Source organism: Salinicoccus cyprini (genome assembly GCF_007713705.1).
Lineage (GTDB): Bacteria > Bacillota > Bacilli > Staphylococcales > Salinicoccaceae > Salinicoccus > Salinicoccus cyprini.
Genome location: NZ_VMSJ01000005.1, coordinates 114689 through 172359, shown reverse-complemented (window position 1 = coordinate 172359; position 57671 = coordinate 114689). Strand labels below are relative to the sequence as shown.

Here is a 57671-nt window from a genome sequence, read left to right as displayed (position 1 = left end):
ACCCAGCCGAGGTCGACGCCGAGCATGGCAGCGACGGTCATCGGACCTGGTGTCGGTGGTACGAAGCTGTGTGCCACGGCAAGTCCGGCAAGCAACGGAATACCGTAGTACAGCAGTGATTTCCTCGTTTTCGTAGCCAGGGAGTAGACGATCGGGATCAGGATGACAAGCGCCACATCCAGAAATACCGGGATGGAGACGAGAAATCCTGTAAAACCGAGCGCCCACTGCGAGCGTTTCTCGCCGAACTTGTCGATCAGTGTGAGGGCCAGCCGTTCGGCACCTCCGGAAACTTTCAGTACTTCACCGAACATCGCACCGAGACCGACGACGACTGCGATGAATCCGAGCGTGCCGCCCATCCCCGTTTCGATGACGTCGATGATGTCCATCGGGCTCATCCCTGTTGCGAGACCGATGAAGAGAGATGCGATAAGCAATGATACAAATGCGTGAAGCTGGACTTTCATGATCAGGAACAGCAGTAAAGCGATTCCAATAACAGTCGCAATGACCAGCCATAGTTCATTAGACATTTTCTATACCCCTTTCCTTTTTACCATTCTGCGATACTGCCGTCTTGATGCAGCCATACCGGGTTCTTCCAGTTGTGTCCGACCATGCTGCGTTCCCTTACGTAGTCTTCATTGATTTCAATGCCGAGACCCGGCTTGTCGAGTACTTCGACATGACCTTCCGTATATTCGAATACGGAAGCATCCGTCACGTAGTCGAGAATATCGTTTCCTTTATTGTAGTGGATGCCGAGGCTCTGCTCCTGGATCACCGCATTGTGGCATGTTGCGTCGACCTGGATGCATGCAGCAAGCGCAATCGGTCCAAGTGGACAGTGCGGTGCCGCCGCCACATCGTAGGCTTCCGCCATCGAGATGATCTTCTTGCATTCCGTGATGCCGCCGGCGTGCGAGAGGTCCGGCTGGATGATATCCACATAGCCGTCCTGAAGCAGTGTCTTGAACTGCCATTTGGAGAACATCCGTTCACCAGTGGCAATCGGTATGGATGTATGCATTGCGATATCACGCAGGTTTTCATTATTTTCAGGCAGGGCAGGTTCTTCCAGGAACATCGGTCTGAACTGCTCCAGTTCCTTTGCCAGCACTTTTGCCATCGGCTTATGCACACGACCATGGAAGTCGATGCCGATGCCGAAATCATTGCCGCACATCTCACGGATGGAAGCGACGCGCTCGAGTACTGCGTCCACCTTGCTGTAGGAATCGATATACTGGAGTTCTTCTGTTGCGTTCATTTTCACGGCTGTGATGCCCGTGTTCTTCAGCTCTAGTGCAGCTGCTCCGACATCCACTGGACGGTCACCGCCGACCCAGGAATACACTTTGATCTTCTCGCGTGCCTTGCCGCCGAGCAGCTGGTGGACCGGCGCATTATAGTACTTGCCTTTGATGTCCCATAGCGCCTGGTCGATGCCGGCGAGTGCGCTCATAAGGATCGGACCGCCACGATAGAAGCCGGCACGGTACAGTTCGTTCCAGATGCCTTCGATATTCATCGGATCTTTGCCGATGATCGTATCCATCAGCTCGGCGACTGCCGCCTTGACGGTTGCCGCCTTGCCTTCGATGACCGGTTCTCCCCAGCCGACAAGTCCGTCATCCGTCTCGACTTTCAGAAACAGCCATCTTGGCGGTACGGTAAACATTTCATAGCTTTTGATCTTCATTCTATTCCACCTTGCCTTTCAGTTCTTTGACACGCTCGCTGATCTCAATCTCGAGGGCTTCGTCGACTTTGCGATTCGAAGGGACAAGGGCTGAATTGATGCCGACTGCTGCTGCCCCCGCTTCAAGAAATGTATTGATATTGTCCGCACTCACGCCGCCTGTCGGCAGGAGCACCAGGTCATTCATCGGTGCCAGCACATCCTTGATGTAGCTTGCTTTGAGCTGGCCGGCCGGGAAGACTTTGATCATCTTCGCCCCTGCCATATGTGCATCATATATTTCCGTCGGCGTGTAGCAGCCGGGGATATATAGGACACCCTGTTCATTGGCGAACTTGAGTACTGCTTCGCCGTAGACCGGTGCCAGCAGGAATTCGACACCAATATCAATGCAGTCCTGTGCATCCTCCACGGTCAGCACCGTGCCGGCGCCAAGTGTAATTTCATTGCCGAAATTCTCCTTCAGTGCCTTGAGCGTCTCTTTCGCGTTCGGGGAGTTGAGTGCCACTTCGATGACCCGGAAGTCGTTCTGGACCAGTGCACCGACGATTTTCACCGCATCCTCCGTATCATAGCCACGCAGTATGCCGATCATCCTATGTTCCTTGATCTTTTCAAGTACAGCCATTGATTTCGCCACCTATCTTTTATTTAATTCCATCTATTCGGGTATATCCAGTTCCTTCACCAGATCCTTGGGTCTTTCGCCTTTCAGGCCCTGGACCATATTCTCAGCCGCACGCATGGCCATGGCGTCACGCGTCTGCTTTGTCGCCGAACCGACGTGGGGCAGTGTAACCACGTTATCCATGTCGAGCAGCGGGTTGTCGGGTGAAACAGGCTCCGCCTCATACACATCGAGCCCGGCACCTGCAATCCTGCCTTCTTCAAGTGCCTGGATCAGAGCCGCTTCACCCACCACTTTGCCTCTCGACAGATGGATCAGGAATGCATCCTTCTTCATCAGTCGGAATTCCTTATGCGAGATGTAGTTCGTTGTCTGTTCCGTCAGTGGCAGCAGTGTCAGAATGAAGTCCGATTGCTTCAATAGCTCTTCCTTGCCCACGTATTCGACGCCATACTCTTCTTCAACTGCTTCGTTTCGTGACCTGTTATGGTAGATGACATTCATATCGAATCCCCTCACAGCACGGCGGATGACCTTCTCTCCAATTCTGCCGAGACCGAAAATGCCAAGTGTCGCATGATGTACGTCCGTGCCGAGAAAAATCTCTTCATTCTTCACTTTCCACTGGCCGCTCTTGACGTAGCGGTCGAGCATCGATAATTTGCGGGCTGCTGAGAGTATCAGTCCAAACGCCGTATCGGCAACGGTCTCGTCCAGCACATGCGGGGTATTCGTACCCATGATGCCGCGGCTTTTCATTTCATCCGTATCAAAGTTGTCGTAGCCGACCGAGATATTGGAAACAATCTTCAAGTTCGGTGCACGATCGAGCAGTGCACCGTCGATCTTTTCCTTCCCTGGCATGAGTCCATCCACCGCACTGAGCTTCTCGAACATCATGTCTTCCGGCATGGAGCCGGCTTCATTCCAGATTTCATAATCGCAGTGCGCACTGATGAACGCTTCCACATCTTCCGGTACCGGTTTCATTATCAGGACTTTTGGTTTCATTATCCATCCTCCACAGTTGAGATTTAAAAATGCTTTCTTCACGAGATGCGATTCATCAGCTACTGGTTGCCATGGATCAGGAGCGAGCCGGTGATATAGGACTGCTCCACCACTTCCTCGGTCGCCTTGATGATGGTCTGATCCGTAAACTCGAGTGAAAGCAGATGCGTCATGCTGTGCTTCAGAATTTCGGAGCCGCCGACGATCAGCCAGTCGAGATCGAGGCCGTCCGTATAGAATTTCAATGCCTGGATATCTTCATGGTAGATGGCACCGAGCAGGTAGTTGGCCCGCTGGTTGCCGGTCGTATTCGTGTACATATCGAGCAGCCGGACACCGAATAGGGATCGGGTCAGACCTTCTGTCTGCGTCTTCTTGTATCCTTTTTCAAGATGATCGGTTTCAAGCATGTCGATCAGCCCATCTTCGAGTGAACTGGAGAGGATCGTATTGCTCTGGACTGCCTGTACCAGTTCGCCCCCGAGCGTCGAGAAGCAGGATACCAGTTCCTTGTCCTCATTCACTCTGACGAACTTCGTATGGGAGCCGGGCAGAATGATGATGCCTGCGCCGCTGACATCCATCTGTTCAAGCAGGCCGAACACTTCGACCTCCTCCCCGCGCATGATATCCATCTCACGGATATCTTCGATGCTGCCATTGCCATCGAGGTCCTTATTCTTCATGCCGGGAATGTAGTGGCACAAAATGCCGTATATTTCGTCCGACTCGGTGCCTCTCGAGAAATCGTCAATTTTTGCAGGTGCGACGACATGCGGCACTTCCTTGAGACCGAGGTTCGAAGTGATCATGCCGGAAGCAATGATATGCCTGATGTCCTCCCTAGTGAGGTTGTTCCTCCCGAGCACTTCTTCCATCCCCTGCTCGATGGCAGTTTTCAGATTGCGGTTGCTCTTATCCATGGCGGCATTTTTGACACCGACTTCAATCTTCAGTGCATCAGTGACTTCTTTGGACTGCGCGTCCACAATCCTGATGCGGGTGTTGGTCGTACCTGAATCGATTAGAATAACGTACATTTCATTTACCGCCTTTTCGTTTCCAGAATGATAGAACTCAGATCAGATGCTGTTGTATCCTTGGGTCTTTGAAATCTCCCTGCCTGCCTCCATGATATGGGCAGCGATCACGTCTTTATTTTCGAGCATCATGCTTTTGCTGCCGGCACAGCTGACTGCTGCCACAATGCTGCCGGCGTCGTTATAGATGGGAACGGCGATACAGTAGATGCCGACCTCGCCCTCTTCGTCATCGATGACATATCCTCGCGGCTCGAATTCGACCATCTGCGCACGTAATGTGTCCGCATCCGTCACGGTATTCTCAGTAAATCTTTGATAGTCGATCTGTGCCAGCAGAGCCTCCCGTATCTCATGCGCTTCGAAAGTCAGGAATGCTTTGCCGAGACCTGTCGAATGCAGCGGCTTTCGTGTGCCGGGCTGTGCTGTCGTCCGCTGAGCATTGTCACTGTCCACTTTGGCCAGATAGATGATTTCAGTACTCGACCGGATGGCCAGAAATAAAGTCCCGCCGGTCAATGCGATCTTCTCTTTAAGTATCGGCAGGCTGGCACTGTATATATCATTGCTTGTGCGCGCCTTGTTGCCTGCGATGATCAGCTTATGTCCCAGTTTGTAGAGGTTGCCTTCAGATTTCGTCAGATATCCTTTGTTGACCATGGTCAGGAGGAGCTGGGACATGCTGCTTTTAGGTATTTCCAATTCTTTTGAAAGCGACATCAGTGAAATGCCGTCCTCAATGCGGCTCAGATGTTCGATAATATCCAGTACTCTTTCTGCAGATTTTACCGACATCACACCACCCCCGCTCCGTATGTGATTTCATTTTTCAAATGTTCTTATATGTGAACAATGTTCTCATATATGAACTTATACTCAATATAATACGCGTTGAAGGGAATGTCAACGAAAAAATGAAAGGGGTTACATATTTATTTCCATCCATATGAAAACGCACCCGTTCCGTATCGGAATGAGTGCGTCCATCTGTATGATTATTCCACTATCTTACGGGCTGTGTCGCCTTCTTCCCTTCCAGCATGTCCGCCTCCTGGCGAACAGGTGCCTTGCCGAAAACGAGGCTGCCGGCGACATAGATGATGAGGTTGGCGATCAATCCCCATACCCCGCTGAATATGCCGAGAGGTGTCAGGTTTGTGAAAGTAAAGACAGCCGCCAGCAGTGCACCGGTAAGCATACCGATGAATACGGATCTGGCGTGGCTGCGCTCCCAGTAGAGTCCGAGTATGAGGGCGGGAGCGACCTGGACCAGGATTTCAAGCTTGAGCAGGAAGACCTGATACAGTGTGGCGGGCGGATTCCATGCAATCACCAGCAGAAATCCGACCGCGATGACGCCGATGACTTTGCCGACGAGTATCTTTCTGTTATCGGTGGCGTCTGGGTTGATGTAGCGCCCGTATATATCCTTTGAGACGATGGAGGAGAACGTCAGCAGCACCGAATCCGCAGTGGAGACGATTGCTGCGATGATGCCGCCGAACAGCAGTACCATGGCAATGTAGAAGATGATGTTCTCGTTGGCGATGGCACTGGCCATCATGCCGACGATCTGCTCCGATTCCTCCACAGTGAGATCCGGGAAGGCCGTGTAGGCGAGAATGCCGATGACGAATACGACGCCCGCTGTCAGAAACGGCATCCATGCCATCTGTGTGAGTGAACGTTTGAGTGCCCGTTCATTCTTTGCAGAAAATATTCTCTGGATGGCGTTCGGATATACTGCAGCACCGATGCCGACCAGGATGAGGAAGTTGGTCCACCTGACGAGGCCACCGCCTTCCGGTACCCCGAGGTTCTCAGGCGAATAAGTTCTGATATAGTCCCCCGCAGCCGGCAGACCGCCAAAGTAGACGATGGTGCCTATGAGCAGCATGAAGACGCCGACCAGAAGAGCCACGCCCTGCATCGTATCGGTATAGGCGACCGAACGCATGCCGCCGAGCCAGCCGTAGATGATCATGATGACGATGAAGAAGATGACTCCTGCCTGGTATGGCACGGTTCCACCGGTCAGTCCGGCCACACCCTGTCCGATGGCGATCAGCTGCTCGAGCAGAAAGTTGCCGAGTGCATACAGCATGAGGATAGCAGCCAGAATGGAGACTGCTTTCGACTTGAATTTCAGCTCGAGAAAGTCGACCGGGGTCACGATGTCATGTTTCTTGCTGAGCCGATACATTCTGGGTGCAAAGACAAGGTACACCAGAATGATCATGATGAAGAATGGAATGGTGACCAGGTTGGCGTAGCCGACACGATAGGCTTCTGCCGAATAGCCGATGACCGTGTTACCGCTGTACTGTGTGGCAAAGAAGGTGAAGAACAGGACAAGTGTCCCGAGCCCCCTGCCGCCGAGGTAGTATTCTTCAAGACTGCTATGTACTTTTTTATTTCTCATATATGTGCCGACACCGATCAGCAGCATGAGGACACCATAGAAAAGCATGATCAGAATGCCGGAAGTACCGGAAAATGCGAGTTCCATCTATTTCTCCTCCTCTCTCGATGGTTCGTCTTCGATATCCCAATGGTACCGGATGACATACGTAATATAGAGCGACAGCATGACTGTGACGCCAAGGATGACAAGCGCCCAGAGCGGCACGCCGAAGACCAGTACTGGTTCCTCTCCGGATGGAAAGTACCAGGGGTTGAGCAGAATGAAGATGATGAGAAAGCCAAGCCAGATCTTGTAGTTTCTAATTGGTTCCCGTGTGTTCTGTTTCATTGCCTCACCTTCCTTAGTACCTGATGATAACATCAGGTTAAAGTATAATTACCGATACATTAACACTTTATGTCCCAACTTTCTACATTTTCTGATTATTTAAATAATGAAACCGTTTTCTATAATCCATAATAAAAATCCCGGCCGAAGCCGGGATGGATGTCTCATGGTTCTATAGAATTTGAGTGACTGGCGTGTCGCCACCAATCAGGGGATACAGTTTGTTTTCTGCCTTGGTATTGATGATTTCCATCAGCACGCTGGCAACATCCTCACGTGGTACTTCACCATATTCGACGTCCCCCTGATATTCATAGAAGTTGACGGCACCTTTACCGGCATCGTCTGTCAGGCGACCTGGACGGAGGATTGTATAGGGCACACCGGACTGCTCAAGATATTGGTCTGCACGATGCTTTGCGTGCAGATAGGGGCGCATCTTGCCCTCCACCGCTCTCGGGTTCTCAACACCCATTCCGCTGACCATGACGAAGTGTTCGACACCATGCTTTTCAGCAAGGTCTATCGACTCCATCGCACCTTCCTGATCGATCAGAATGGTCTTGTCCGCACCGGTATGCGCGCCGGATCCAGCAGTGAATACCACTGCATCCACACCCTCGAATGCATGGGAGAAATCCTTTTCAAGGTCGCCAAGCACCGTCTTTACATCTTTGTTCTGGAACGCTTCCGCCTGTGCCTCCTTGCGGACCATTGCGATCGGTTCGTGTTCACTTTCCTTCAGCTTATCCACAACAATTCTACCAATCTGGCCGTTTGCGCCGATAACCAGTACATTCATTCCATTCGCCTCCTTGTTTTTATAGTTCCATGTTGGGCTTCAGACTGCCGTAAATCAAATGGTCTGCCTGGTGAGATTTCCCGAAGCGTATCGATTGTATTTTGTAATCGCTTTCTTTATATTGTAATTATACACACTATTTAGGAGGCAGAACATGCAGGACAATATTGTACTTATTACTGGTGGTGCAGGTGGAATCGGTCAGGCAGCAGCGAAACGGTTTCTCGATGGTGGGGCAAAGGTAGTACTTGTCGATGTGAACATGGATGCCCTCGAAAGTGCGAAGGAAAATCTCGGCAGTGACGACATCCATCTGATCAAAGCGGACGTAACAAATGAAGATGAAGTTGAGAACTATGTAAAGGAAACAGTCGATACGTTTGGCAAAATTGATATTTTCTTCAATAATGCTGGCATCAACGGACCGTTCAAGGAGATCAAGGACTTGCCGAAGAAGGATTTCGACCTGGTGATGAGCATCAATACAACCGGTGTCTTCCTCGGCATGAAACATGTCATACGGCAGATGGAGAAGCAGGACTACGGCAGTATTGTAAATACCGCGTCAAATGCAGCCTACATCGGCTCGGCAGGCATGCCGGCCTATATCGCATCGAAGCACGCAGTCGCAGGGCTGACAAAGACCGCTGCACTTGAAGCTGCCGGGAATAATATCCGCGTCAATGCCGTTGCACCTGCAGCCATTGATACAGACATGCTGTCAGACATCCAGAACAACCTGTCACCCGGAGAACCTGAGAAATCCGGAGAAGCCATCAAGGCCGGCATTCCATTCGGCCGCTTCGGCACACCGGAGGAAGTCGCGAAAGTCGTCTACTTCCTCGCCTCTGATGACGCCTCATTCGTCACCGGCTCAATGTATAACGTTGATGGCGGCATGCAGGCAGACTAGCCTTGAAAATGAATGCCCTGCTCAACCGAGCAGGGCATTTTTGTGCGGCTGCCCTCGCAAGCGGCACCAGATGAATGGAAGCGGGGCACGAAAGTCACACCTCGCCCCCATATTTGGCTGCGACCTTTTCGAAAAGTTGCATGAGTGCATCACGGTCTATCGTATGGGAATAAATATCCTCCAACCTATGTATTTCGCCGGCTCTGATGACGGTATGGACAGACAGCAGATGTGTCAGATCATCCAGGGGATTCTTATCAAGCAGCACAAGATCCGCGTCATATCCTCGAGCAATACGGCCTTTATTCTCATAGCCGATACTCGCACACGCTTCTTCCGTCGCCTTTCTGATGACGTCATTCCGTGGCAGTCCGAGTGCTTCGAATTCAAGCATCTCCTCAATCAATGAAATACCAGGATAGTTCCATATGCCGGCCGGTGCATCGGTGCCGATATATATTTCACCCCCAATATCCATATAACGCTGCGCAATAACTCCTACTTTCTCGTAGGCCCATTTCTCTCGTCTCTGCATCTCCTTTGTGACATGCGGCGCAATAGATTCGAACTGGGCTTTTATTTCAAAATTGTCATCCATCTCGAGCATTGACAGCTGTTTCGACGCTGCAATGGCAGAGGCTGCAAACTGCTTCCCTTCGGCGAGATGGCGGTACAGCGTCAGTGTCGGCACCAGTTTGACGTCGGCATCAAGCAGCATACCAAGCACTTCATCAAGCCTTTCCTCATCCAGCGGTTCAGCCGCTACTGCTTCAAATTCTTCGTCTGACAACTGCGAATGAAATGCTGGATAGAGACTTTGCAGAATGCCGGAGGCATGTTCCAGCCAGTCGATACCCACTCTGGCCGCCTTCACCCCATCAATCATTTTAGAATGAATAAAGTCGGCAGCGACGGGCAGGCGATAACCATGTGCCTGCTCAACAACCGCAGCAAGGACGTCTTCCTGGATATTGCCATAGACTTTCACGAATCCAGCACCCTGCGCATGGAGCTCATCGACACCACGTCTTGCTTCCTCTGCATCGTTTGTCGAAATATTACCGTAGGAAGTCGGTCCCCACAGTCCAGGGTCTCCATCAATCATGCGGTACGTGGCGTGGACTGCCGGGGCGATTCTGTCCATCGCTTTAATGATTTCAAAATTGCCGGCTGTATTCCGTACCGTCGTCACGCCGGAAGCGAGATAGTGTCTGGCACTCGCCGGAGTGATGTGTGTATGCATGTCGACCAGACCCGGAAACAGGAACTTCCCCGTACCGTCGATGTCATTGCCGGTCTGCCGATCACTATCCACCGCAGCAATCCGACCGTCCTGTACCTCAACGTTTCCAAGGCGCAATCCATAGCCATCAAAGAATTGCACATTATGAATGACATGATGCATCCTACTCATCCTCCATATGCGTGATTAGACTGCCGAGATCCTCGATTTCCACTGTGACCACATCGCCATCCCGTAGCCACGGCCGGTTATCTTCCGGATAGCCGAGCGCCACGCCTTCCGGTGTGCCTGTCAGAATGATATCCCCCGGTTTCAGCGTCATGTAGTGGGAGATGTAGCTGACCAGTGTTTCGCATTTGAAAATCATATCGTTGGTGTTGGAATCCTGCCGGACCTCCCCATTCACGCTCAGGCGGATGCGTAGCTTGTTCGGGTCTTCGATTTCATCCGCAGTGACGATATAGGGTCCGAGTGGACAGAACCCATCCAGACTTTTACCAAGCAGCCACTGTCCACTCCTGAACTGGAAGGACCTTTCGGACAGGTCATTGGCCGCACAGTAGCCGAAAATGTAGTCCTCCGCCTCTTCTTCGGTGATGTTCTTCGCTTCTTTTCCAATGACGATGGCCAGTTCCGCCTCGTAGTCCACCTGTTCCGCCTCAAGCGGGATGCCGACGGCTTCCCCGCTCCCGGACAGGCTGTTGCGATACTTGCTGAAAAGTATCGGATAGTCGGGAGCAGGCATGCCGGACTCCTCTGCGTGCTTCCTGTAGTTGAGGCCGACACAGATGATTTTCTCTGCACAGTCGATAGCTGGACCGAGTGCTGCGTGCCTTGGCTCGAGAAAGAAGTCGGACTCCTCCTCCAGTGCGAACTCCAGAAATTCATCCAGTCCCCTATAACGTTCTATGGCTTCAATCATGGTTGGATAGGAGCCCGAAATATCCAGAATGCCCCTATCTGTCAGTACGCCAGGTTTAAGCTGTCCTTCACTATAAAACGTCAATAGTTTCATGCCTTTTCCCTCCATTGTAAAAACAGGTTTCCCACGCATTATATCATAAGATTCAGAATATAATTGTGTCGAGTGTCCTGCTTTTTATTTTGACAAATATACTTGTCATTTTGACAATAATATTATATATTTGAGTCGAGAGGTGAAATGATGAGAACACGACTGAAGGAATTGCGTGCGCGCCATGGTCTGAATCAGACGGAACTGGCAAAGCGTGCCAGGATCTCGAGACAGACCGTCAGCCTGATCGAGCGTGAGGAATACATCCCTTCCCTATTGATCGCCAAACGCTTTGCAAAGATCTTCGACGAACCGATAGAAGAGATTTTCATATTCGATGAGGAGGAACTTTAAATGAAATACGCCCTGAAACTGCTGCTTTATGCTGCCGGAGGATTTATTGTCGCCTACACAGTAATGTTTACCGATATTTTGAATCAGATCAACCTGGATAGCCGATGGCTTAATATGACAGTGTTTGTACTCGCTATCATTACAGTTGTTCTCAGCATCATTGGATACTTTCAGCTGAAAGGGACGGCTAAGGATGAAGATATGGATGAAGATTTGAGGGAGCAGTACAAGTACAGGAAGTTCTCCGACCTTTCACTGGCCACCCATTCTTCAATCATCTTGAGTTTTCTCGCAATGGGTCTCGGTGTAATCAGTGAAATGCCGCTCTGGTTCGTAATCAGCAGCCTGGTGCTGTTCTGTCTGTCGTTTGCTTTTCAGATATTCACATCCAAACTTCCGAAACAACTCTACCCTGAGCGAAACCTTCCTGAAATATCAGATGCCAGATATGCCGACAAACTGTTGGCCGTATCTGATGATGGTGAACGTCATGTCATGCTGAATGGACTGTACAAGGCATTTGCCAGCACATCAGCCCTCCTGTTCATGTCACTGGTCATTCTGATGGTGTACTCCGTTGCGACCGGAAATGCACAGATTATCGGCATGCTGCTTATCGGAAGCATACTCCTGATTTCAAATGCACAGTATGTCCTTTCAATCAGGAATAAAGGGTAGTCATAAACAGCAAAAAGCAATCATAGTCTCGGAATCGAGATACCATGATTGCTTTTTTATTCAATCTACTATGAACCTCTACACCAGCTGGGTGATGAAGTACATGACATAGACAAGTCCAAGACCTGTCAGTCCGGCAACGAATCCACCGAGGGACCATGCCTGCAGTGTCTGTGTCACTGTCAGTCTGCCGAAACGGTTGACGACCCAGAAGCCGGAGTCGTTCGGCAGCGACAGGCCGATTGCGCCTGAACAGATGGCGAGTGCGAGCAGTACCGGGGATACTGCGAGATCTGCGATCTGCGGGCCGAGTATGCTTGAAGTCGTCACCAGTGCGACTGTCGCAGAGCCGAGAGATGCTCTGAGTATCTGTGTGAAAATGAAAGCAAGCAATAGGATATGTATATTCCAGCTGCTCATCATTTCGATGAGGTAGTCACCCATGCCGCTGGCATTGATGACTGCACCGAATGCCCCGCCGGCGCCTGTGATCAGCAGTATGCTGCCGGCGTCCTGCATGGACTGGTTGAACTGTGTCTTGTATGGACCTGCGATATAGGGTTTCAATACAATCAGCGCAACGAGTACGGCAATCAGGAGCGCCACATTCTTATCGCCGACAAATGCAAAGAACGACGACAGTGGATTATCCGGAATGAAAAGCTGGGCCAGTGTGTTGCTCAGTATCAGCACGATCGGCAGGGCAATCAGTCCGAAGGAAAGGGTCTTTGAGATCTGCTTGGCCGGAGCGCGTGCTTCCGGCTCAGCCTCCATTTCGTCTTCCTCCTCGACTGTTTCACTCTTCATCCTTCTGCCGATGAACATGCCGTAGCCGTAGCCGCCGACAAGCGTCGCCACGACAGCGACAAATATGCCTGCAATCAGGAAGATGCCGAGGTCGACTCCGACGTTTTCTGCGACAACCAGAGGCCCTGGTGTCGGAATGACCATGCTGTGGGAGACGATCAGACCGACTGCGAGAGCGGTTACAAAAGTGATCCGGGCAATGCCCGTTCTCGTGCTGAGACTTCTGATCACCTTGTTCAGAATGACGAATGCCGCATCGAAAAATACAGGAATGGAGACGATGGTACCAGTCAGCGCAAGCCCTGCGGGTGATTTTTTGGAACCGGTCATGGAAAGGATACCTTCTGCTATCTTCTCCACAGCGCCCGCTTTCGCGAGAAACTGGCCGAAGACAATGCCGAGTCCGATCAGAATACCGACACCGGCCAGCGTGCTGCCGAAGCCGTCGGCAATGATGGATGACGCTTCACTGATCGGTATGCGGACAGCAAGTGCCAGACCGAATGATACAATCAGCAATGCAATAAACGGTTCAATCTTGAATTTCAATATCAGTAGAAACAGTACTGCAAGTGCAAGTATGAATAGAATCAACAGCATCTATTTATTCTCCCCTATCCAGTTTTCTGTAGACATCAAGCAGTGTGCCGGCGTCCCCGACATTACCCGGGAAGACGATATACGGCATATCAGGATACTTCGACTCCGCCATCGTCAGCCAGACCGGGATGCCTTTTTCCGCCTGCCCGAGTACCCGCGCTTTCTTCACGCCGAGTCCGATAGTCGCAAGGTCACTGGACGTGATGCCGCCTTTTGCGATGATGAATCTCGGTTTTATTTCAAGGCTTGAAACGATCTCAACCAGACTTTCCGAAATCCGCTTCGATATTCTCAAACTTTCTTCCCTGTCTTCCGTTCTGATCAGCTCCCGGGATGTATAGATGACAACATCCCTGCCCTGCTCGATCAGTTTCTCCGCCTGTTTCCTCTGATTCTCGACATAGTCGGTGAGGCCGTCCATATCCCGTACTTCAGCGACATCGAATTCCAATACTTCAATGTCAGAGTGGCTGATCAGCTGTTCGAGCTGCTCGGTCGTCTTTTTGACGTGGGAGCCGACGACGATGATGCCGCCCTGTGCATCTTTCGGATCCGTCATACGGGACTGGTCCAAAACTTCTCCCGGTGTGGCACAGATCGATTTGACGAAGGAGGCGGCTGTTCTGAATATGAACTTCTTATCTTCACGGTTCAGATAATCCATCAGGACAGAAGTGAAGAACTCGAGATCCTTGTCGTTCGCGGCATCCACAACCACCTGGTCGAAATCCGACAGTGCATCGATGAATTCCAGCAACTGTGCATCATCGCATCCTCTGAGCATGTCGAGGTCTATATGCTTCACCTGGTCCGCATCGATGGCGCCGCCGCTCTTCTCGGCAACGTACTGCTGCATGGTAGCTGCATCAAAACCGAACGTCGAATCATTTGCGAATTCGCTTTCATGAACAGGTATGAACGATTCACCCTCTTTCAGATAGTGCACACCCTGGTACGTATAGCGGCCACCTTCGAAGAATGCAGGAATATGGAATACCGCGTCAAATCCGTCCGGGCTCGCGTCACTGATGGTTTTCGGCTCAATGTAGGAATGGCCTCTGAGCGTCGAATCTCCCCTGCTGATGATGAGGTAGGGCTGGTCGAGTGCTTCCGATACCTTCTCAAGCACATGGGTGATCTCCTCATGCACTTTGACTGTCTCGGCTTCGGACAGTGCCCGTGAGTTGGTCATGATATAGAACATGCTGTTGTCGGACTGGAAGCCATCCCGGACAAGTGATTCGTCCCAGGCAGTATAGACGTTCAGGTCCTTGACGGTCTGTGTTCCTGTCGGATCATCATCGAGGACGACAACCTTATAGTCGAAGCTTTCGAAATCTCTTTCCGTGCTGCAGTCCGCTGCTTCGTTCACTATGTCCCAGTTCATCTTCATCCCTGCTTCCCGTTGATTCTTTCAATATATTTGATGACGCCCGAATGGTCGTTCATGCCGTTGCCGTTGATGATTTCCGACTTGTACATTTCCTTCACCATGTTTGTGAGCGGCAACGTGATCTTCTCCTGGTCGCTCGTCGTCGTGACGTTATGCAGATCCTTGTAGTTGATGTTGATGGTACCGCCTGGTTCGTAGTTCTCTGCAATCATCTTCGGAAACTTGGCTTCCATGACGCTTGATCCCGCAAGACCGTTTCTGATGGCTTCGAACATCGCATCGAGGTCGATATTGAAGCTTTTAGCGAGAACAACCGCTTCCGACAGTGCCGCAATATTCGTGTTGACGATGATCTGATTGGCCAGCTTCACTGTGCTGCCGGCACCGACGTCCCCTACTCTGATGATGGATTTCGCCATCGGCGCAGCTGCTTCCTTCAGCTTTTCAAAATGCACTTCGTCGCAGCCCATCATGACGGAAAGCTCCCCGGTGATGGCCAGTGCCTCTCCACCACTGACCGGTGCGTCTGCAAAGATGACGCCTTTTTCAGAGAGTCGATTGTTTATTTCAATGGAATCCGTCGGAGCGAGGGAGCTCATATCGAGCAGGTACTGTCCCGCTTTCAGATGGGGATAGAGTGCATCCTCTCCTTCGAACAGCACACTCTTTACAATGGCGCCGTTCGGCAGCATCGTGATGATTGCTTCCGCCTGCTCCGCCATTTCCCGAAGGCTACCGACTGCGGTTGCACCATATCCGACAACCTTCTCCTCGGCCGCCTTGTTCAGATCGTTCACCATCACCGTATATTCTTGTTCCAGCAAGTTCCTGACCATCGGGGCACCCATGATGCCAAGGCCAATAAATCCAATTTTCATAATATACTCTCCTTTGGAAACGTTTACTTAAAAAGTATTGTATACCATAATATTAAAAATGTATACATTTAACACTTTATTTTTTTCCTGTATAATCATTTTTAACGAGGTGAGGAAATGAATCAGGAGAGAACACTGTACGAAAAAGTGCGGGAAGATATATTGAATGGCACGTTCGATAAGAAGGAAAAACTGACGGAAATCAAACTCGCGAAAATGTATGACGTCAGCAGGACGCCGATCCGTGAAGTGCTGAAGCAGCTTGAATTCGAGTATCTGGTCAAAGACGGATATGTATATACGCCCTCACCTGAAGACTATCGGAACCTTTTTGAAATGCGCATCCTGATTGAATCCCATGCTGTGGAGAAGGCAGTGCTGCTTTTTGTGGAGGAGGACCTGAAGGAACTGCGAAACTATATAAAGCAGGCGAAAGACGGCGATGATTCACTTACGCTGGCTGCGAACAAGAAATTTCACGATAAGCTGGTGCGGGCAATCAGAAACCCCTTCCTGTCCGAGACGTATGATCGGCTGAATTCCACTATCTACCTGTTCAGCCGGACGGTCGTTCAGAAGCAGCGGCCCGAACTGCTGGATGAGCATGAAAAAATTGTCCAGGCAATCGAGGACAGGGATGGCGAAACTGCGAGGCAGCTGATTGTCACCCATCTTCAGAAGGACCTTGAATTTACACTCTACTACATGTAAAAGAAGCGGCCGGAACCAGTGTTCCGACCGCTTTCTTCGTCTTCGCATCTATTCTAATCCGTTCTCCTCGGACACTCGTCTCCTGCGGTTTTCATGACGGCCATAGACGACGAAGTAGATGATCATGGCCACCAGTATCGACAGGACGAGGAACTGGTAGAGTCCGCCGTATCCTAACGAAGGGACCAGAAGCCCCAGGAAGAACGGTCCGAACCCAAGTCCGACTTCGAGCATGATGAAGTAGGTCGATGTTGCTAGTCCGACGTTCTCCCGTGATGCCAAGTTGACGCATACGGCCTGAGCAACGGACTGGAAGTTGCCGAATCCGAATCCGATCAGTGCTCCAGCAAGCAGCAGCACGAGGCTTGTCGTCGCATTGCCGAGTGTAAAGAATCCCACTGCCATAAGGATGAACGCCGGATAAAGGATGATATTGGCGCCCCTCTGATCGAGAATCTTTCCTGTGAACGGCCGTGTCATCATGATTGCTGCAGAATACACGAGGAAGAAGAAGCTTGCCGCAGTGACAAGATCAATCTCGATGGCATGCAGATTGAGGAATGACAGGATGGACGCATAGGCAAGCCCCATGAACAGTGCCGTAAGCCCCATCGGCATCGCATCGCGATCGATCACTCTGAATTTGCCGGCCGGCTTCTGGTCACCTTTGACGATATTGTTCGTTTTAACAACCGGCAGCAGCAAGGTGCCGAGGAATACCGCAATACCGACGATGATGAGCAGTGTATTGAAAGTCATCACTTCAAGCATCAGGAAGCCGAGAAACGGCCCGATGGCCGAACCAAGCACAAAACTCAGACTGAAATAGCTGATGCCCTCCCCTCTGCGGTTTTCAGGCACGGAGATGGTCGCCAGCGTATTGACCGACGTACTGATCAGCCCCGTCGCAAAACCATTCAGAAAGCGTGCCGCAATCAGGAGCTCGAGTCCCCCATTGATGAAGTAGAGGATATAGGTGATGAAAAACAGAGCCGCTCCGATATACAAGATCTTCTGGGCACCCAGACGGTTGATCTGGGGGCCTGTCACGATACGTCCGGCAAGCACACCGATGATGAAAATACTCGAGACCAGCCCGGCCGTACTTGAACTCGCGCCATACTGCTCGATTGCATAATTACCGATTGTGACTATGGATACATACATTGAAAATAAAACGATGAAGTGATAGAAAAATATGACGATGAATTCCTTCGTCCATATCCGATCACCCATATATTCACTTTTTGCCAAAATAGCACTTCCTTTCTACAGTTTGATACGTTCCAGTCCATCTATCAGGCGCTCGAGCTCTTCATGATCGAAATCGCCAAGTACTTCACGCTGCAGTTCATTCATTTTCGCCCGGACCTCCTTGAACAGCGCTTCCCCCGATCCAGTCATCGTCAAATGCTTGATCCGGCGGTCCTCGCCCGGATTCGATTCGATAATGCCCAGCTCCAGCAGATGCTTGATCACTTTCGTCGCCGTCGGTTTCTCAATTCCCCGGCGTCGGCTGACATCCACAGCAGACGTCTTTCCGTGCTTCTCTATATCCTTAAGGATCAGCCACTGGGAGCTGTAGAGATCATAGGCGGAAAGTATGCGGTTCGCCCGATTGATATAGGGCCGGTAGATTTCCATGTAGACATCAAAAAATCTCTGCTCGATATTCATTGGAACACTCCATTCGATTAGTTAGCCTAACTAACTATATAGAAGCAAACTATTTTTGTCAATCACTATAGAACACCGGATACCCTCAATCGGAAAGAATTTCCCATGCTTCCTATGTGGAAATCATCAATACGGTAGACATCACACCATCATGAAAAGTTTCCCTCCGTCTCAGCAGGGTACAGTCCTGGATAGGAACGAACGTGCAATGTAGATGCAAAGAGGCATAAGAATACAGATATCATATGACGGTGAGGGATTACGTTATGGAGCAAAAAAATAAAAACACAAGTTTTCCTATACTGGTGCTGCTGATCGGGTTAAGTACAGCCATCTTTTTTCTATGGCTGTTTGCAGAATTATCCGATGAACTTCTGGAAAAAGAACTGCAAAGCTTTGATAACACCATCGTCGGCTTCTTTGATTCGATAGCAGCCCCTCCACTTGATACCATTTATATCATCATTACAGAACTCGGGGCTGTCTGGTTCCTCGGAACTCTGTCAGCCATTACCATTCTCTATCTCTGGGTAAAACCGAGAGATAAGTGGGGGATTGTTTTCTTCATCATTACAATGGGAGGCGGGGCCCTGCTGACAACACTGCTCAAGCAGTTTTACGGGAGAAACCGGCCGAGCATCAATGAAGCAATAGATGCAACCGGTTTCAGCTTCCCAAGTGGCCACTCGCTGGGCGCTCTGGTTTTTTATGGCTTTGTCGTCTATATCATTATCAGGCGCACTCGGAAAAGACTGGTGGTCATACTTACATTGATCGCCGCAAGTATTCTGATTCTTCTGATCGGTACGAGCCGCATCTATCTGGGCGCCCATTTTCCAAGTGATGTTCTGGCCGGCTACAGTGCAGGTACAGTCTGGCTGCTGCTCTGTTTGCTCGCCCTCGAGTGGGTCCAGTGGCGAAGCCATAGTGACGTACGTTCCGTCGATGCACTGCGTGACATACTGAAGAATTTCTATAGAAAAGGCAAGCGTAAAATCAAACGATGATGAATGGTATCGAGATGCAGGCAGACGATACATCTGTCCTGGTCAATTGTAGTACAATATATTCCAGATGCTCGTGATGAGCAGGATGAAACGACATAAAGAAAGGTAGAATAGGATGGAACAGGGTTACGTTGCAGAAAAGGAAATACAGATCATGTACGCCGATACGGATATGATGGGTGTCATCTATCATGGCAACTACGTAAAGTGGCTGGAGCTCGGACGCATGCAGCTGATCGAGGATATCGGATACGACTATGTTGCCATGGAGCGGGCGGGATATTTTGCGCCTGTATACAATGTCGATGTGACCTATAAAAAAGCATTGAAGTATGGGGATCGTGCCTTTGTACGCACATGGATCGAAGAGAATACCGGCATCAAGACTGTATATGGCTATGAGATCGTCAATGGTGCCGGTGAGGTATGTACGGAAGCGAAGACGACGCTCATTGTCGTCAAGAAGGTCGATGACGAGTTCAAACCGGTCGTCTTCAAAAAGACATTCCCGGAATGGTTCCAGAAATACGAAGAGATAAAAGTGAAGAAATAAAGAAACGTTCCGGGAATCCCGGAACGTTTCTGTGTCTCTCAGCCTTTATACATACTCTTCATATTCATTCGGATGCTGGTCTTCCACTCTGCCCGGTTCACCCTTATCCAGTGAATCGATCGTTTCCAAATCCTCATCGGTCAACTCGAAGTCGTATACCTCGAGGTTTTCCTTCTGACGTTCTGCAGATGATGATTTCGGAATGATGAGCACATCATTCTGGAGATTCCAGCGCATGATGACCTGTGCAGGCGACTTGCCGTATTTTTCACCGATTTCCTTGATGGTTTCATTTTCAAGGACATCATTGATTTCACGGCCGAATGGGCTCCACGCTTCCGTCACAATACCGTATTTCTTATTTGTTTCCACAAGTTCCTTATTGTTGAAATACGGATGGCGCTCAATCTGGTTCGTTGCCGGTGTGACGCCCGTTTCCTCAATGATACGCTCCAGATGTTCAGCCAGGAAGTTCGATACACCGATGGTCTTGATCAGACCGAACTTCTGTGCATCAATCAGTGCCCGCCATGCTTCGACATATTTCCCCTGCATCGGCAGTGGCCAGTGGATCAGATACTTGTCGAAATAGTCGATGCCGATGCGGTAGAGGGATTCCTGGATCATGCTGATGGCCTGATTGTAGTCGTGTGCTGCACCCGGCAGTTTGGAACTGATGATCAGCTGCTCCCTCGGAATCGTGGAACGGCGGATCACTTCCCCGACTGCACCTTCATTATGATAGTTTGTTGAAGTATCAATCAGGCGATATCCATTCTCTTCGACAGCTGTCAGCATGCTGTTTACACCGATTGCACCCTGGATGTTGACGGTTCCGAGTCCAATTTTCGGCAGGCTGCTTCCATCATTCAGCTGAAATTTCTCATTGTGTGTCATCTATATCTTTCCTTTCTGCATCTTTATGAATTTCTCTCTTCCTAAAACCTTCACTACAGTCGAATTCAGCAGTTCAGATACTTCGTATTTCATGGCCATATCGGCGAGGAACATATTAATCCGGTCTATATCGGCAGCTTCCAGCAGTTCCTGGTAGACCACCCACTCCTCTGCATCCGCAGTCTCTGTAAAGTAGGTCCAGACTTCGGTGAAATAATCGCGGACGGTTTCTTCGTCATATTTCTTATCATAGGCCTGATCCATCAGCTGCGTGAACGTCCTAACAGGCATTTCTGTACCTGCAACGAACAGCTGGTTAATCTCATCATAAAGCTGGCGGTCTTTCGACAGCACGAAATACTTCTCCTCTTCCCACAGTTCATTAAGCATCTCATACTTGTGCGGGTCGAGTTCGACTTCGCTCATACGGCCGAGGAAAGACCGTCTATAGACGAAGTGCCTGAGGAGAGGGATTTCTCCTTTCGGGAGGTGATCAAACGGTGCATTTAGCGCATCCATGAATTTGATTTCCTGCACTTTCGCATCTTTATTGATCGATACTTGCCCCAGATACACCTCATCTTCCGGTCTGTAATCGGTGATCGAAGCATCGTGCTCCGCAAAAATCTCAATCGTTTCGGTATCCGTATCGTAATCCAGTCGGAACTTCAGGTTGTCCGTGCCATAACTATGCGCTGAATAGTATGAGTGATCCATGTGTGTATCCTTCGGCAGCCAGCGGGCGAGCCGTCCAAGGTGGCGGTACAAATTGCCGGCTCCGAAGATATTCACGAAACGGACAGGGCTTTTATTATCCAGAAACCAATGGATCCTATAGAAAAGGTCCATCGTTTCAGACGCTGTCGCAAATGGAAAATATGGAAAGGTCACACCGATGATATCGATAGGCCGGGCCGGATGGTCAAAGCGTATCGAACAGCCTTTGACGTTGATCAGAGAATCCGGCACCTTTTGGGAAGTTGCTACATTGGAAAGACGGATCACTGCCTTCTGGATGTCTCCAAAAATCGCTTTTCCATCATCGTTCAATGCCACAGCCGCTTCATAGTTCACGCCATTTCCGTGCGCCCTTCTGGCACCCGGATCATGCACATCGAAGCGTTCAATCAGATCGACGATAATATCTGCTGCAGTTTTCACGAGAACCCCTCCCCCCTTGCTGTGCACTTGTTTGTCGTGCCACAGTGGCTACCTCTATAATTTTCACCTTTACGCTTGAGTTTAAACTTTTATTGTCTTTAAAATACAAACTTCTACGGATGTGCACTGCCTGATAAAAAAACTGCAGAGCCTGTAATAAGGCTCTGCAGTTTCCTTTTTTCTATATCGTGTCTTCGACCGGCGTGTCGCCTTCGTGTACATAGAAGGTTCTATTTTCAGCTTTGTCCGTTTCGACAATATGCACCAGTACGTTTGCCACGTCTTCTCTTGGAACTTCCGCGACTTCAGTACCGCCTTCAAAGAGTTTGACTTTGCCGGTACCTGCATCGTTTGTCAGCATACCCGGACGCAGAATGGTATAGTCGAGACCGGATGCTTTCAGATATTCATCGGCGCGGTGCTTGGCATACATATACGCCTTGATCTGATCTGCATGCTTCGGATCGTCTGCTCCCATGGAACTGAGCATGACGAAGTGCTTGACGCCTGCTTTTTTCGCATTGTCGACAGCTTCGATGGCACCTTCCTGGTCGATGATGAGGGTCATGTCCGTTTCAGTGTCGCCGCCGGAACCGGCTGCGAATACGACGGAATCGACGCCATCAAAAGCGTGTGAGAAATCTTTCTCCAAATCTCCGAGTACGGTGTCAATGCCTTTATCTTCAAACTGTCCCTGCTGTTCTTCTTTACGTACCATCGCTACTGGCTGATGGCCTTTATCTTTTAATTTTTCCACGACCTGGTGACCGACTTGTCCATTGGCTCCAATTACAAGTACTTTCATGTGGTAATTCCCTCCTTGTGTTATCTGTTATCCATACCCAACTTGGGAGGGGGTTCTAAACATGAAGTTGGAAATTATCAGCCGAGCGCCACATCCAGGATCATCATCAGTGTGAAACCGAGCATGAGGCACATGACTGCGATATCGGAGTGGCCATTCTTCTGCGTACTCGGAATGACCTCTTCCACCACGACGAAAATCATTGCACCAGCAGCGAGCGCGAGTGCATACGGCAGTACCGGGCTCATGAAGGATATCGCAATGATACCGATGACGGCGGCCATCGGCTCGACAATGCCGGACATCCACCCGAAGAAGAAGCTCTTCGTGCGGGACATGCCTTCACCTCGAAGCGGCATGGACACGGCCATGCCTTCCGGGATGTTCTGGATGCCGATTCCGAGTGCCAATGTCGCTGCCCCTGCTGCCACCGCAGCCGGATCTGCATTGGAAGCCAGTGCTCCGAATGCAATGCCGATCGCCAGTCCTTCCGGGATGTTATGCAGCGTCAGGGAAAATACAAGCAGTGTACTCCTACGCTTCCGTTCGGCGCGCCAGCCTTCCATACGGCTCTCAGGTGAATTCCTGTGTGCGTGCGGTATCAGCTTGTCGAATCCATAGATGAACAGCCCACCAAGCAGAAAGCCGACTGCCGCCGGGAACCATTCCCCGATCGGGTTGTTCTGGCTGTTCTCTATCGCCGGTGCCAGAAGTGACCAGAAACTCGCAGCAATCATGACACCCCCGGCAAATCCAAGCATCATGTCCAGGAACTTGTCGTTCACTTCTCGCGTCAGAAATACGACAGCCGCACCGAGCCCCGTCATGGTCCATGTGAACAATGTGGCTACCAGTGCCTGCAGCCATGGATCGAATCCCATAAAAGTATCAATCATATTCATAACCTCTCGATATCTCAGCATTCATGTAGAAATTATACTCCATTTTAGCGTATAGTAGCCATAATGCGACTCATTCCATGTCCATACCACCCTAAACATCTCTTGAAACGGAGGTAGCATTATGAAATCCAGTCTGGCACCCGTCATGATTCTCGTTGCTGCAATTCTATGGGGCACTGCAGGCACCGCCAAAACCTATCTGCCTGAAAATGTCGACAGCCTGTCCATCGGTGCCATGCGTCTGATCGTCGGCAGTCTGATTCTGATCGCCATTGCCCTGCTCATGGGGCAGTTCAAAATAAAAGGCTGGCCGTGGCGCATGGTGTTTGCGGCAGGTGTCGCCATGGCACTTTTCCAGCCATTCTTCTTCAATGCCGTCACCCTGACAGGTGTTGCTGTCGGAACGGTGGCTTCCATCGGCAGTGCGCCGGTGTTCTCTGGTCTGATCGAATGGCTGTTCTTCAAATTACAACCCGATCGTGTGTGGTGGATCTCCACCATACTCGCCATCATCGGCTGTGCACTGCTGATGTTCAACACCGGCTCCATCACGGTCGATCCGCTCGGCATCCTCTCCGGACTTGGTGCTGGGATGACTTTCGCAAGCTATACGATTCTGAACTCGAGGATGGTCAGACACCATCCACCTATCGCAACGACCGCAATCGTCTTCACCATCAGCGCCCTGCTGCTGACCCCGTTCCTACTATTGAATGATCCATCCTGGCTGATGACTTCAGGTGGAATTTCCGTTTCATTATATATCGGGCTGTTCGCCACCGGACTTGCCTACTTCCTGTTCGCCAGTGGACTGAAGCACGTAAAGTCCTCTTCCGCCGTCACACTGTCGCTGGCAGAACCGCTGACCGCTTCCATGCTCGGTGTCCTATTCGTCGGTGAAGTGCTTGCGCTATGGTCATGGGCCGGTCTCATCATGCTGCTCGCCGGACTCGTCCTGCTCGCGATGCAGTCGAGAGGACGATCTAAAGCTGTGAGCCCACAGAATTCTTTTCGATAAGACGGTACTCCTCCCGGGATTTCCATCTTGAGAATACCGAGTACGCGCTGATCGCTTCCCTCAGCTGTTTGATATCATATCTATTCGGTACGGTGTTTATGCTGACCACAATTTTATTTTCAATCGGGTCCATCGGAAAATTGGCAATGACAACCTGTGCATCATATTCGCCAAGCTGGTCCAAACTTGTGATGGCCCCATTACAGACTTCAATATCAAGCTGACTGCCGAACTCGATATCAAGCAGTTCCTTTGAAATCCGTGCATGATAGATATCAAGGTTGCTGATCAGCAATGCTTTGATCTGCCCCTGTTTCCTGAGATAGAACTGCGGCAACCCTTTCCAGTGGATAATCAGTGTATAGAGAAGGTGGTTGACGAAATCTCGCTTAACATCGTAAGAAAGTTCACTGAGAACATGCATCAGCCCCTCTTTAGCTGCCGAGTAGAAATGGGGCATATGAGCTTCCGCCACTTCCAGTATCGGATTGACACTTTTGAAAAAGACACTCTCCGCATAGATTTCGAATTTCTCGAAATGCACCGTATTATGCAGGTTCATGATGATGTGCTCCCGATTATGGACAGGAATGCTGAACTCGAGAGACAGCTGTTCCACCAGATGCGAAAAACTCAGATAGGACCTGTTAACCGCTTCTGAAGTGAATGATGCGCTGAGAAGTCCACTGTATGTGAAGTGGACGTTTTTTTGTGCGTAACCATAGAATATATCGCTCAGAACCACTTCATCCAGACTCCGTATCAGTATGCCATCCAGCTTCTGATACATCTCCCCATCCTTCTTCAGTGCCCCCAGCAAGTATGAAACCTTATCCTTATCATAGTCGAAAGGCGCAACAGAATGATTCTGATTGAGCCGCATGATCGAGACGGACATCAGCAACTTGATATTTCTGATCACGGAAAAATCCAGTGGTTCGTTGAAAGTCTCCATTACAAAGATGACGATTTCAGTTAGAGTCCCTTCATCTATGTCCTCGAACGGCCAGGAGACTCCCTTGTATTTTTCACTCATATACTGGGCATAAAAGTGCCGGATCCTCTCCTCCTCACCTTCGAGACAGCAAGGGTTCGTAGAGAAACGCAGATCAAAGTCCAGACTGAGAATACTGTCGATGGCGTGGATGCGCCGGTATGTAGTCGACGTACTTGTATGAAAATAATCCGCCAGTTCATCCACGGAAATCCCTTCATTGAAAAAGATATGTTCAAGCATGGAATGCTCCATCGACAGCTCGAAGTAGCGTCTGAAAATATGATCCAGATTCATCCCCGGGAAAAACACCAGTTCAAAACATCTATCCTTATGCTCAATCTGGAAGATTCCTGTTCCAATACTCTGATTGATACTATGGATGTCCTCTCTCAAAACGCGTTCTGAAATATTGACCTCTGAAGCAAGCTCTTCCACCGGCACAGGTTTAAACCGGGCAGCCAGATATCGGATGATGTCCTTGTGCCTGACAAACCAAGTTGGTAGCACCCTTCTCAAAATCTCACCTTCTCCTTTTTTCTATAACCGTGTATTATTTTACCATTAATTTTCATAATCTGCCTTTAAATGTACAGTAAATGACAAAAATGTCTATACAGAGAATACTATTCTTAAGCAGTTATTGAATATTTATTCAATCGAAGTATTATTTCACAATATTTTAACCATTTCTCCCTAAACTTTTCTTATTCTTATATAAAATTTGGTATCAAAAAGTGCATTACTTACGCGCCATGTTGATTTGTGTAGTCGATCACTTACTTATAGAATGATTCTAGTATACAAAAAGTTACTTATCACCTAAGCACAAGTAAGGGAGGGGTCGGAAATCAGGAAAATCGGCGTTACTCTTCTCCTTTTAGTTCTGCTTCATTCAACTCTTTGCAACACCCTGATTTTCGCGAATGAATACACTGCAGAAACGGACGACAATGGACTGGTTGTAGTCGAAGGATATGAAGAGAATGACATTTTAACATGGCATGTACAAGTAAATGCAAAAGCTTTGCCTTATAAAAAAGGCACACTCGCCCTTCATCTGGAAGGCGGGCACATACTGGATCGAGAGAGCATCAGCGGAGTGAATGAGACAGTCGGTAAGCTGAAAGAAAAGAACGATGGTACATATAGTATTCAGCTTGACTCTCCTTCGACAGTTACAGACTTCACGCTTACCACGAAAATCACAGACCAGCATGCTTCGAACTATACATTGACAGTCGAGGCAGCACTGGACAAGGATAACGCCAAAGCAACCGATGTGCACCATACCAGACAGAATATTGAAGGCACTGTCACCTATGATAATCTGCCAGAAGACGAAAACCCTCCGGCGACTATCATTCATCTCATCGATACAGCCACATCAGAAACAGTTGGAACCATGGAACTTCCGCCAGGTGAATCATCATTCACCTTTGAAGACATCCGGAAATATAACGACGATAACTCTGAAATCATTTATGAGATGAAGACAGAACCTCTAGGCAACTATAGCACGACCTTGGAAGGTACAACGGTTGTACATGAGTATCTGGAGGCGGCAGTTGAAGGTACAGTCAGTAACACCTCAGGCACTGCATTCAGCATCGAAGTTGTAAACGACAAGACCGGTGCAGTCGTCAGAACCATTGCCTTGGAGCCAGCTGCCAAAAGCTACGCAGTTGAAGACCTGCCACTGAATGACGCAGACGGGAACACGATTCCCTACAGTATCCACCCGATTGCTCAAGAAGGAGCAGAAATAACAGTCAAAGATAATAATATAGAAGTAAATGATATCAAAATTGAAGAAAGTACAGAAGAAGTGGCCTCCGAAGAGACCTCCGTGGAACAGCCTGAAAAATCCTCGGAAGAAACATCATCTGAAGAAACTACCGTAGAATCATCCGAGGAATCCCCAGAAGAGGCTCCCATAGAAAAAGAAGAAATAAAAACACCTGTCACAGTACCTGTTCAACCCGAAGAAGAAACAACGGAAGTATCAGAGGAAATAGAAAAAACAACAGAAGAAGAGACTGAAGAAAAATCGGAAGAACCTGAAGTCGTTACAGAAGAAGCAAAACTATCAGAAAGTGAATCCAGTCAATCTGATGAAAAAACAGATATAGAAGTATCAAAAGAAGAGCCAACAGAGGAAAGTACTGAAGAAACAAAGAGTGAGGAACCTATCTCGGAAGAAGCACCTAAAGAAGAAGCACTTAGCGAACTGAATCAGGATCCTCAATTCATGCCGCGCATGTTCACAGCATCCGGGATCATGTCCACAGAAGTGGAAAAACCACTCTTCCCAAGGTGTGAAAACAGCCAGGCAGCACCTTTCCAAGGAATCGCAAATAATCAGGCAAACATCGGAAATATGACATGGCAGGAACACGAGCTGTACAGGAACCGTACACCACAGCCGATCAAATACGATGAAGGATATCTTCAGAAGTGTGCCCAACCAAACGGCACTAAACATTCCTATAGCATTGATGTTACTACGCAAGGAACTACAACCACTACTTCAAAGCCGCTCGATGTCGTGCTGGTTTTGGATAACTCGGGCAGTATGCGCAAGCAATATGCTGACGGCACGACAAGATGGCAAAGAACACGTGCAGGTGTTGTGGATTTTGTTACAAAGATGACTGAAGGTAATGATAACGTACGCATATCTATCGTCAACTATGCCGAAGACATAATCAGTTCGAGCAACTTGTCCAACGATACTGCTAGTATCATTTCTACTATTCCGCGTAACTACCAGAATGAAGGCACTTTTACTCAAAAAGGGCTGCGGGAAGGGAAAAAAATACTGGAAGGTTCACCAGATGAAAATAAGCAAGCCATGATCCTTTTGACCGCTGGCGCTCCGACGTATAGTTACAGAGGTGAAAGTGTTGGTGTTATAAGTGGAGTCCAAATCATAAATGAGTTTGATGAGCGTTATATAATGGGAAATGGAAGTGACTATGAACTTGAGAGAGAATCATGGTTAGATTGGCGTGATTGGTTGAATTTAGATTGGCGTGAAAAAATATATCGTATTTTTGATAAATATATAACAAACCACGGACAGCCAACAATATCGGAAGCAATAAAAATACAAAATGAAAAACCCGATTGGCAAATATACACTGTTGGAATTGACCTAGAAGACGGGTCTCGTAATGATGGTGCTTCAACAAAAGAACTAGGAGACATGCTTGAATCTATTGCCAGTGACCCTGCATATGCATTCAGTTCAGCCAATCCGATCAACGGACTGCCTGGTGCTTTGAATGATATACAGGAGAAAATGTCTTTCGATTCATTTATTAAGAGTGAAATTACTGATTCCATAGGAGATATGTATGACCTGGATTTTGGTTCGGATAATAAATTGACCTCAACTGACTATACATTAACTGCTTCATCACCTGAAATAAAAAGTTCAGCCCAGATAAATTATAATTCAAAATCACGCACTTTCACTGTCACGGGAGTAAATTTAGGTGAAGGTGATTGGCTGAACTTGAACTATAACGTCAAATTACGAACGGATGACCCAAACTTCAAGACCGACACCTGGTATGCGATGAATAAACGTACAACCGTCATCCCAAATCGATCAAGTAACAGAGTACTCGACTACCCGATTCCTGAAGCAAAAGCCCTTCCTAAAAAGTACGACTTTATATTTACAAAAACAGATGAGAATGATGAACCTCTGGCAAATGCGAAATTTCAACTTAAAAGTAATGATGGCAGCGTTAGTGCTACTGCCACTTCCGCCAGTGACGGTAAAGTCGACTTCAAAGAAGTAACTGTCGGCAAATATATACTGACAGAAACTTCAGCACCGCACGGTTATCAGCCAGATGGCATTAAATATAGTGTCACCATTGAAAAGGATGGGACTTATACGATCAACGGACAAACATACACAGCTGGTTCATTCCATATAAAAAACATGCCGAAACTGAGTAAATTGAAAGTGATCAATTATGTATCAGGCAATGATTCGGATGTCTTACCTGGCGCCACATTTGAACTGAGAGATCTTGAGGGAAATACCATCGGCACTGCTACTACAGATGAGAATGGAGAACTGACATTCAGTGATTTGAGATATGGCGACTACCTGCTTGTAATGACTAAAGCGCCAGAAGGTCATAAACTCGATGCTCAACCTACCAAAGTTACTCTGGGTGATGAGGAAACAGATGAAGTAGTCAAAGTTTCAAATGATCAGCAAGTCCTGCCACAAACCGGGGGCATTGGCACCGTTCCATTCTTCATCATCGGACTCTTACTGATTTTATTGTCATTAATTTCTAAATATAGATTAAATATCAAATAGATGCTAACGCATCATAAAATTACAGGAGGCATTACTAATATGTCAAAACTAATCAGCCGTATTTCAATGATTCTCGCACTCTCACTATTAATCACCTTGATAATTCCTCAAGGAACTACTCATGCTACAACAAACGAAACAAGTCACCTTACAAATTTAGTCATTCGTACAATAACGGGTGATGTTGAAGAGAAATCATCATATGAAGAACTAAATGGAGAAGTTCCATCTGATTCCACTCCAATCTCAAACATTACTTTTAGTTATTGGGAAGTTGACGCGTCTGATTATAAAAATTTGATAGAAGGTACTCATGAAGATGTTAGTACATTGCCTAATGCAAGATATATAAACAAAGTGACTACTGTGGGCGGTGAAGTAAAAATCCCTGGTATGAAAAAAGGCTTCTACTGGTTTGTAGAAGAAGAATCAACAATTATAGAAGACTCACACGCTGTTCCTTTCGGACTTGCACTACCGTTTACCAAAGAAGATGGAAGTGGGTATATTACTGATCTTCATGTATATCCGAAAAATGAATTGGCAGCTACACCAACTATAGATATGAACGTGGGAGGATCAAATACTAAATCGCAATCTGTCGATATCGGCGAAGATATAGAGTGGAATATTCTATCTGATGTGCCAAAAGGTATAGAAAATTACTCAGATTACATCATAACCAACAAAATTGATTCTAAAATGACATTGGATGAAAACGTAATTGTTAATTCATATAATGGTACAGAACTGGTTATGGATACTGATTATGAATTGAGTAGAGTAAAAAATGCGGAAGGTAAGATTGAAAGTTTTGCAGTAACATTTACAGAAGAGGGTCGTAAAAAGTTGGGACGCATACGAAATAGTTTAAGTACAGACCCGAAACTCAAGATTACAATGAAATCTAAAATAAATGAGAATGCACCGATGGATGAGTCCTTCAAAAACACTACAACCCTCGAATTTAATAACGGACATGGAACAAAGGATTCAGTAGACGTCGAACAACCACCTGACGTATACACGGGAGGAAGGAAATTCGTTGTTCAAGATGGACAGGAAAACGGAATTAAGGATGCTGAATTTAAAATTCTAAATGGTTCCGGTGATTTTTTAAATGATGATTATAAATGGGTTGCAAACGAGGATGAAGCTAGAATTTTTACTTCTGATCAATATGGTAAATTTGAAGTTACAGGTTTAGCAGATGCACCTTATAAACTACGACAGATTAAAACAAAAAGTGGACATGTACTACCTGCTGAGGATGTTACTTTCACTATAGAAAAAGGCTCTCACTCTGGTGAGCAACCAATCATTAACAGAGAAATTACAATGCCTATGACTGGCGGCACGGGTACCATCCTCTTTACAGTTGTTGGTCTGGCATTGATGGTATTTGCACTTGTATTGATCGGAAGAAGAAGGAAGCAGGCGGAGTAGGATACTTCAAGCAAGCCAAGGTGGACAGCATTGTCTGCCTTGTTTCTTTTTAAAATGAAACGGGAGGCATAGTATGGCTCAGGAAAAAAAGCAGAACAACAGAAGAAAGAACTTTATTTTCAAATTCATCATTGTACTTATTTTCTTGATTGGTCTCGGGATATTGATCTATCCCATGATCAGTGCGGTCTACTATGACTATCGGGCGAGTGATGAGGTGGATGATTTCAATCAGGAAGTGGAACGTCTGAATGAGGATGATATTGACGCGCGTATGGAAAAGGCGCACGCATACAACCAGTCTTTGACGGGCAACGAGGCTTTGAGCGACTTCTACACGGAAGCGGAAGAGGAAGAAGGACGGGCGATGTACGCTGAGATGCTCGAGGTGAATGAAAAGATCGGCACTGTGGAGATCCCGAGAATCCATCAGGAATTGCCCATCTATGCAGGGACAGGGGAAAATGTGCTGCAGAAGGGTGTGGGACATCTGAACGATACTTCCCTCCCCGTCGGCGGGGAGAATACCCACAGCGTCCTTACTGCACATAGGGGGTTGCCGGATAAAAAGCTGTTTACGGATCTTGATGATATGGAAATCGGTGACGTGTTCTTTGTCCACAATATCAACGAGACGCTGGCATATGAAGTGGATCAGATTGAAGTCATTGAACCGACTGATTTTGAAAAGCTTAGGATTGAAGAAGGTGGAGATCATGTGACATTGCTTACATGTACACCGTATATGGTCAATTCTCATAGGCTCATCGTCCGCGGCCATCAGATCGATTACACCCCTGAAGTCGAGGAGTATCATGAAGCTGCAAAGACGGCGTGGTGGATGAAATTCTTCGATGTCTATAGAAACTACATGATCGGCTTAGGTATCGCACTGTTCCTATTCATCCTGTGGCGTGTATGGAAGCGGAAAAAGGATAAAGATAAGGATGAGAATAATGATTAGGAAACTGGTTGTGATTGCATTATTCCTGATTGGACTATCCATATTCCTATATCCGACCGTCATGAAGTTCTACCACAACTACACCATGTCCCGTGAATCGGAAGCCATGACAGAACAGTTTCAAGTGGATTCGGAGGATCAAAGAGCAGCCTACAATAATTTTGCGCACTATAATGCTACTCTATCGAGGACGGAGGCGATATCCACACCTCCTGTAGAAGTGAGGAAGCAGCAGGCAGGTCGCACATCTGAGAACAAGGAAGGTGTCATCGCCACTGTCGACATTCCTGCACTCGACATTCATTATCCGGTATATGACAAGGCAACGCCGGAGAATCTGGACCTTGGCGTTTCGCGTGTGGACGGTACCAGCTATCCGGTTGGAGGATTATCTTCCAACAGTGTACTGGCAGCCCACTCGTATTCGCCTGACCATGAATGGTTCACCCACATCGACAAACTGGAAGATGGGGCGATTGTCATCATCAACAACTTCAAGGAGACCCTCTACTATGAAGTTGTCGCACGAGAAATCATCACACCTCACGAAGTGGACAAGCTTGCGATACGTGAAGGCGAAGACATGATCACGCTGCTCACATGCACTGTTTCCGGGGAGGACAGGGTACTCGTTTACGCAGAACGTACCTCACCGCCGGCACCGGAAGAAGTACGGAAGCCTGTGACAAGCGGGATTGCTGCGCCTACAATCGAACAGGATAAACATTGGTTGGATGATGTAAAAGTGGTAACCGGCTCTTCCTGGATGATTGCCATTGCACTGCTACTCATCGCGTTGTTCATGGTGCTCTTGAAGAGACGGAAATAGATCTGAATCCAAAGAAGGTACAGCTCACTGAGCTGTACCTTCTTTAAGTCTATATTCTTCTATCCTTCAATCGTGATGCTGTCGATATCCTTAGGGAATTTCGTAAAGACATGTGTCGTATCATCAATGTAGAGCATATCTTCGATGCGTACGCCGCCGAAGCCGGCCTTGTAGACACCGGGCTCGATCGTGATGACGTGCCCATTCTCGAGCTTGTCTGTATTCTGTGCGTCAAGGGATGGTGCTTCATGCAGCCCGAGGCCAAGACCGTGTCCGATACGGTGGGTGAAGTACTCCCCGTAACCGTCTTCCATGATCTCATGGCGGGCGGCTTCATCCAAAGCATTCATCTGCGTGCCGGCCTGTGCCTTCTTGATGCCCGCTTCATTGGCTCTCAATACAGCATTATAGATGGCTTCCTGCTCTTCGGTCGGATCACCGATGATGAAGGTGCGTGTCATGTCGGATACGTAGCGGTCCTTCGTCACGACACCAAAGTCGATAAGCAGGAAGTGGCCTGGTTCGACAGTCGTATCTCCTGATGTACCGTGCGGTAGTGCGGAGTTTTCACCGGTCAGCACAAGAGGTCCGAATGAGACATCGACTGCGCCGTATTCCTTCACTTTATTAAGCAGAAATTCGGCAATTTCCTTCTCTGTTTTTCCAGAAACCGGTTCGTTCACAAGATCGGCCAATGCTTTTTCCGTAATATCGACAGCTTCCTGAAGCTTCTCCTTATCATCGTCGTCCTTTTTGCCACGGAGCTGATTGATCTCCGCTTCTACGGATGTGATCTGGTCCGCCGTATAGTTTTCAAGGAACTTCTGATAGCGATTGTAAGTCACATGCCCGCCTTCGATCCCAATGGTATCTGCGTCCATCAGATGTTCGAATATCTGTCTGAAAGGATCTTCTCCATCGCTGTATGGCAGATGATTGTCCACCGTCGCCTCATCGTTGACCACTTCCTGGTCGAGTTCCGGGAACATCAGTGCCGTATCGTTCGATTTTACATCAATCAGAAGGGCGAGCATCCGCTCGTGTGGTTCGATGAAGCACCCTGTAAAGTAAAATACATTTGTCGGGTCTGTAATGATTACTGCATCCACATCGAGCATGGACGTGAGTTTCTCCACCCTGTTCTTGAATTTCTCTGTCATTTCAACCATCCTTTCTCTTTGATCCGTCATTGCCAATATAACATAGTTCAAGTAAATACTAATTGGGTGACACTTGTGCTAATATTATAGGAACCTTTAAAGGGAGGCATAAAATGTCACCATCTTTTCTACTGAAGATCCATAGGAAACTATACCCTACTTTCCTTATTTCACCCTATATCACCATTCCGCTTCTACTGATATATACACTGATTACCGGCAGCTTCGGTCATCTGCTTGGTGGTGAGCTGTTTACCGGAAACGCCATTTCAAATGTCCCTTTCATCAGCACACTGCTGCTGCGGATCGGCATCCTCACCATATATGTCGCATCCAACCTGCTTTTTCTATACTTCATGATTCGATGGTTCAGAAAGAAACCGATCGGTATATTGTCACTGCTCTCCTACTATACAGTATTTATAACAGTCGTGTTCATCCTGTCCAACTGCCTGTTTCTGCTTGTGACCGCAATCCACCACTTCTTTTATATAGATGAAGCGCCGCTGCTCATCCTTTTCGGCATCTCGCTCGTCATCATCTTTACACTGCTCAATCTGTATCCGGGCTATCTGTTCTACCTGGCCATCCGGCACCGGCCGATCGATACATTCTGGCCGCTGATCCTCTATGTCATCGGCATACATCTCATTACGTATACACTGCTCAGATTTTGGAATGCTGTCGACATCCTCATTCTATGGAATTTTAATTTTATCATATGAAAAAACTGATCTCCGCCTATTGGGAAATCAGTTTTTTTATCATTCCGCTTCAATGGCCCGGATCACCTTGCAGGGATTGCCTGCAGCCACTGTATTTGCCGGCACATCCTTCACCACAACCGACCCTGAGCCGATGACTGAATTCTCACCGATGGTGACCCCTGGATTGACGGTAACATCCGCTCCGATCCATACGTTATCGCCAATGGTAATGGGCTTGCCATACTCGAGTTTCTGTCTTCTCTTCTCCGGATCAATCGGGTGATTGACAGTGATGAGGGAAACATTCGGTCCCAGCAGTACATCGTCACCAATCGTTATTTTGGCAACATCGAGAAAGACGCAATTATGATTGGCATAGAAATTGCGGCCGACTCTGATGTTGATGCCATAGTCGCAGAAGAATGGCGCCCGGATACTGAGCCCCTCGACATGATAGCCGAACAGCATATCAAGCAGCTGTCCTTTATCCCCGCCGCCTGGGTGGTTGTACTGATTCATCAGGTTATCTGCATTATCCCTCAAGTGTACAAGTGTCGGATCTTGCGGATTATAGTATTCACCTTTGAGCATCTTTTCCTTTTCAGTCATTCTGCTCACCTCATTCATCAAAAGTTGATCTTACGGTTACGCTGCCGTTCTCAAGCAGTACCTTTCCTTTTGCAATGACCCGATCAAGCTGGTATTCATCATCAAATAGCAGCAGGTCAGCATCATACCCTGCCTTCAGATTCCCTTTTTTATCGAGTTTAAGCACATCTGATGGATGTTTTGTCACCAGACTGAATATCTCTTCAGGACTGAACTGTTCAGATTTCAAAAGCATCTGGATGTTTTCAAGCAGTGCTTTCGGACGGGCCACAGCCATATGAGTGAGGCGGCCTGCTGCATTGAAGACCGGCAGACTGCCATTGCCGTCGGAAGAGAGTGTCAGTCTTTCCATATCACCTTCAGCCTGCTGGAACATAAGAAGATGCGAAACAATGTCGTCATCTGCAGTCATATCGACATAGGCACCTTTTCTGGATAGATGAGCGGCATCTTCAATCAGTGCCTTTGTGCGGTTGATGTGGGTCGGATAGATCTTGTCAGCAGGAATATCGTAATCGTCGAGCAGTGCATGCAGCAGACTGAGCTTCCCCTCGCCAGGTCCAACATGAAAATGGGTCACACCGGCCTTGCCGGAAGTAAGTCCGCCGATTCTCGTGTCGGCAGCCACCTTTGCCAGTTCGTGCACACTCGGCTGGCCGGAACGATGGTCTGCAATGGCCACTTCGGCTGTACCGATCACCTTGTCGAGCAGATAGATGTCCTTCTGGATATCTCCGGTCACAGTCGGTACCGGCACATGATAGTTGCCGGTATACATATACGCCGTCATGCCCTCCGTATCCAGTGCTTTAGCTTTTGCATAGAGAGATTCCAGATGACGGCTCGTCTTGTCGGTGCCGATCAGCCCGACTGCCGTTGTAATACCCGCTGCAATGAAGTCCTTGATATTCGTTTCCGGTGTCCGCGTATGATAGCCGCCTTCGCCACCACCACCGATCAGATGGACATGCGGGTCGATCAGGCCGGGTGCAGCAATCTTTCCGCTGCCGTCAATGATTGATATGTCGAGACCCAGCCTTTCATAGTCCTCCACATTGATTTCCCGGGAAATTTTTTCAATGCGGTCATTGAAGATGACAATGTCCTTTACTCCCAAAGGTTCAGGCGCATAAACATATGCGCCCTTCACTAATGTAATCACTATTTTGCCCCCTATACTGCGTTATCAAAATCAGTCGAGGTATTTTTCGAACCAGTCGACGAGATGCGTCAGGCGCTCGATTCTCAAATTCGGCTTTCCTGTACGGGATAGGTTGTGGTCCGCTTCAGGGAATCTGACAAATTGCGTCTCCTTCTTCTGGTACTTGAGTGCGATGTACAGCTGTTCCGCCTGTTCAATCGGGCATCTGAAATCGCGCTCGCTGTGCAGGATGAGCAGGGGTGTGTTGATTTTATCGACGTACTTGATCGGCGAGTGATGCCACATCTTGTCGATATCACTGAACTCCGCCTGGATCTGCCAGTCCGTAAAGTAATAGCCGATATCCGACACACCGCGGAAGCTGACCCAGTTGCAGATGCTGCGCTGTGTCACGGCTGCCTTGAAGCGGTCCGTATGGCCGACGATCCAGTTGGTCATGAAGCCGCCATAGGATCCGCCGGTCACACCGAGGTTATCCTGGTCGATCCAGTCGTACTGCGCTGTAACATAGTCGACACCGGCCATGATGTCCTTGTAGTCGCCCCCGCCATAGTCGCCCCTGACGGCATCCACAAATGCCTGGGAATAGCTGTGGGAACCTCTTGGGTTTACGAACAGTACGGCATAGCCTTTTGCAGCAAGCACCTGCATCTCATGGAAGAAGGAATTGCCGTAGAATGCGTGTGGTCCGCCATGGATATTGGTAATCATCGGATACTTGTTGCCTTCAGTGTATCCTGCCGGTTTCATGAACCAGCCATGCACTTCTGTACCGTCTTCGCTGTTGAAAGTGATATCTTCCGGATCCACAAGTTCCGTCTCATCCACATATGCCTGATTCACATGCGTGAGCTGTTCAAGCGATCCGCCATCAAAGTCATACTTATAGAGTTCACTTGGAGAAGTATGTTCCGAAATTGCGAGCACTGCATACTCTTCTGTCGCATCCATGCCGAATATATGGTGACGTCCTTCAAGCAGCGGCTTGATTGTCCCATTCGTAGTGCCTTCGTACAGGTTGACACTGCCATCATCGGAAACAAGGAAGACAAAACGGTCATTCGATACCCACTGCGCCGGGTTGCCTTCGACCGACTGCTGTGTATCCGCCGCAAGAGAGTCGCCGACCGGCTTATCAAGCCCTTCGGTAATATGCGTCTTCTCTCCTGAATCGATATTATAGAGATGGAGTGCGCCATGTGTCGCATTTTCATACTCCCGGCTCATCTCGACAATCAGCAGAGACTTTTCGTCCGGTGAAACAGCCACTTTCATGATGCCGCCTTCTTCGGAAGGGATCTCCTTCGGTTCACCGTCACCCTGCCTGATATACAGTGTCTGATTGAAGTTGAAGTCCGGATCATCACTTCTATCGGTCGAATAGATCAGCGTATTACTGCCGATGGTTTCATGGAGTGTGAAGTTCTCCTCCCCTTCAAGCAGTGTCTCTACCGATTTCGTATCCACATCGATGACTTTCACCTGCTGGTACTTCTCCTTGAGCAGTCCCACGCTGTCCGCCTTGTACTTCATGCGGTCGATGATGACCGGCTCCGGCTTCTTATTCTTATCGTCTTTCGACTCATCTTTTTCTTCCGCGTCCTTTTCAACCGATACGTGATAGTACACTTTTGTGCCATCCTTTGAAAATTCAGCACTGCTGACGCCTGATTTTTCTTTAGTCAGCTGCATCCGTTCCCCACCGGTTGTGCGGAGCAGAAAGACTTGCGGCTTGTCCTCCACCTTCGCAATGAACAGCGTCCACTGTCCATCTTCCGAATGCCTGACATTCGATAGCCGCTCCTCCTGATATGTAAGCTGCTGCAGGGATTCATCCTGAATCCGGTACAGATTGGTAATATAGTCATTCTTCTCTTCGTCGAGATGCGTCACCAGTGTCGTGACCTGCTGCCCTGCACTCACTTTAGGCGAAGATACCGATCTGATTTTGAAAATATCACTTATGTCTACTTTTTGTGCCACTATGATTCCCCCTCGATTATGAAAAAACTGAATTTACAGCCTTTTCACTATTTTATCATGAGGCCGGGCAATTGCCTACTCCTCCGGACTACCGGCGGGAGACAAGCACCCTTTTATACATGAGGAAAATAAAGAGCGGTACTGCGGAAATCATCACCATGACACCGGTCGGAATCTGGATGGGTGCGATGATGGTACGGCCGACGGTATCCACAATAATGATGTAGAGCGCACCGTAAAGCGCAGAAAGTATGAGCAGCGGGCGGAACATGAGTGGTCTGAAGTACAGGATCATCTGGGGCACGATGATGCCGACAAGCGCCACCATGCCGGTAAAGCTGATGGCGACAAGCGGTGGGATGGAGGCGGTGATGAGCAGCAGCGGGCGGACTTTTTTCACGTCCACCCCGAGACTGTACGCTCTCGCATCTCCAAGGTTGAGCAGGTCGAGTGCACGGCCGCTGCGATGGAGTATGATGCCGGATAGTAAAGCCAGTGCTGCTGTCAGCAGCAGTACTTCATAGCTGGAACCCGAAAGGGAACCGAACATGTAGCGGGCAATCGACTCCGTCTGGGCGGGGGCAATCAGGACGATGATATATAGCACACCGCTCATCATGGCACCGAGCAGGACGCCGATGATGATCAGTGTTTCCGGACGGTAGGCTGTATCAAGACGCCTTGCAGCCGCCAGTACGATAAAAAGTGCCAGTAGCCCGGCAATAATGCTGAAGAGCGGCCGGGCGAAGAGCGGCAGTGTGGTCGTGACGGCAGCGGCACTGCCAAGAACCGCTGCGTTGGCCATGCCAAGCGTAAAACTGTCCGCCATCGGATTCCGAAGGACGACCTGAAAAACGACACCACTCATTGCAAGTGTCGCCCCGAGCACTGCTGCAGACAGCACGCGGGGCAGCCGGATGTTGAAGATGATGTTCTGCCATTGGGTGCGTGTCAGTTCGAAAAGGTCGGCCGAACCAATGAGAAGGCTCAAAGCCGCAGTCATCAGGATGACCAGGAAAAGTACTGCTGCATGCCTATTCATAGACGCAGCGGCCGACCGCCTTCAGTCCTTCGGCGATTCTTGGACCCGGACGCGACAGCAGATCGGGCGAAATATTGCATTGGTTTTCCGCTTCACTGATGGCAAGCTCCGAGAATCCGGGTGTATTTTCAATGGATTCCGCAAGTGCCGCGTCTTCCATGCCCACGATGGATATCAGCGTGTCGGGATTGCGTTCAGCGACATCCTCCGCACTGACGGCCGGATATCCTTCCAGGTCCTCAAATGCATTGTCGATGTATATTTCGGACAGTGCATCTGAAATGAACGTGTTGCCCCCTGCAGTGTAGAGTTCCGGCTGAGGCGAAATATGAACGAAGGCGTCAATGGATTCGGCACGGTCTTCAAAGATGCTGCTCTGTATGTTGATGTCCCGTTCAATACTTTCGTTCAGCCGCTCGGCAGCCGTTTTTTCATTCAGAAACTCGCCGATATTGGTAATCGATGTATAGATATCTTCGATGGACTCGGCATCGTCGACCACCAGCACTTCAGCCTCAGTCGCCTCTGCCACACGGTCCAGTATGTCTCCATAGACGGATTCGGCAGATTCATGTGCCAGAATGTGCGTCGGTTCAAGACTGATGAGCGCCTCTTCATCGAGCTCGAATGCGTTCAGTTTCATCAGATCGGTATTATCGACAATCGATTCCGGATAGTCATCCTCTGTACTTACAGCGACCAATCTGTGTTCAAGTCCCATTTCCACAACGATTTCGGTATTGCTCGGAATCAGCGAGACGATGCGCTGGTTTTCAAGCGGTGTATCTTCAACACCTTCCTCGACCGAATTGCATCCCGCCAGTATGAACAGGAGTGAGAGTACAAAAACTGCCAGTTTATTATTCATATCCGTCACTTCCTCAGTTGTTTTCTATCGTAATATGTAAAACCCCCGCCATCAGGCAGGGGCAGTGGATTACATCTGTTCCGGGGCAGAGACGCCGATCAGTCCAAGTGCATTTTCAAGCGTCTGCCTTACCGCCTCGATCATGAGGAGGTAGGCGGCGGTCTTGGCTGCATCGTCCGTCAGTACTTTATCTGCATTGTAGAATTTATGGAACGCCCCGGCAAGTTCCTGGATATAGTTCGGTATGCGGTGTGTCGCACGATTTTCTGCTGCACCTTTGACAACATTCGGGAAATCAGCCAATTTCTTCAGCAGTTCAAGCGCCTGGTCATGCACGATCACATCAAGGTCGGCACCTTCATCCAGCGTGTGGCCGGAACTTTCAGCCTGACGCAGGATGGAGCAGATGCGTGCATGGGCATACTGTGCGTAATAGACCGGGTTGTCGCTCGATTCGGATTTCGCAAGTTCCAGATCGAAATCGAAATGCGTGTCCGCACTGCGCATCGCCAGGAAGTAGCGGCTGGCGTCGACACCGATCATATCGATGATATCGCGCAGTGTGATGGCCTTTCCTGTACGCTTGCTCATCTTGACCTCTTCGCCATTTTCAATGAGACGTACCATCTGCATGATCTGGATCTCAAGGCGTTCCGGTGATTCGCCGAGTGCACCAAGTGCCCCTTTCAGGCGTTTGATGTAGCCGTGGTGGTCTGCACCGAACAGATTGATCAGCTTGTCGTAGCCGCGCTTGACCTTATCATAGTGGTAGGCAACGTCCGGCATGAGATAGGTGTATGTCCCGTCCTGTTTTCTGAGTACACGGTCCTTGTCATCGCCGAAATCGGTCGTTCTCAGCCACAGTGCCCCATCCGCTTCATACGTGTAGCCATTTTCGGTCATCTTATCGAGTGCTGCGGTCACTTCATTCTTCTCATAGAGGCTTGTTTCACTGAACCAGCTGTCGAAATGCACGTTGAAATCGTGCAGATCCTGCTTCAGCTTTTCCATTTCGAAATCGACGCCCATCTGGCGGAACATTCTCACACGGTCTTCTTTTGATGTTTCGAGCAGTTCAGGCGACTCCTTTGCGAGCCTTTCGCCGATCACCTGGATATCCTTGCCCATATAGCCATCTTCAGGCATATAGAGCTCCTGTCCGAGTGCTTCAAGATAGCGCGCTTCGATGGACAGTGCGAGATTCTCGATCTGATTCCCTGCATCATTGATGTAGTATTCACGTGTGACATCGTATCCGGCAAATGCCATGACGTTCGCCAGTGTGTCACCGACGCTCGCATTTCTGGCGTGCCCGATGTGGAGGTCACCCGTCGGATTGGCACTGACATACTCGATCAGTACCTTCTGCGGGTTCTCGGCTGCTGTGCTGCCATAGCGTTCTTTTTCATCAAGCACTTTATTGATGATGCTCGTCAGCGACGCCTCATCCATCTTGAAGTTGATGAATCCGGGTCCTGCGATATCCACGGACTTCACACTGGCTGCATCATAGTCGAGATGATCGATGACCGCCTGGGCAATCTCCCTCGGATTGCGCTTCGCTTCCTTTGTAAGCACCATGGCGATATTGGTTGAAAAGTCTCCGTTCGCCTTCTCTTTTGGTACTTCCACCTTGACCGGCGGTACGGTTTCCACCAGCCCGGTGCTTCTAACTGCTGCTTCGATTGCTGTTTTCAGCTGCTGCCTCAAATCCATCGCTTACCCTACTTTCCTGATTTTATAGTGATAGTTTCCAAGTTTGCCATCCAGGTCATACAGTTCGTAGTGGATATCGATGGCGGATCCTTCGATATCCAGTGCCGTCGTCATGATGCGGAAATGGTGCTTGCCTGCCGGGGATTCATAGAATGTGTCCGTCGTCTCCCCCTGCCGGAAATGAAAGTTCATATTGATGATGCCCCGCCGCTGGATCTTGATGTAGTCCGAACCGACACGGACGACGACATCAATTTCATACTCATCGAGCTGCTCCGTGTATCGGAGATAGCGGTCATTCCGTTCTATCACTTCAGCTTTGACTGTCTGCTCATAACGTTTTCTATCGCCTGCCATATCTACAACCTGATTGATCTTGTATACTGCTTCCTGTCTTTCCATTTTATCACCTGCAAGTAAGATAAATTATAACATACCGCCTCTATGTAGACTATGTCCATATACGGACCGTTCCCCTTATATTCCTGTCTTTTGACCATACCCTCATGGGAGAAAAATAAATAAAAAAAGTGACCAGGATCTCTCCTGGCCACCGTGTCCTAGCTATAGCATGTATAACTAGTTTCATTTTATATTTCAGAAAAGCAATCTGCAATCGTTTTCGGCCTTTGACACAATACCGTCACATTTAGTCATGCTTCATCTCTTCCTGCAGTGCAGTCGAGTTGTCCCATATCTCTCTATTGTGGGACTGGAGGAATGACTTCAGCGAGGAACGGCTTTGTGGATCCATTTCGTTCAGGTCGATCTTGCCCTTCATGGAGCGGTCCATCATGTTGACGTGCTCCGGCATGAGCTTGTAGCCGCGGCGCTTCGTCCGGTTGACCATTTCAAAGCATGCTGCCACACCGCTATAGACGGGGCCCGTCTTCAGGCGTTCGACGGTCACCCACACGAGCCAGTATGATTTTGCATCTTCGCCTTCGACTTCCGACTTGTCGGTCACCCATTTGACGCGCCGTTCGACCTCTGCACGCGCGTGCAGTCCGCCCATATCTATGAAGACTTCCTGGGTGTCGACCGCCACGTAGACCGGTGCCACATTCTCAAGGCTGATCGAGCCGATATTCTGGCCCTTGTGCCCATCGAGCGGGTCATTATTGATGATATTGAATTTGAATCCCGGCTTCTTATCATTAGAGTCGTTCGTCATATTATCAAACTCCTATGCCAATTCATTAAGTAGATTTATAATTTCGCCCTTTGTTTCAAGGTCTTCTATCTGAAGAATCTTCTCTTTCGGGTAATAGAGCTTCGAGTCCATGCGATGGACACCAGTGATGCTGTGGATGATTGCCGACTGTGTACTGATTTCGCGCAGTTCCCCATTGTCGCGTTTCAAGTGGATCGGCCTGCGGTTGCTTTTCGATCCCGGCCGGTCGTAGTCGTACGGCAGATCGGAGTAGGAATCGCTGAAAAAGTAGTACTCCGGCGGAATGCCGGCTTTTTCAAACAGCGCCTCGAGCTCCGATATTGTAATGACCGAGCCATCAAACGGCAAGTACTTGAACAGGTCGCGATTGACGAAACGGTGGGCAAGGTCGCTCAGTATTTCATCGTCTTCATGAATCCACTCCTGCAGATAGAAATTGACGACCATCTCGTCGAGACGCAGGTAGTCCTCGACGGTCACATCCCCTGCGAAGAAAGGAATGAAGTACTTCGGTGCCTGCTTGAATTCGTAGCCATCCTCGTGCAGATACTTGGCACGCTTCAGCGCAAGATCAAGCAGCACCTCCCCGCCTCTTGAGACAGGATGGAAGTAGATCTGCCAGTACATCTGATAGCGGCTCATCAGGTAGTCCTCGACTGCATGCATGCCGCTTTCCTTGATGATGACCTCTTCCTTGCCTGGACGCATCACACGGAGTATGCGTTCCATGTCGAAGTTGCCGTAGCTGACACCGGTATAGTAGGAGTCTCGCTGCAGATAGTCCATGCGGTCGGCATCGATCTGACTTGAAATCATGCTGATGACGAGTTTATTTTCATGCGTCTTGTCGATGACTTTCGCGACTTCAAGCGGGAAGTCCACACTCACCTTTTTCAGTACGGCATTCACTTCCGTATTGCCGAGAATGATTCTGCGTGTAAATTCCTCATGATCCGTATCGAAGATTGTCTCGAAGCAGTGGGAAAATGGTCCATGACCGAGGTCATGGAGCAGCGCTGCAGCCAATGCCAGCAGCCGGTTTTCATTATCCCACTCTTTGAACTCCCTGAAATTGACGACCATGCGCCGCACAATTTCATATACACCAAGCGAATGATTGAACCTTGAATGCTCTGCGGAATGGAAGGCCAGATATAATGTGCCGAGTTGTTTGATCCTTCTCAGCCGCTGAAATTCCTTTGTCTTGATCAGATCCCATATCACCTGATCGCGTACATGAATATATCGATGTACCGGGTCTTTGAAGACCTTTTCCTCTACAAGCTGCTTTTTTCCATATTCACTCACTGTCATCCGAACGGCCTCCCTTATCACTATAATATCATAAAAAGAAGGGTTACCAAAGATAGGCAACCCCGCATAGGTACTGGATTCAGGATATGTCAGTCGTCCTCTTCGTTATCGAGCGGCTCCTTCTCGTCCTTCTGCTTCTGGACATCATCTTTTCTTTCAGCTTCCTCTTTATTTGCCTGCTCAGGCGGGCTGTCCGGCGGCACATCTTCCTTCACTTCACCTTCCGGTCCCTTGTTCTTTTTATTTTTGAGCTGCTGCTCGTCTTCTTCAGTCGTCATTCTTCTATTCTTTTCATCGGCCATCAAGATCCACTCCTTTTTTAGAATATATTCCACTTCCATAAAAGGATTAAACGCCTATTTGCATATATTAAAGACCACCCTCGGCGGGTGGTCTCGATACATTCCATTTTCATCTGTCGGGATGGATGTCCCTGTTGCGTGTTTTCATCCGCTCAAGATGGTACGCATACCGCTGCCGGATACTGTCATCCATCTCCGGCAGGGGTTCGATGGAACCGGACTGCCGGATGATATCGAGCATCCGTTCAAGCACCGACTCGACCGTATGGTCCGCTTCAAGCAGCTCATTCAGTGACGCCATATCATCAGGTTGTATATCCGGGTAGGAAAACTTGGTCTCTGACTGCTTTCTGCTCGCGTGATAAAATTTACGCATGATTTCTGCACGTGCCGCACCGCTGCCGGTGACACAGAGGTAGATCTGCACCGCCACGCCCTGCCGGATTCTGCGCTGGGAGATGCCGGCAAACTTGCGGCCGTTGATGCTGAGGTCATAGCTGCCCGGACAGTAGCTGTGCACAATCTCGCCTTCGTCGATATCTGCATCAGGGAATGTCCCCCGTACAAGTTCAAGCATCAGATCATATCCATCATCAATCTGCGCGGCTTCCGCCTTCGGCAGGATGAGTGAAATATTCAGTACACCATGATCCAATACCACAGCGAGTCCCCCGCTGTTTCTGACAATATAGTCGAATCCAGCCTTTTCAAGCTCGGCGAGCCCATCCTTCAGAAAAGGCAGCCTTGCATCATGGAGTCCCAGGATGACGAACGGATGATGCACCCAGGCTCTGAATTTCGGGATGCCATCATCCGTCACCATCTCCTGCAGCGTATCATCCATGGCAAACGACATATAAGGATGAGGCGTGGTCTCAATCGGAATATAATGCCAGTGCTCGGAAAAAAGCTTATGCATTATCCAATGTCAGTGCCTGGGTCGCAGTGAACAGTGCGAGTGTGAACACTTCGTCTTTCGAGCATCCACGGGAGAGGTCGTTGACCGGCTTGTTCAAACCTTGCAGGATTGGTCCATAGGCTTCGAATCCACCCAGTCGCTGGGCGATCTTGTAGCCGATATTGCCTGCTTCAAGGGAAGGGAATACAAATACGTTGGCCTGCCCCTTCAGTTCGGAATCCGGTGCCTTCTTCTCTGCCACACTCGGTACAAATGCCGCATCAAACTGAAGTTCCCCGTCGATCGGTACTTCAGGCAGCTTCTCTTTCGCATACTGGGTCGCAAGCTTCACCTTTTCCGTCTCTTCGGTCTTCGCAGAGCCTCTTGTGGAGAAGCTGAGCAGCGCAACACGCGGGTCCATCTCGAAACTTCTTGCCGTCTTGGCAGTTTCGACCGCAACTTCAGCCAGTTCTTCAGCGTTCAGTTCCGGGTTTATTGCGCAGTCTCCCATGACGTACAGTTCATCTTCACGCAGCATGAAGAATACACCGCTTGTGCGTGTGACGCCAGGTTTCGTCTTGATGATCTGAAGTGCCGGCCGGACTGTATCCGGTGTCGAGTGCACAGCACCTGATACAAGACCTTTCGCACGTCCCGTATGCACGAGCATCGTACCGAAATAATTGACGTCCTTCAGGATTTCCTGTGCCTGCTCTGCAGTCACCTTGCCTTTACGGCGCTTGACGAATTCGTCCACCAGCATCTCCATATCTTCATAATCGACCGGATTGATGGTTTCGAGCGCGCTGATATCCAGCTGCTCTTTATCAGCCAGTGCTTCAAGCTCTGATGCGTTGCCAAGAATGATCGGTTTGACGTAGGATGTTTCAGCAAGTTCCACAGCGGCCCCGAGAACCCGCGGGTCGTTGCCTTCCGGAAATACGATTTCGATGTTTTTACCTTCCAGGTTCGTTTTGAGATTTTCGATGAATTGACTCATAATACCCTCCTTGGTTAGCCTTTACATACGCTATATTATACTCTTTCTGTCACATTATTTCATCCCCATGTGCTTTTAAAACGTTTTCTTATCGAGTAGAATGAAAGCAGATATCAAAAAAGGAGAGATACACTAATGAATGAAGCTGCGCAAACACTTGATGGCTGGTACAGTCTTCACCTTCTCTACAATGTGGACTGGACATCCCTCCGCCTGCTTGAAGAAGAAGAGATGAACACACTTGTTTCAGAATTGAAAGGCTTCATCGAACGCCAGGAAGAAGTGCACAAGAAAAATGAAGGCAGCTATGCCTTCTATAACATCACCGGCCAGAAGGCTGATCTGATCCTCTGGATGCTGCGTCCGACAATCGATGAACTCAATACACTGGAACTGGAATTCAACAAGCTCGCAATCAGCGACTTCCTCATTCCATCCTATTCATATGTTTCCATCGTCGAACTCAGCAACTATCTTGCCAAGGAATCCGACGAAGACCCATACCAGAATGAATATGTCAGAAAGCGCCTCTATCCGGAAGTGCCGAAATCCCGCTACATCTGCTTCTATCCAATGGACAAGCGCCGCCAGGGAGATGACAACTGGTATATGCTCGATATGGAGAAACGCCGTGAACTCATGCGTTCCCACGGCATGATCGGCCGCGGCTATGCTGGCAAGGTCAAGCAGTTCATCACCGGTTCCGTCGGCCTCGACGAATACGAATGGGGTGTGACACTCTTCTCTGATGACATGCTGCAGTTCAAGAAACTGATCTATGAGATGAGATTTGATGAAGTATCCGCCCGCTACGGCGACTTTGGGGACTTCTTCGTCGGCGTCCACCTGCCGGTCGAAAATATTTCCGCCTTCTTCAGATAAGGTTCAGGTTTTAATATTCACCTGATTGGTTATATATAAAATGAATGCACTTATCGAAAGAGTTGGGAGGAATCACGATGGGAAGAATACTACGCAAACTTATCCCTTTGGCACTGCCATTCATCATCAAAAAGTTCAAAAACCGTAAAAAAGGCGGAAGCAGCAAGTAGAATGCTCATGCCTTGAAATAGAAGACCCCCTCGGGATGAGGGGGTCTCTTTTCGTGCTATTTGACTTTGACCGGCACTGAACGGACAAGCGACTGCAGAATCGCAATCGTGAAGAAGATCAGGAACAGGCTGAAGATGATTGTCATGAACAGGTTGCCTGAAGCATACTGTGTCACGTCCATGTCGAATACCGTCCCTCTTGTCTGCCACATCCACAGAGAATCGATGGCGACCAGGATACATAGGCTCAGCACAATGGATATCATGCCGCCAAGGAAGCCGCGGTAGAATCCGATGCTGATGATGAAGCCACCGAGGAAGAACGTGAAAGTCGTCAGCAGATGTCCAATTACATGGGCCACTGGACTGCTTTCAAGCGGCCCCATGACGAGGCCGGTGCCAAACCATGGCATCAGACCCATGATGACTGAAATGATACCCGTAATGACGGCGAGCGCGATGGTGATGATGCCGCCCGTCAGAAGCATTGATCTCAGGAAAGTCCGTCTCGTCAGTCCGAGGCTGATCGATAGTTCAAGGAACATGAACACACTCAGAATTCCGGATACAAGCATGAAGATTTCATTTGCTGAGAGCGACATGGCGTAGAATGACATCCCGTCTATTTCGGGATCACTCAGGAATATCGATACGAGAATATAGATGATCACCATGATCGGCAAGTACCAAAGCGTCCATTTGAAAATCTGGCTCGAGAAATCCATTGTTGCCAGCTTCACTTTATTATTCATTGCATACTCTCCTTCTCTTCAGTCATTCTTATGAAAAGCTCCTGCAATTTCAAAGGTGAAATGTTGAGATAGCTTGACCTTGCTTTTGCCTGCTGCGCTTCATCCATGCGGCCGAGCACCATGTCGGAGCGGGTCGGCCCGAGATTCTGTCTGGCCAGCACATCCATGTTGTGAGTGAATTCAGCGACTTTCTCTTCCGGTCCCGTAACCCTGAAGCCCCGTTCGAGGAACAGATCGAGCGGTTCCTGAACCAGCACCCTACCGTGATGGATGATGATGACTTCATCAAAAAGGTACTCCATCTCGGAAACAATGTGCGTCGAGAGGATCATGGTTCTCGGGTGACGTTCATTCGCCTCCAGCACTTTCTGGTAGAAGTATTCCCGTGAAGGCGCGTCCATGCCGTTCGTCACTTCGTCGAAAATAGTGATTGCAGAATTCGACGCCAGGCCGATGATGGCATTCACCGCCGCCTGCTGTCCTTTTGACATGCGATTGATCGGTTTGTCATAGGTGATGCCGAATCCTTGAAAGAGGGTTTTTGCATAATCAAGATCGAAGTTGTCCTTGTACCGTTTTGTCAGCTTGCACAGGTCCATCGGCGTCCGGTACTCCTCCGAGTAGTCCACCTCATAGAGAAAATCCACCTGCGGCATCAGTGCTTCATTTTCATACGGATCCTGTCCATCAATTGTAATCGATCCACGCGTCGGTTTTCTGAATGAAGCAATCAGTGAAAGCAGCGTGGTCTTGCCGGCGCCATTGCGTCCGAGCAGTCCATAGACCTTACCTTGCTCCATCTTCAGCGTAATATCTTCGAGCACATTATCCTTCTTTATATCGAGAGACGCATTCTTGATTTCCAATACACTATTCGTCATTCATATTCCCCTCCATCTCCTGAATCAATCCTTCAATCTCCTGTCTTGTAAATCCTAATTTCGCCGCCTCCTGCATCATCGGTTCCAGGTATTCACTGACAAAACTGTCCTTCCGGTCACCAAGCAGTACACTTCTCGCTTCCGGTTCAACAAACATGCCCACACCACGCTTTTTGTATATGATGCCTTCCTCCACTAGCTGATTCACACCTTTCGCAACCGTCAGATGATTCACTTTGTAGAACTGGACGATTTCATTCGTCGAAGGAATCCGGTCGTGTGGTCTGAGCGTGCCGTCGATAATCTGGTCACTGACCCAATCCTTGATCTGCTCAAAGATCGGTTTCTTATCGTTAAGCATTCCCGACATACGCATCCTCCTCAACTGGTTATATAGTTACGTATATAACTATATACCAACAAGTGGAAAATGTAAACACTTTTGTTTGGGTGGAGAGAGGAAGAGGATGGCGGGCGGAGCGCTGATTGTCATTCGTGGAGGCGACGAACGTTAATTGGAGCGTTAACTGTCATTCGTGGAGGCGACGAACGTTAATTGGAGCGTTAGCTCGCCATCGTACGGGCTACGATGGTGAATTAGACCCCTAACTCGCCATCGTAAAGCCCACCACGGTGAATTAACCCCCGTCCCAACACTCATTTTCCCAAAAGAAAAACCCCGCCGAAGCGGGGTTCAATAAAAATTATAATTTGATCATGCCGATGATCAGGCATATCCAGCCGGCGAGGAAAAGGACGCCGCCGATTGGGGTGATTGCGCCAAGGATGGAGATGCCACTGATGGCGAGAATGTAGAGCGAGCCGCTGAAAAAGATGATGCCGAGCAGCATCAACCAGCCGGCAGCGCCAAGCAGCGGTGCACCCGTCACCTGTACGAGAATACCGACGACAAGCAAGCCTAGAGCATGGTACATCTGATAGGAGACAGCTTTTTCCCATACGCTCATATAGTGTTCGCTGATCTTGCCTTCAAGGCCGTGGGCACCGAAGGCACCAAGCGCCACTGAAATGAGCGCGTTGACCGCTCCGAGTATGATGAAAGTTTTCATTTATTTTCTCCTTTGGATCATTCTAGAAATCGAACAGCGACTCGCCGTTGCCGAAACCGTCATCTGTCCTGAGTGTCTCTTTAGTCAGCGGTTCCTGTGCCCCGCGGTTCTGTACAGGCCGGCCGCCCATCTGTTCGAGCATCATCCGGTCCTGTTCCGACAATGACTGCCCGGCAGACGTCCCAGCCGCGGGCGCAGATGCCGCCGGAATGTCACCTGCACTCGACTTCAGCAGTCCGAGCAGGCGTTCCATCGCATACAGATGCTTTTCGAATTCATGCGGCTGGCTGGCCACTTCCATCCTATGAAGTTCCTGCTTCAGTTCCGCAATGATTTCACGCTTCATTCGTGTTCACTCCAGTCGACCGGTCTTCTGCCATGGGCCTCCAGATATTCATTGGTGCGGCTGAAGGGCTTCGTTCCGAAGAACCCTCTGTAGGCAGACAGCGGACTCGGATGGGTGGACTTGATGACGCAGTGCTTCGATGTATCGATCAACTTCTCCTTCTTCTGGGCCGGTTTCCCCCACAGAATGAAGACGACATGCTCGAGGTTGTCGGAGACGTGTCTGATGATACCGTCCGTAAACGGCTCCCAACCGAGACCGCGGTGGGAATTCGCATCATGGGCGTCCACTGTCAGCACCGTGTTGAGCAAAAGGACACCTTCCTTCGCCCAGTCTCTCAGACTGCCTCCCGTCCTGACGATGCCGAGGTCATCTTCCAGCTCCTTGTACATGTTCCTCAAGGATGGCGGCACTTTGACACCTTCATTGACTGAAAATGCAAGGCCGTGCGACTGCCCTTCGCCATGATACGGATCCTGTCCGAGTATGACTACCCTTACGTTTTCAAATGAGGTCAGCTCGAAAGCGGTATATATCTGTTCACGTGGCGGGAATACCTTCCCATTGCTGTACTTTTCTTCAAGTGTCGATTCCAGTTCCGTAAAGTCATTTTCTTCTTTGATTGATTGAAAAACTTCTTTCCATTCCATAGAATTCTCACCTCTGTCTAAAGTTTGATTATATCATCTAAACAAGCATGTCTCTAGAAATATACCCCTGATTATAGTAAAATATAATATTATCAACGATATTGGAGGAATAGACTCATGGCACTTAAAAAGACACTCACAATAGCGGGTTCTGATACAAGCGGCGGCGCAGGAATTGCTGCAGACCTGAAGACATTCCAGGAGCATGAAACGTACGGCATGACCGCACTGACTACGATTGTGACGATGGACCCTGAAACATGGTCCCACGGTGTCAATCCGATTCCTTTGGATGTATTTGACGCCCAGATCGAGACGGCACTTTCCATTTCACCGGACGCCATCAAGACCGGCATGCTGCCTTCTGAAGAAGTCATCGAACGCAGCAAGCACGCATACCAGAACAGTGATGCGAAGCACTTTGTTGTAGATCCTGTCATGGTATGCAAAGGCGATGATGAAGTATTGAACCCTGGGCTCGTCGACGCGATGGTCGAGCATCTGCTCCCGCATGCAACAGTCGTTACACCAAACCTTTTCGAAGCAGGACAGCTTGCTGGCTATAAGACACCGAAAACGCTGGATGCAGCCAAGAAATGTGCTGAAGTCATCCACCAGAAAGGTGCACAGCATGTCATCATCAAAGGCGGTTCCGAAATTGAAGGCGACAAGGCTGTTGATGTCTACTATGATGGCAAAGCCTTCCACCTGCTTTCAAGTGATAAAATAGACGCATCCTACAACCACGGCGCCGGCTGTACGTTCGCAGCAGCAATCACAGCGAACCTTGCCAATGGCCAGGAGCCGCTCGAAGCGATCCGGAACGCCAAGGCATTCGTCACTTCAGCAATCAAGAACGGCTGGAAAATGAACGACCACGTCGGTGTCGTCCGGCACGGTGCATTCAATTCTGTAGAGCAGATCGAAGTTACGGACGAACAAATATAGTCGGTTTTTTAAAAGAGATAGTACGACTATCTCTTTTATCTATGCTATTTTAAGGAGCGCTCATATCAATGGAGAAAATCAATCATGAACAGGTTCAGGAGCTGCTTAACAGCTATCAGAACAAGCAGGTATACGTCCATGTGGAAGTCACAAGCGGCATGTATGCCAGCCACATGGATGAACAAGTATTCAACGCGGGCATGTTCCTGAGGAATGTCCCGGTCACATATACGCAAGGTGCTGTCAAAGGCGGCATCAACGGCGAATTCCGCGTCGGTCTGAAGCTTGATAACGGTGGCTGGATCTACGTTCTCGGACTGACGCATTTTGAAGTCAATGAGAACGATGAGTTCATCATGCACGGATTCAACTACGATGGAAAATTGGCCACTGCACTCGAAATTTCTACAAAAGAGTTCTTTAAATAGGAGGAGCAGCTATGGAAAAAGAAAGGCAAGTACTCGTCATCTTCCCCCACCCGGACGATGAAGCTTTTGGAGTAAGTGGGACAATGAGCCGCTATGTCGATATGGGTGTACCTGTCACATACGCCTGCCTGACTTTCGGCGATATGGGAAGAAACCTCGGCTATCCTCCATTCGCAACAAGGGAATCACTGCACAGCATACGCAAAAAAGAAGTCGAGGAAAGTGCGCGACTGATCGGTCTCGATGACCTCAGACTGCTCGGCTATCGCGACAAGACACTCGAATTCGAGGCACCCGGGCATCTCAAAGGTGTCGTGAAAGACATGATAGACGAGCTCAACCCGAGCAGGATCATCACCTTCTATCCCGGCTATTCCGTCCATCCGGACCACGAAGCCACAGCAGAAGCAGTTGTTGCAGCCGTATCCGAAATGCCGGCAGCCGACCGTCCGAAGCTGCAGCTCGTCGCCTTCAGCAATAATACACTTGAAGACCTTGGCGAGCCGGATATCATTGTCGATATCGAAGGCTATGAAGAACGCAAGGAGAAGATCATGGCGGCCCACGAATCACAGACAGGCCCACTGCTCAGAACGCTTGCAGGCAACACCCAGGAAAGTGAAGCCGTCCGCCAGATGTGGATGAAAAATGAATCATTCTACAGTTATGATATAGATTAAGGAGTAGAAACATGGAAGAATTGGATCTTACTACTAGAGAGGGGCGTTTCAGGCACTTCGGCTCCGTCGACCCGATTGAAGGTATGAAACCGGTCGAGAAGGAAATGATGGTGGATCTGCAGAGCTCAAAGAAAGACTTTCTTTTTGAAGTCGACTCTGTAGGCATCAACAACCTGAGCTATCCGGTCGTCATCGGCGATTTCCAGTCCGTTGGTACTTTCGAGCTTGCAACCAGCCTGAGAAAGAACGAAAAAGGCATCAATATGAGCCGCATACTGGAATCTCTGGAAACAGAGAATAACGCAGGCGTACCGCTTGAATTCGAAACACTCCAAAGAGTTCTAGAAATACTGCGTGCCCGCATGCACCAGGAAGAAGCGGAAATGACGGCAGATGGCAAATGGTACTTCTCAAAACCGAGCCCACACACTCAGCTTTCCGGCATGGCCCATGCCGATGTAAAATATTCGATGAGGATCTCAGAGTCAGGCGTCGAGCGCAAGCAGCTCGGCATGACCGCGATGGTCACAACACTGTGTCCATGCTCCAAGGAGATCAGCGAATACAGCGCCCACAACCAGCGCGGTTATGTTAAAGTGTTGCTCGACATCGACCCTGAAGCAGAACTGCCTGAAGACCATAAGGAGCAGCTGTATGAAGTATTGGAGATCAACGCCTCCTCCCAGCTCTACCCGATCCTGAAGCGTACGGATGAAAAGATGGTCACAGAACGCGCGTATGAAAATCCGCGTTTTGTAGAGGACCTCATCCGTCTGATTGCCTATGATCTCGTAGAACTCGACTGGGTCAAAGGCTTTGAACTCGAATGCCGCAATGAAGAAAGCATCCACCAGCATGATGCCTTCAGCAGAATGTCATACCAGAAATAACGCAATCACATGAAGAAACGAGGCAACGATGCTTATCGCATCGTTGCCTCGTTTTTTTAGCCCTATTCATTCCATTGCTATTCTCTTATAAGTGGCAGCATGTTGTCGAGCGCATCATTGATGGTGATGACTCCAATGAAGTCGGCACCGTCCATGACTACTGCCAGCTGCTCACTCGACTGGCGCATGCGTGTGAGTGCTTCATAGACGAGAGTACCTGCATCCAGTACAAAGGACGGACGTGCTATATTTTTAACAGGACGCTCTTTCGGCTCCAGTAGAGTATCACGGACATGTATCACTTGCGGGGCCTCTCCGTCATCTCCCATTATAAGAATTCTTTTGTGCCCTGAAAGCTCTGTAGCCTTATGGACATCTCCGACTGTAGCATCGGATGCCACTGTCGTCGGCTTTTCTTTTTTTGAGACAAGCGCCTCTACTTTCAGTGTTTCCAGATCGAGTGCACCTGAAATAGGATTGCGTATGGAGGAATCAAGTGCACCGACATTTGCTGAATGTTCTACGAGGTGCCGTATTGTTGCAGCATCCTGTCCACCTACTGCGGCGGATTCGACGGGTTCAACCCCTGAAGCTTTTACAAGCCTATTCGCGATGCTATTGATCCATAACAGCAACGGCCGGAAAATCCAGATGAAACCGCGTGCGGGCAGACCGATCAGCATTGCCGACCTTTCTGGATGCGCGATGGCCCATGATTTAGGTGCCATTTCTCCAACAACAAGGTGCAGGAATGTGACAATCAATAAGGAGAGGAGAAAAGAAGCACCATCTGCCAGCCAGTAAGGGAATCCTACTTCTGCAAAAACTGGAGAAAGCCACGAATCTACTGCCGGTTTGGTAACCGCACCAAGAGCAAACGTGCATGCTGTAATGCCCAGTTGTGCACCTGCCAGCATGACCGTAAGCTCATTTACGGATTTCAACGCAGCACGGGCACTCCGGCTTGTCTCTGCAGACTCCTCCAACCTGTGCCTACGGGCGCCAAGCAGTGCAAATTCGATGATGACAAAAAATGCACTCAACACTATAAGTCCTGCTGTTACAACAAGAACAATCCATGGATTAGTCATTACGGTGCCTCCTCGACTGCTCGTTTGCCAGCGTTTCATCATCATGAGATGCATGAAGCTTAAGAGAGACCGAAGTCGGTACATATCGATCAACTTCCATTACCTCCGCCTCCAGATAGCGACGTATCGGATCGTCATGAATAAAATCGCCTGGATCTATCGGCAAATCGATGTTTACGCGCTCGCCGGCATCCGGGAACGTTCCGAAATGGGAAATAAGCATACCAGATACAGTTTCGTAGTCGCCTCGTGGAAGCTGATAGCCAATTTCCCGCTCAGCTTCGTCAATATGGATATCTCCACTCATCTGCCAAATATCCTCTCCTCCGGATTCGACAGTAGAAGCAATTTCTTCATCATGTTCATCTGTAATTTCACCTACTATTTCTTCTGCCAGATCTTCCAAAGTGAGTATACCTGTAAAACCACCATACTCATCGATGACACAAGCCAGATTATTCCTGCTGTCGATCATATTTGACCGTGCCTCCGGCAAGGACATAAGAGTGGGAATGATAAGAGGTGGCTGCATGATCTGTGTCACTGGTGCGTCATCAGAAGTTGCGGACAGTACATCTACAAGGTGTACGATACCTATAGGCTCATCCTCATCGTTGATGACAGGATAGCGTGTATGCGCTTTGGCCATCAATGCTTTCACTTGCCCGATTGTAGCATTCTTTTCAACCGTATCTGCACGTGAACGCGGAATCATTGCGTGCTCGACATCCTGCTGTGGAAAATCGAGGATACGGTCCAGAATGACGGAAAGCTCTTCCGGAAGGTCGCCACTTTCCCTGGAATCCGCCACAATGTGCTCCAGATCGCGGGCTGTCGCACTACTATCGACATCATGGACAGGTTCAATCTTCAAAAGCCGCAATAATCCATTGGCCGCCATATCGAAAACCTTGATCAACCATCCAAAAATGGCAAGATAAATATTCGTCGAGCGGGCAAGGTTTCTTGCCAGCGGCTCCGGATTTGCGATGGCGAGGTTTTTTGGATACAATTCACCAAAAATCATCTGCACAATGGTGGACAATACCAATGCAATCACAGTACCTACTGAAATACTTACAGCAGCAGGTACTCCAACACCGCCGAGCAGGACACCCAGGCTTCTGCCGACCAGAGGTTCTGCGACATAGCCAATGAGCAGTCCGGTCACAGTGATGCCGAGCTGTGCACCAGAAAGCATGAAAGACGTACGCTTTGTCACGGATAGTGCAACTTTTGCTGCTTTATCCCCTTGATCCGCCAAGGCGCCGAGCCTTGAGCGGTCGACAGACATATAGGCAAATTCCTGAGCGACAAAATAACCGTTCGCTGCGATTATCGCAAGAATTACCACTATACCAAGCAGAAAAGTCAGTACGGCCGTCAGCATCAGCCACTCACCACCCTACTGAAGTCAGCAGAACATTTGAAACATTCTACCTCAAATGCGGGTGAAGTGCCATCTTCTGATGAATTTTCACCAGTCCCATCGAATGCTGAGCATACCAATACCTGTGGTATCGCAACAATCATAGATATCATTGATCTCCTCCATTTTGCATAGTTTGCTCTCTAGTATACCCTGGATTATGTTGATAGAAACAAAAAACTAATCCATTCTCTTTTTCACCATACCATCACTTTCCTCCGCAAAAATACTGCTTATGAAAGCTATAGTAAAAACCTTCATGGCTCATTATGAAAGTGTTCCTTACCGATCAGCCATGGTGGACTTCCACATTCATTCTAGCCAACTTCCTGGTTGAAATGGCGGAATGCAGACTATGGAGAATCATGCCGAAAATGATAAGTATCAT

General features: G+C 48.9%; 60 protein-coding genes (2 of these 60 running past the window's edge). 17 read left to right on the top strand and 43 right to left on the bottom strand.

The features are described 5' to 3' along the window. From FO441_RS11300 to FO441_RS11260, 9 genes are all read right to left on the bottom strand, one after another. A protein-coding gene (locus FO441_RS11300; RefSeq protein WP_145290180.1) for a GntT/GntP/DsdX family permease crosses the window boundary here: on the bottom strand, positions 1-536 show its 5' portion. It extends 826 nt beyond the left edge of the window; only the first 536 of its 1362 coding nucleotides appear in the window; its start codon is at positions 534-536; its stop codon lies off the left edge, out of view. A gap of 20 nt (positions 537-556) precedes the next feature. Further along, entirely contained in the window at positions 557-1705 is a 1149-nt protein-coding gene (gene dgoD / locus FO441_RS11295; protein ID WP_145290177.1) for a galactonate dehydratase, read from the bottom strand. 1 nt (position 1706) lies between these two features. Continuing rightward, positions 1707-2333: a bifunctional 4-hydroxy-2-oxoglutarate aldolase/2-dehydro-3-deoxy-phosphogluconate aldolase gene (locus FO441_RS11290; protein ID WP_145290174.1), complete on the bottom strand. Its 627-nt coding sequence runs from the start codon at positions 2331-2333 to the stop codon at positions 1707-1709. A 33-nt stretch (positions 2334-2366) separates the two neighbouring features. Then, positions 2367-3344: a 2-hydroxyacid dehydrogenase gene (locus FO441_RS11285; RefSeq protein ID WP_145290172.1), complete on the bottom strand. Its 978-nt coding sequence runs from the start codon at positions 3342-3344 to the stop codon at positions 2367-2369. 59 nt (positions 3345-3403) lie between these two features. Beyond that, positions 3404-4384, bottom strand: coding sequence for a 2-dehydro-3-deoxygalactonokinase (locus FO441_RS11280; protein WP_145290169.1), 981 nt, complete (start codon positions 4382-4384; stop codon positions 3404-3406). Positions 4385-4426: 42 nt separating this feature from the next. Further along, positions 4427-5179 (bottom strand): IclR family transcriptional regulator, encoded by a 753-nt coding sequence (locus tag FO441_RS11275; protein ID WP_145290166.1) that lies wholly within the window; start codon positions 5177-5179, stop codon positions 4427-4429. A 208-nt stretch (positions 5180-5387) separates the two neighbouring features. Next, positions 5388-6893 carry a sodium:solute symporter family protein gene (locus FO441_RS11270; RefSeq protein WP_145290163.1) on the bottom strand — a complete coding sequence of 502 codons (1506 nt, stop codon included), beginning with the start codon at positions 6891-6893 and terminating at the stop codon, positions 5388-5390. Next, positions 6894-7136: a hypothetical protein gene (locus tag FO441_RS11265; RefSeq protein ID WP_145290160.1), complete on the bottom strand. Its 243-nt coding sequence runs from the start codon at positions 7134-7136 to the stop codon at positions 6894-6896. A 172-nt stretch (positions 7137-7308) separates the two neighbouring features. Beyond that, positions 7309-7938, bottom strand: a complete 630-nt coding sequence (locus FO441_RS11260) for an SDR family oxidoreductase (RefSeq protein WP_145290157.1) — start codon at positions 7936-7938, stop codon at positions 7309-7311. Positions 7939-8092: 154 nt separating this feature from the next. On the opposite strand from FO441_RS11260, the gene FO441_RS11255 reads away from it, so the two are divergent. Beyond that, entirely contained in the window at positions 8093-8851 is a 759-nt protein-coding gene (locus FO441_RS11255; RefSeq protein ID WP_145290154.1) for an SDR family NAD(P)-dependent oxidoreductase, read from the top strand. A gap of 94 nt (positions 8852-8945) precedes the next feature. Here the strand turns inward: FO441_RS11255 and FO441_RS11250 are convergent, their stop codons facing one another. Further along, complete coding sequence (locus FO441_RS11250) at positions 8946-10256, bottom strand: amidohydrolase family protein (RefSeq protein ID WP_186365552.1); 1311 nt, start codon at positions 10254-10256, stop codon at positions 8946-8948. Between the two features lies 1 nt (position 10257). Continuing rightward, positions 10258-11109, bottom strand: a complete 852-nt coding sequence (locus FO441_RS11245; RefSeq protein WP_145290148.1) for a fumarylacetoacetate hydrolase family protein — start codon at positions 11107-11109, stop codon at positions 10258-10260. A gap of 150 nt (positions 11110-11259) precedes the next feature. Between FO441_RS11245 and FO441_RS11240 the strand changes: the two genes are divergently transcribed. Next, positions 11260-11463, top strand: a complete 204-nt coding sequence (locus tag FO441_RS11240) for a helix-turn-helix transcriptional regulator (RefSeq protein WP_145290145.1) — start codon at positions 11260-11262, stop codon at positions 11461-11463. Further along, positions 11464-12141, top strand: a complete 678-nt coding sequence (locus FO441_RS11235; RefSeq protein WP_145290142.1) for a DUF3169 family protein — start codon at positions 11464-11466, stop codon at positions 12139-12141. 78 nt (positions 12142-12219) lie between these two features. Here the strand turns inward: FO441_RS11235 and FO441_RS11230 are convergent, their stop codons facing one another. Genes FO441_RS11230 through FO441_RS11220 form a run of 3 tightly spaced genes read right to left on the bottom strand, consistent with a single transcriptional unit; the run spans position 12220 to position 15819 of the window. Next, complete coding sequence (locus FO441_RS11230) at positions 12220-13548, bottom strand: GntP family permease (RefSeq protein ID WP_145290139.1); 1329 nt, start codon at positions 13546-13548, stop codon at positions 12220-12222. 4 nt (positions 13549-13552) lie between these two features. Further along, positions 13553-14941 (bottom strand): four-carbon acid sugar kinase family protein, encoded by a 1389-nt coding sequence (locus FO441_RS11225; RefSeq protein ID WP_246095132.1) that lies wholly within the window; start codon positions 14939-14941, stop codon positions 13553-13555. Further along, positions 14938-15819 (bottom strand): NAD(P)-binding domain-containing protein, encoded by an 882-nt coding sequence (locus FO441_RS11220; protein WP_145290134.1) that lies wholly within the window; start codon positions 15817-15819, stop codon positions 14938-14940. The genes FO441_RS11225 and FO441_RS11220 overlap by 4 nt, the downstream gene beginning before the upstream one ends. A 117-nt stretch (positions 15820-15936) precedes the next feature. Between FO441_RS11220 and FO441_RS11215 the strand changes: the two genes are divergently transcribed. Continuing rightward, positions 15937-16530 carry a GntR family transcriptional regulator gene (locus FO441_RS11215; RefSeq protein ID WP_145290131.1) on the top strand — a complete coding sequence of 198 codons (594 nt, stop codon included), beginning with the start codon at positions 15937-15939 and terminating at the stop codon, positions 16528-16530. Between the two features lie 48 nt (positions 16531-16578). Here FO441_RS11215 and FO441_RS11210 read toward each other — a convergent pair whose 3' ends face one another. Both FO441_RS11210 and FO441_RS11205 read right to left on the bottom strand, forming a co-directional pair. Then, entirely contained in the window at positions 16579-17784 is a 1206-nt protein-coding gene (locus tag FO441_RS11210) for an MFS transporter (protein WP_145290128.1), read from the bottom strand. Between the two features lie 15 nt (positions 17785-17799). After that, on the bottom strand, positions 17800-18207 hold the full coding sequence (locus FO441_RS11205; RefSeq protein WP_145290125.1) for a MarR family winged helix-turn-helix transcriptional regulator: 408 nt from the start codon (positions 18205-18207) through the stop codon (positions 17800-17802). 266 nt (positions 18208-18473) lie between these two features. On the opposite strand from FO441_RS11205, the gene FO441_RS11200 reads away from it, so the two are divergent. Then, positions 18474-19214 carry a phosphatase PAP2 family protein gene (locus tag FO441_RS11200; RefSeq protein ID WP_145290123.1) on the top strand — a complete coding sequence of 247 codons (741 nt, stop codon included), beginning with the start codon at positions 18474-18476 and terminating at the stop codon, positions 19212-19214. Between the two features lie 115 nt (positions 19215-19329). Continuing rightward, complete coding sequence (locus FO441_RS11195; protein WP_145290121.1) at positions 19330-19767, top strand: acyl-CoA thioesterase; 438 nt, start codon at positions 19330-19332, stop codon at positions 19765-19767. 45 nt (positions 19768-19812) lie between these two features. Here FO441_RS11195 and FO441_RS11190 read toward each other — a convergent pair whose 3' ends face one another. The 4 genes from FO441_RS11190 to FO441_RS11175 form a co-directional block, all read right to left on the bottom strand. Beyond that, positions 19813-20664 (bottom strand): aldo/keto reductase, encoded by an 852-nt coding sequence (locus FO441_RS11190; RefSeq protein ID WP_145290118.1) that lies wholly within the window; start codon positions 20662-20664, stop codon positions 19813-19815. Then, the gene (locus tag FO441_RS11185) at positions 20665-21825 is read right to left on the bottom strand and encodes a DUF1722 domain-containing protein (RefSeq protein WP_145290116.1); all 1161 of its coding nucleotides are present in this window, start codon (positions 21823-21825) and stop codon (positions 20665-20667) included. Positions 21826-22006: 181 nt separating this feature from the next. Next, on the bottom strand, positions 22007-22630 hold the full coding sequence (locus FO441_RS11180; protein ID WP_145290113.1) for an SDR family oxidoreductase: 624 nt from the start codon (positions 22628-22630) through the stop codon (positions 22007-22009). A gap of 77 nt (positions 22631-22707) precedes the next feature. Then, positions 22708-23526, bottom strand: a complete 819-nt coding sequence (locus FO441_RS11175) for a ZIP family metal transporter (protein ID WP_145290111.1) — start codon at positions 23524-23526, stop codon at positions 22708-22710. A gap of 127 nt (positions 23527-23653) precedes the next feature. Between FO441_RS11175 and FO441_RS11170 the strand changes: the two genes are divergently transcribed. Further along, positions 23654-24550, top strand: a complete 897-nt coding sequence (locus FO441_RS11170) for an EamA family transporter (RefSeq protein WP_145290107.1) — start codon at positions 23654-23656, stop codon at positions 24548-24550. On the opposite strand, the gene FO441_RS11165 is transcribed toward FO441_RS11170, so the two are convergent. Beyond that, positions 24516-26054 carry an AcpB/EbpR/MafR family transcriptional regulator gene (locus tag FO441_RS11165; RefSeq protein WP_246095140.1) on the bottom strand — a complete coding sequence of 513 codons (1539 nt, stop codon included), beginning with the start codon at positions 26052-26054 and terminating at the stop codon, positions 24516-24518. The two genes, FO441_RS11170 and FO441_RS11165, sit on opposite strands and share 35 nt — an antisense overlap. Before the next feature lie 592 nt (positions 26055-26646). Between FO441_RS11165 and FO441_RS11160 the strand changes: the two genes are divergently transcribed. The 4 genes from FO441_RS11160 to FO441_RS11145 all read left to right on the top strand — a co-directional run bounded on the left by FO441_RS11160 (position 26647) and on the right by FO441_RS11145 (position 33131). Next, positions 26647-29892: a vWA domain-containing protein gene (locus FO441_RS11160; RefSeq protein WP_145290101.1), complete on the top strand. Its 3246-nt coding sequence runs from the start codon at positions 26647-26649 to the stop codon at positions 29890-29892. A 39-nt stretch (positions 29893-29931) separates the two neighbouring features. Next, positions 29932-31338, top strand: a complete 1407-nt coding sequence (locus FO441_RS11155) for a SpaH/EbpB family LPXTG-anchored major pilin (protein ID WP_186365551.1) — start codon at positions 29932-29934, stop codon at positions 31336-31338. Between the two features lie 73 nt (positions 31339-31411). Next, the gene (locus FO441_RS11150; RefSeq protein ID WP_145290096.1) at positions 31412-32302 is read left to right on the top strand and encodes a class C sortase; all 891 of its coding nucleotides are present in this window, start codon (positions 31412-31414) and stop codon (positions 32300-32302) included. Continuing rightward, positions 32295-33131 (top strand): class C sortase, encoded by an 837-nt coding sequence (locus FO441_RS11145; protein WP_186365550.1) that lies wholly within the window; start codon positions 32295-32297, stop codon positions 33129-33131. Before FO441_RS11150 ends, FO441_RS11145 begins: the two co-directional genes overlap by 8 nt. 59 nt (positions 33132-33190) lie before the next feature. On the opposite strand, the gene FO441_RS11140 is transcribed toward FO441_RS11145, so the two are convergent. Further along, positions 33191-34291 carry a M24 family metallopeptidase gene (locus FO441_RS11140; RefSeq protein WP_237605120.1) on the bottom strand — a complete coding sequence of 367 codons (1101 nt, stop codon included), beginning with the start codon at positions 34289-34291 and terminating at the stop codon, positions 33191-33193. 113 nt (positions 34292-34404) lie between these two features. Here FO441_RS11140 and FO441_RS11135 point away from each other — a divergent pair, with 113 nt between their 5' ends. Continuing rightward, positions 34405-35016, top strand: a complete 612-nt coding sequence (locus tag FO441_RS11135) for a hypothetical protein (protein ID WP_145290087.1) — start codon at positions 34405-34407, stop codon at positions 35014-35016. Positions 35017-35055: 39 nt separating this feature from the next. On the opposite strand, the gene FO441_RS11130 is transcribed toward FO441_RS11135, so the two are convergent. The 12 genes from FO441_RS11130 to pta all read right to left on the bottom strand — a co-directional run bounded on the left by FO441_RS11130 (position 35056) and on the right by pta (position 47066). Further along, positions 35056-35607 carry a sugar O-acetyltransferase gene (locus FO441_RS11130; protein WP_145290084.1) on the bottom strand — a complete coding sequence of 184 codons (552 nt, stop codon included), beginning with the start codon at positions 35605-35607 and terminating at the stop codon, positions 35056-35058. Positions 35608-35617: 10 nt separating this feature from the next. After that, positions 35618-36769 (bottom strand): beta-aspartyl-peptidase, encoded by a 1152-nt coding sequence (gene iadA, locus FO441_RS11125; protein ID WP_145290082.1) that lies wholly within the window; start codon positions 36767-36769, stop codon positions 35618-35620. A gap of 30 nt (positions 36770-36799) precedes the next feature. Next, positions 36800-38752, bottom strand: a complete 1953-nt coding sequence (locus FO441_RS11120) for a S9 family peptidase (protein WP_145290079.1) — start codon at positions 38750-38752, stop codon at positions 36800-36802. Positions 38753-38840: 88 nt separating this feature from the next. Beyond that, positions 38841-39794 carry a FecCD family ABC transporter permease gene (locus tag FO441_RS11115; protein ID WP_145290076.1) on the bottom strand — a complete coding sequence of 318 codons (954 nt, stop codon included), beginning with the start codon at positions 39792-39794 and terminating at the stop codon, positions 38841-38843. Then, positions 39787-40662, bottom strand: a complete 876-nt coding sequence (locus FO441_RS11110; RefSeq protein WP_145290073.1) for an ABC transporter substrate-binding protein — start codon at positions 40660-40662, stop codon at positions 39787-39789. Before FO441_RS11110 ends, FO441_RS11115 begins: the two co-directional genes overlap by 8 nt. A 69-nt stretch (positions 40663-40731) precedes the next feature. Continuing rightward, complete coding sequence (gene argS, locus FO441_RS11105) at positions 40732-42378, bottom strand: arginine--tRNA ligase (RefSeq protein WP_145290070.1); 1647 nt, start codon at positions 42376-42378, stop codon at positions 40732-40734. Positions 42379-42381: 3 nt separating this feature from the next. Next, positions 42382-42780: a YwiB family protein gene (locus FO441_RS11100; RefSeq protein ID WP_145290068.1), complete on the bottom strand. Its 399-nt coding sequence runs from the start codon at positions 42778-42780 to the stop codon at positions 42382-42384. Positions 42781-43027: 247 nt separating this feature from the next. Then, the gene (locus tag FO441_RS11095; RefSeq protein ID WP_145290065.1) at positions 43028-43552 is read right to left on the bottom strand and encodes a YwhD family protein; all 525 of its coding nucleotides are present in this window, start codon (positions 43550-43552) and stop codon (positions 43028-43030) included. Between the two features lie 12 nt (positions 43553-43564). Next, entirely contained in the window at positions 43565-44866 is a 1302-nt protein-coding gene (locus tag FO441_RS11090; protein ID WP_145290062.1) for an HD domain-containing protein, read from the bottom strand. A gap of 89 nt (positions 44867-44955) precedes the next feature. Then, a complete protein-coding gene (locus tag FO441_RS11085) occupies positions 44956-45168 on the bottom strand; it encodes a hypothetical protein (protein ID WP_145290059.1) in 213 nt (70 codons plus the stop codon). A 109-nt stretch (positions 45169-45277) separates the two neighbouring features. Continuing rightward, positions 45278-46087 carry a lipoate--protein ligase family protein gene (locus tag FO441_RS11080; protein WP_145290056.1) on the bottom strand — a complete coding sequence of 270 codons (810 nt, stop codon included), beginning with the start codon at positions 46085-46087 and terminating at the stop codon, positions 45278-45280. Beyond that, on the bottom strand, positions 46080-47066 hold the full coding sequence (pta, locus tag FO441_RS11075) for a phosphate acetyltransferase (RefSeq protein WP_145290054.1): 987 nt from the start codon (positions 47064-47066) through the stop codon (positions 46080-46082). Before pta ends, FO441_RS11080 begins: the two co-directional genes overlap by 8 nt. A 135-nt stretch (positions 47067-47201) precedes the next feature. On the opposite strand from pta, the gene hemQ reads away from it, so the two are divergent. Then, on the top strand, positions 47202-47948 hold the full coding sequence (gene hemQ, locus FO441_RS11070) for a hydrogen peroxide-dependent heme synthase (protein ID WP_145290052.1): 747 nt from the start codon (positions 47202-47204) through the stop codon (positions 47946-47948). 226 nt (positions 47949-48174) lie between these two features. Here hemQ and FO441_RS11065 read toward each other — a convergent pair whose 3' ends face one another. The 6 genes from FO441_RS11065 to FO441_RS11040 all read right to left on the bottom strand — a co-directional run bounded on the left by FO441_RS11065 (position 48175) and on the right by FO441_RS11040 (position 51817). Then, on the bottom strand, positions 48175-48870 hold the full coding sequence (locus FO441_RS11065) for a hypothetical protein (RefSeq protein ID WP_145290049.1): 696 nt from the start codon (positions 48868-48870) through the stop codon (positions 48175-48177). Then, the gene (locus FO441_RS11060; protein ID WP_145290046.1) at positions 48867-49751 is read right to left on the bottom strand and encodes an ATP-binding cassette domain-containing protein; all 885 of its coding nucleotides are present in this window, start codon (positions 49749-49751) and stop codon (positions 48867-48869) included. Before FO441_RS11060 ends, FO441_RS11065 begins: the two co-directional genes overlap by 4 nt. Beyond that, the gene (locus tag FO441_RS11055) at positions 49741-50121 is read right to left on the bottom strand and encodes a GntR family transcriptional regulator (protein ID WP_145290043.1); all 381 of its coding nucleotides are present in this window, start codon (positions 50119-50121) and stop codon (positions 49741-49743) included. The genes FO441_RS11060 and FO441_RS11055 overlap by 11 nt, the downstream gene beginning before the upstream one ends. A gap of 334 nt (positions 50122-50455) precedes the next feature. Then, entirely contained in the window at positions 50456-50821 is a 366-nt protein-coding gene (locus FO441_RS11050; RefSeq protein WP_145290040.1) for a DUF423 domain-containing protein, read from the bottom strand. 22 nt (positions 50822-50843) lie between these two features. Next, positions 50844-51167 carry a DUF5327 family protein gene (locus FO441_RS11045; RefSeq protein WP_145290037.1) on the bottom strand — a complete coding sequence of 108 codons (324 nt, stop codon included), beginning with the start codon at positions 51165-51167 and terminating at the stop codon, positions 50844-50846. Next, positions 51164-51817 (bottom strand): uracil-DNA glycosylase, encoded by a 654-nt coding sequence (locus FO441_RS11040; protein ID WP_145290033.1) that lies wholly within the window; start codon positions 51815-51817, stop codon positions 51164-51166. Before FO441_RS11040 ends, FO441_RS11045 begins: the two co-directional genes overlap by 4 nt. 117 nt (positions 51818-51934) lie before the next feature. Here FO441_RS11040 and thiD point away from each other — a divergent pair, with 117 nt between their 5' ends. The 4 genes from thiD to folE2 all read left to right on the top strand — a co-directional run bounded on the left by thiD (position 51935) and on the right by folE2 (position 54763). Next, entirely contained in the window at positions 51935-52765 is an 831-nt protein-coding gene (gene thiD, locus FO441_RS11035) for a bifunctional hydroxymethylpyrimidine kinase/phosphomethylpyrimidine kinase (RefSeq protein WP_145290030.1), read from the top strand. Positions 52766-52833: 68 nt separating this feature from the next. Further along, a complete protein-coding gene (locus tag FO441_RS11030) occupies positions 52834-53193 on the top strand; it encodes a DUF1806 family protein (protein WP_145290027.1) in 360 nt (119 codons plus the stop codon). 11 nt (positions 53194-53204) lie between these two features. Next, positions 53205-53873, top strand: a complete 669-nt coding sequence (gene bshB2 / locus FO441_RS11025; RefSeq protein ID WP_145290024.1) for a bacillithiol biosynthesis deacetylase BshB2 — start codon at positions 53205-53207, stop codon at positions 53871-53873. An 11-nt stretch (positions 53874-53884) separates the two neighbouring features. Beyond that, positions 53885-54763 (top strand): GTP cyclohydrolase FolE2, encoded by an 879-nt coding sequence (gene folE2 / locus FO441_RS11020; protein ID WP_145290021.1) that lies wholly within the window; start codon positions 53885-53887, stop codon positions 54761-54763. 77 nt (positions 54764-54840) lie between these two features. Here folE2 and FO441_RS11015 read toward each other — a convergent pair whose 3' ends face one another. From FO441_RS11015 to FO441_RS11005, 3 genes are all read right to left on the bottom strand, one after another. After that, a complete protein-coding gene (locus FO441_RS11015; RefSeq protein ID WP_145290018.1) occupies positions 54841-55854 on the bottom strand; it encodes a CNNM domain-containing protein in 1014 nt (337 codons plus the stop codon). Beyond that, positions 55847-57244, bottom strand: a complete 1398-nt coding sequence (locus tag FO441_RS11010; RefSeq protein ID WP_145290015.1) for a hemolysin family protein — start codon at positions 57242-57244, stop codon at positions 55847-55849. The genes FO441_RS11015 and FO441_RS11010 overlap by 8 nt, the downstream gene beginning before the upstream one ends. 328 nt (positions 57245-57572) lie before the next feature. Next, on the bottom strand, positions 57573-57671 hold the 3' portion of the coding sequence (locus FO441_RS11005) for a DMT family transporter (RefSeq protein ID WP_145290012.1). Its footprint extends 861 nt past the window's final position; only the last 99 of its 960 coding nucleotides appear in the window; the start codon falls outside the window, past its right edge; it ends in the stop codon at positions 57573-57575.

Coding starts and splice junctions, on each gene's coding strand:
- dgoD (WP_145290177.1), bottom strand. CDS start 1,705: ATGAAGATCAAAAGCTATGAAATGTTTACCGTACCGCCAAGATGGCTG.
- FO441_RS11290 (WP_145290174.1), bottom strand. CDS start 2,333: ATGGCTGTACTTGAAAAGATCAAGGAACATAGGATGATCGGCATACTG.
- FO441_RS11285 (WP_145290172.1), bottom strand. CDS start 3,344: ATGAAACCAAAAGTCCTGATAATGAAACCGGTACCGGAAGATGTGGAA.
- FO441_RS11280 (WP_145290169.1), bottom strand. CDS start 4,384: ATGTACGTTATTCTAATCGATTCAGGTACGACCAACACCCGCATCAGG.
- FO441_RS11275 (WP_145290166.1), bottom strand. CDS start 5,179: ATGTCGGTAAAATCTGCAGAAAGAGTACTGGATATTATCGAACATCTG.
- FO441_RS11270 (WP_145290163.1), bottom strand. CDS start 6,893: ATGGAACTCGCATTTTCCGGTACTTCCGGCATTCTGATCATGCTTTTC.
- FO441_RS11265 (WP_145290160.1), bottom strand. CDS start 7,136: ATGAAACAGAACACACGGGAACCAATTAGAAACTACAAGATCTGGCTT.
- FO441_RS11260 (WP_145290157.1), bottom strand. CDS start 7,938: ATGAATGTACTGGTTATCGGCGCAAACGGCCAGATTGGTAGAATTGTT.
- FO441_RS11255 (WP_145290154.1), top strand. CDS start 8,093: ATGCAGGACAATATTGTACTTATTACTGGTGGTGCAGGTGGAATCGGT.
- FO441_RS11250 (WP_186365552.1), bottom strand. CDS start 10,256: ATGCATCATGTCATTCATAATGTGCAATTCTTTGATGGCTATGGATTG.
- FO441_RS11245 (WP_145290148.1), bottom strand. CDS start 11,109: ATGAAACTATTGACGTTTTATAGTGAAGGACAGCTTAAACCTGGCGTA.
- FO441_RS11240 (WP_145290145.1), top strand. CDS start 11,260: ATGAGAACACGACTGAAGGAATTGCGTGCGCGCCATGGTCTGAATCAG.
- FO441_RS11235 (WP_145290142.1), top strand. CDS start 11,464: ATGAAATACGCCCTGAAACTGCTGCTTTATGCTGCCGGAGGATTTATT.
- FO441_RS11230 (WP_145290139.1), bottom strand. CDS start 13,548: ATGCTGTTGATTCTATTCATACTTGCACTTGCAGTACTGTTTCTACTG.
- FO441_RS11225 (WP_246095132.1), bottom strand. CDS start 14,941: ATGAAGATGAACTGGGACATAGTGAACGAAGCAGCGGACTGCAGCACG.
- FO441_RS11220 (WP_145290134.1), bottom strand. CDS start 15,819: ATGAAAATTGGATTTATTGGCCTTGGCATCATGGGTGCCCCGATGGTC.
- FO441_RS11215 (WP_145290131.1), top strand. CDS start 15,937: ATGAATCAGGAGAGAACACTGTACGAAAAAGTGCGGGAAGATATATTG.
- FO441_RS11205 (WP_145290125.1), bottom strand. CDS start 18,207: ATGAATATCGAGCAGAGATTTTTTGATGTCTACATGGAAATCTACCGG.
- FO441_RS11200 (WP_145290123.1), top strand. CDS start 18,474: ATGGAGCAAAAAAATAAAAACACAAGTTTTCCTATACTGGTGCTGCTG.
- FO441_RS11195 (WP_145290121.1), top strand. CDS start 19,330: ATGGAACAGGGTTACGTTGCAGAAAAGGAAATACAGATCATGTACGCC.
- FO441_RS11190 (WP_145290118.1), bottom strand. CDS start 20,664: ATGACACACAATGAGAAATTTCAGCTGAATGATGGAAGCAGCCTGCCG.
- FO441_RS11180 (WP_145290113.1), bottom strand. CDS start 22,630: ATGAAAGTACTTGTAATTGGAGCCAATGGACAAGTCGGTCACCAGGTC.
- FO441_RS11175 (WP_145290111.1), bottom strand. CDS start 23,526: ATGATTGATACTTTTATGGGATTCGATCCATGGCTGCAGGCACTGGTA.
- FO441_RS11170 (WP_145290107.1), top strand. CDS start 23,654: ATGAAATCCAGTCTGGCACCCGTCATGATTCTCGTTGCTGCAATTCTA.
- FO441_RS11155 (WP_186365551.1), top strand. CDS start 29,932: ATGTCAAAACTAATCAGCCGTATTTCAATGATTCTCGCACTCTCACTA.
- FO441_RS11150 (WP_145290096.1), top strand. CDS start 31,412: ATGGCTCAGGAAAAAAAGCAGAACAACAGAAGAAAGAACTTTATTTTC.
- FO441_RS11145 (WP_186365550.1), top strand. CDS start 32,295: ATGATTAGGAAACTGGTTGTGATTGCATTATTCCTGATTGGACTATCC.
- FO441_RS11140 (WP_237605120.1), bottom strand. CDS start 34,291: ATGACAGAGAAATTCAAGAACAGGGTGGAGAAACTCACGTCCATGCTC.
- FO441_RS11135 (WP_145290087.1), top strand. CDS start 34,405: ATGTCACCATCTTTTCTACTGAAGATCCATAGGAAACTATACCCTACT.
- FO441_RS11130 (WP_145290084.1), bottom strand. CDS start 35,607: ATGACTGAAAAGGAAAAGATGCTCAAAGGTGAATACTATAATCCGCAA.
- FO441_RS11115 (WP_145290076.1), bottom strand. CDS start 39,794: ATGAATAGGCATGCAGCAGTACTTTTCCTGGTCATCCTGATGACTGCG.
- FO441_RS11110 (WP_145290073.1), bottom strand. CDS start 40,662: ATGAATAATAAACTGGCAGTTTTTGTACTCTCACTCCTGTTCATACTG.
- argS (WP_145290070.1), bottom strand. CDS start 42,378: ATGGATTTGAGGCAGCAGCTGAAAACAGCAATCGAAGCAGCAGTTAGA.
- FO441_RS11100 (WP_145290068.1), bottom strand. CDS start 42,780: ATGGAAAGACAGGAAGCAGTATACAAGATCAATCAGGTTGTAGATATG.
- FO441_RS11095 (WP_145290065.1), bottom strand. CDS start 43,552: ATGACGAACGACTCTAATGATAAGAAGCCGGGATTCAAATTCAATATC.
- FO441_RS11090 (WP_145290062.1), bottom strand. CDS start 44,866: ATGACAGTGAGTGAATATGGAAAAAAGCAGCTTGTAGAGGAAAAGGTC.
- FO441_RS11085 (WP_145290059.1), bottom strand. CDS start 45,168: ATGGCCGATGAAAAGAATAGAAGAATGACGACTGAAGAAGACGAGCAG.
- FO441_RS11080 (WP_145290056.1), bottom strand. CDS start 46,087: ATGCATAAGCTTTTTTCCGAGCACTGGCATTATATTCCGATTGAGACC.
- pta (WP_145290054.1), bottom strand. CDS start 47,066: ATGAGTCAATTCATCGAAAATCTCAAAACGAACCTGGAAGGTAAAAAC.
- hemQ (WP_145290052.1), top strand. CDS start 47,202: ATGAATGAAGCTGCGCAAACACTTGATGGCTGGTACAGTCTTCACCTT.
- FO441_RS11065 (WP_145290049.1), bottom strand. CDS start 48,870: ATGAATAATAAAGTGAAGCTGGCAACAATGGATTTCTCGAGCCAGATT.
- FO441_RS11060 (WP_145290046.1), bottom strand. CDS start 49,751: ATGACGAATAGTGTATTGGAAATCAAGAATGCGTCTCTCGATATAAAG.
- FO441_RS11055 (WP_145290043.1), bottom strand. CDS start 50,121: ATGTCGGGAATGCTTAACGATAAGAAACCGATCTTTGAGCAGATCAAG.
- FO441_RS11050 (WP_145290040.1), bottom strand. CDS start 50,821: ATGAAAACTTTCATCATACTCGGAGCGGTCAACGCGCTCATTTCAGTG.
- FO441_RS11045 (WP_145290037.1), bottom strand. CDS start 51,167: ATGAAGCGTGAAATCATTGCGGAACTGAAGCAGGAACTTCATAGGATG.
- FO441_RS11040 (WP_145290033.1), bottom strand. CDS start 51,817: ATGGAATGGAAAGAAGTTTTTCAATCAATCAAAGAAGAAAATGACTTT.
- thiD (WP_145290030.1), top strand. CDS start 51,935: ATGGCACTTAAAAAGACACTCACAATAGCGGGTTCTGATACAAGCGGC.
- FO441_RS11030 (WP_145290027.1), top strand. CDS start 52,834: ATGGAGAAAATCAATCATGAACAGGTTCAGGAGCTGCTTAACAGCTAT.
- bshB2 (WP_145290024.1), top strand. CDS start 53,205: ATGGAAAAAGAAAGGCAAGTACTCGTCATCTTCCCCCACCCGGACGAT.
- folE2 (WP_145290021.1), top strand. CDS start 53,885: ATGGAAGAATTGGATCTTACTACTAGAGAGGGGCGTTTCAGGCACTTC.
- FO441_RS11015 (WP_145290018.1), bottom strand. CDS start 55,854: ATGACTAATCCATGGATTGTTCTTGTTGTAACAGCAGGACTTATAGTG.
- FO441_RS11010 (WP_145290015.1), bottom strand. CDS start 57,244: ATGCTGACGGCCGTACTGACTTTTCTGCTTGGTATAGTGGTAATTCTT.